The sequence below is a fragment of the Sphingobium sp. WCS2017Hpa-17 genome (genome assembly GCF_031843765.1).
Lineage (GTDB): Bacteria > Pseudomonadota > Alphaproteobacteria > Sphingomonadales > Sphingomonadaceae > Sphingobium.
The window spans coordinates 56279-112124 of record NZ_JAVTIV010000005.1; the positions used below are offsets into that span (position 1 = coordinate 56279).

Here is a 55846-nt window from a genome sequence, read left to right on the forward strand (position 1 = left end):
CAACGGACAGGTCGAGCATGTCCGCCATGTCCTGCGCGATCCAGTCATTGGCGCTCATGCCGCCGTCGATGCGCAGCACGTGCCAGGGTGCGCCGTCAGCGGCGAAGGCAGCAGCCAGATCATGCACCTGATGCGCCATCGATTCGAGCGCGGCTCGGATGATATGGGCGCGTCCCGTTCCATGGGTGAGGCCGCTGATGATCCCGGTCGCCTCGGGACGCCAATGGGGTGCGCCTAGGCCCGACAGAGCCGGCAGCAGAACCACGCCGCCATTGTCCGGCACGGACCGGGCGATCGCATCTGTATCCGCCGCAGCCGCGATCAGGCCCAGGCTGTCGCGCAACCACTGGATCAGGCTGCCGGCAACGAAGATGGAGCCTTCCAGCGCATAATGGCGACGGCCGCCAATCTGGCAAAGGACCGTGCCGAGAAGCCTATGGGCGGAAGTCGGTAGCCTCTCCCCCAGCGACGCCAGCACGAAGGCGCCTGTGCCCAGTGTCGCCTTCACCGACCCCGGCTTCAGGCAGCTTTGGCCGATGGTTGCGGCCTGCTGATCGCCGGCCAGGCCGCAGATTCGGATCGGCCCGCCCAGCAGGTCGGGCAGGGTCGCACCAAAGTCGCCAGCATTGTCGACGATGGTCGGCAGGGCGGCGCATGGTAAGCCGAACAGAGCGCATAATTCCTCGTCCCAGCCCGTCCCATCCAGCGCCATCAGCTGAGTGCGGCTGGCATTGCTGGCATCGCTGATGTGCAAACCGCCGGTCAGTTTCCAGACCAGCCAGCTTTCCACCGTACCAAAGACGAGCCGGTCCCCGCCCGCAGCCACCTCCGGCCAATGGTCGATCATCCAGCGCATCTTGGTCGCGGAAAAATAGGGATCGAGGATCAGGCCAGTGCGCTGCTGGACCAGCCCTTCATGCCCGCCCTCCCGCAGCGCCGCGCACTGGTCGGCGGTGCGCCGGTCCTGCCAGACGATCGCCCGACCCAGCGGATCGCCGCTTTGCCGGTCCCAGGCCACGACCGTCTCACGCTGGTTGGTGATGCCGATCGCGGCGATCGCGTCGGCGCCACCCGCTTGCGCCACCATCTGTCGCGCGCAATCCAGTGTGTGCGCCCAGATTTCCACCGCGTCATGTTCGACCCAGCCTGGCTGTGGATAAAATTGGGTAAGGTCCGCCTGCGCCGTAGCCACGCGGGTGCCATCAGGTGTGAACAGCATCGCGCGGGTCGACGTCGTTCCCGCATCCAGCACCAGCAGATGACGCTCGCTCATACCCTCTCCTCCAACCATTGCGTCAGCCGTTCCACCTGTGTCCGGTCCAGTCGCAGGCCAAGCTTGCTGCGCCGCCAGAGGATGTCCTCGCTGGTCTGCGCCCATTCGCGGGTGATCATGTGATGAACCTCCGCCTCGCTCAACCCATGGCCGAAATCCAGCCCGAGCTGCGATCGGTCCGCGGCATTGCCGAGCCAGACCCACGCGAGCGTGCCATAGGCCCGTGCGATTCGATCGACCGTGATTGGCGCGAGGAAAGGATAGTCGCGCGCCAGATCGGCGGTGAGCGCGGCCAGGCCGGTCATGGAAAAATCGCCACCCGGCAGAGGTGCATCTGCGGTCCACTCACCGCCCAGCAAGGCAGGCAGATAGGGCTTCAACCGCTCCACCGTCTCGGCCGCGAGGTGACGATAGGTGGTGATCTTGCCGCCGAAGACGCTGAGCAGCGGCGCCTCACCGGGAGCACCGTCAATGTCCAGCCGATAGCCCCGCGTCGCTGCCTCCGGCCGGCCCGAACCATCGTCGACCAGTGGCCGCACGCCAGCATAGGACCAGAGGACATCCGCCGACACGATCGGGCGCGCGAAGTAGCGATTGGCCGCCGCGCACAGATAGGCGATTTCCTCCTCACTCGGGACGACATGGTCCAGCCCGCCCTGATGATCTTGGTCGGTAGTTCCGATCAGAGTGAAGTCGCGTTCATAGGGAATGGCGAAGAAAATCCGGCCATCGAGCAGTTGGAAAAAATAGGCATGATCGTGATCGAACAGGCGAGCGACGACGATATGCGACCCGCGTACGAGGCGCATATGGCGATCGGTCGGCCGATGGGCGCGATCCAGCAGGTCAAGCACGGCGGGGCCGGTCGCGTTGACGATGGCACGGGCATGGAAGACCTGCGCCTCTCCCTGTGTGGTTTGCGTCTGGATGCGCCAGAGGCTCCCAGCCCGTTCCAGCCGGACGACGGCCGTGCGGGTACGGACATCCGCGCCCCGGTCAGCCGCATCTCGCGCATTGAGCAGGACCAGCCGGGCATCATCGACCCAGCCGTCCGAGTAGCAATAGGCCGGCCCGAAGCCGGCCTTCAACGCCTTGCCCGCAACATGGCGGCGCAGGTCGATCGCCTCGGTCGCGGGCAAGGCGCGACGACCGCCAATATGGTCGTAAAGAAACAGGCCCAGCCGCAACATCCAGCGCGGGCGCAGCCCTTTCGTCCAGGGCAGGACGAAGCGCATCGGATGGATGATGTGCGGGGCAATTCCCCAGAGCCGTTCTCGCTCGATCAGCGATTCGCGCACCAGAGCGAAGGCATGATGTTCCAGATAGCGCAGCCCACCATGGATCAGCTTGGTCGAGGCGGAGGAGGTGCCACTGGCCAGATCGCCCTGTTCCAACAGCAGCACGCGCGCACCGCGTCCGGCGGCGTCGCGCGCAATCCCGCAGCCGTTTATCCCGCCGCCGATGACGGCCAGGTCGTAGATATCGGCTGCTGGCATATCGCTCACATCTCATGATGTAGGCGGCGGCGGCGGATGAGGGAACCGGCAAATCCAAAACCCGGCGGCGCATGCCATCGCATGCGCCGCCGGGCCTTCGTCAGTCCCCGGACGAAGAGGGTCAGGCCAGGCTGTCGATCACCAGCCCGCTATTGCTGCTGTCGGTGCTGCTCGCCGCGCTGCCGTACAACGACTGAGACAGGCTACTGCGCAGATTTTCGAGGAAGGCGATGATGGAATCCAGCTGATCCGTTGCGCTGGTCGCGTCGGTGCTGCTGGTCGTGCTGCTGTCATCGCTATCCTCGTTCGATGCCGATGGCGGCGGACCGGGCGGCGGACCGCGCATGGCGCCGGGGCCACCGACCCCACCCATGCCGTCGATGCTGAAGCCCTGCTCCTCACCGCTGGCGTCTGTCGAGGCGGCCGAGCCGCCCGGCCCCTGTGCAAAGAAGCTTTGCAACGCGGCGGCCTGATCCTCGGTCAACGTCCCCGCCGAAACCTGATCGTCGATCAGCGAATCAATCCGATCCTTCATCGCGGACGGGTCGAGCCGCGACGTACTGTCACTGGCTGACGAAGAAAGAGCGCTGCCGATCGAATCCAGCGCGGTTTCCAGCGCATCGCCATCGACTTCCGACAGCGATCCCGCTTCCACGGCGGCGCCGATCTTGCGGTCCATCATCGCGCGGGGCGATGGTGGCATGTTCATGCTATAATTATTGATACTGGTCATGATTGAAGTCCCCACTTCGTTTCAGCAGGGACCATCATGCCGGAAAGGTCTAAAAAAACCTTGTATTTCAACGATGTAATTTATTGAAATATAAGCGCTACAGTCGTCAAGCGCTGGTGAAAGCGCGGTTGCCGTCAGGCTTTCTCCAGCGTGCATTGCAGCGGATGCTGGTTCTGCCGGGCAAAATCCATCACCTGATTGACCTTCGTCTCGGCCACTTCATAGCTGAATATGCCGCACACGCCGACACCGCGCTGGTGGACGTGCAACATCACCCGCGTCGCTTCCTCCATATCCATGCGGAAGAAGCTTTGCAGCACATGGACGACGAACTCCATCGGGGTGTAGTCGTCATTGAGCATCAGCACCTTGTAGAGCGAGGGCTTCTTGGTGCGGGTACGGGTGCGGGTGGCGATACCGACATTGGGGCCGCCGGGGCCTTCGCCCTGATCGTCCGGATCCTGGCCGGCCATGGTGACGGGGCCTGCATGGGATGGGGTAAAGCTGTTCATGATGATCGAGGATATGGCGATTTCCCGCTCCATGGCAAGGGGTGGGGCGGCCGATCCAACCGCTGGCGCCAATAATTCAACGTTAACGCGAAAGGGGCGCCGCCTTCCATCCGGAAAGCGACGCCCCTTTCAGGCTATGACTGGAAAAGCGCGGCCGATCAGGCGGCCAGCGACTTCACCTTGTCCGTCACCAGCGTCACGCGGGCGGTCAGCGGCTGGGCAACGTCGCCGGCCAGCTTGATGAAGGCTTCGCTGTTCTTGGCGGCTTCCTTCGTGAACTCGTCAAAGCTGCTCGACAGGAGCTGGCTCTGGAGCTGGAAGAATTCGGTCGGCGTCTTGACGGTCGAGAAGCTCTTGAACGAGGCGGTCGCCTTTTCGAAATTCTTCTTGCTGTAGTCGACAGCTTCCTGGCCGAGCGTTTCGATGCCCTTGGCAGCGATCTTGCCCGATTCGACCAGAGCTTCGACATTGCCCTTGGCGATGTCGCTCAGCTCTTCGATCGCCTTAGTCGACTTTTCGACATGGCCCTTCGCCTTTTCGTTGAAGTCGGCATAGGCGGTTTCGAACTTAGCCTTGGTATCTTCGGCGAACTTCTTTCCGGTTTCAATGACGTCGGTCATGCTCTTGGTTCCTTCTGCGGGCAGCGGCTGGGTCGCGATGGGCTCGGCCTTTTCGGTCAGGCTCTCTGTGGTTTCGAATATCGACGAAGGGGTCGGCGTCGGCGTGGGGGCCGGCGTAGGGGTCGGAGTCGGCGTCGGCACGGGGGTCGGCGTCGGTTCCTTCTGCGGATTGGTATCGATCGGCTTCACCGCCGCCGAAACAGCCGCCGGCTTTTTGGGCGCGGGCTTTGCCGGCACAGTTCCGATCGCCGATTCAGCCGCCTTAAGCGCTTCGGTCGCCGACAGCGTCGTCGCACCGGTCTTGCCACGCGGGCTGACCTTCGAGGTCTTTGGTGAAACAGCCATGACCATCCTCCGTTTGTTGCACTGCACAATAAGCCTTTTGCACTGCATCCGCAATAGTTATTGTGCAGTGCAACAAAATTGACATGGGCGGATCGCCCGCTTTTCCGCACAGTCGGTCGAAAAGCCCGCAATTAGGAGCTTCAGACGCCCTCTATCGCACCTTTACGTAGCGCCCCGGCGCATCTTCGATCGCCTTGAGCCGACCCTCGCCGGGCTGTCGCGCTCCCTTGGCCGGCACCTCCTGCGAATCACGCTGGCCGATCCAGCTGCGCCAGTCTGGCCACCAGCTGCCTTTGGTTTCGCTTGCCGTAGCCAGGAAATCATCCAGCGTTGCCTGCGATGCTTCTGCTGTCCAATATTGATATTTGTTCGCCGCCGGCGGATTGACCACCCCGGCAATATGACCCGATCCGGCCAGCAGGAATCGGATCGGTCCGGACAGATTTTCCGTCAGCTTCCACACGCTTTCCAGCGGCGCGATATGATCCTCCCGCCCGGCCTGCACATAAGCCGGCGTCATCACCTTGGTCAGGTCGATCGGCGTTCCATCCACGGTGATCGCACCGGGCACGACCAGCAGATTGTCGCGATAAAGCTGCGTCAGATACCCCTTGTGCCAGCGCGCCGGCAGGTTGGTCGTGTCGCCATTCCAGTAAAGCAGGTCGAAGGGTGGATAATCCATGCCGAGCAGATAATTATTGACGACATAGTTCCAGATCAGGTCGCGACCACGCAGCAGGTTGAAGGTCGCGGCCATGTAGCGCCCGTCCAGAAAGCCTTTGGAGGACAACTGGTCGACCATCTTCATCTGCTCGTCATCGACGAACAGGGTCAGGTCGCCGGCCTGGCTGAAATCGACCTGCGCGGTGAAGAAGGTGGCGCTGGCGACCTTGTCCCCCTGCTCGCGCGCCGCCAGCAGCGCCAAAGTCGCCGCCAGCGTGGTGCCCGCCACGCAATAGCCGATGGTGTGGACGCTCGGAACCTTCAGCAGGTCGCGCACCGTGTCGATCGCATCAATCTGGCCACGCAGGATATAATCATCCCAGGTCAGATCCTTCATTGAGGCGTCAGCCGACTTCCACGACACAAGAAAAACGCTGATCCCCTGATCCACCGCCCATTTGACGAAGCTTTTTTCCGGCGACAGGTCGAGAATGTAGAAGCGGTTGATCCACGGCGGGAAGATGATCAGCGGCGTTTCCAGCACCGTCTCCGTCGAGGGCGCATAATGGATCAGTTGATAGAGCGGGGTTTCGTGGATGACCTTGCCCGGCGTCGCGGCGATGTTGCGGCCCAGCTCGAACTGGGTGCCGTCGGTATGGGTCAGTTGCCCCTTTTCCAGATCGGCCAGCATATGCTTCAGGCCCTTGACCAGATTCTCGCCACCGCTTTCGATCGTCTTTTGCACCACGATCGGGTTGGTCAGCGGGAAGTTGGACGGGGACAGCGCATCCAGCATGCCGGTGGTGGCAAAGCGCAGCTTGGCCTTCGCCTTTGGATCGACTCCGTCGACCGCATCGGTCAGGCGCGTCAGATAGTCCGATACCAGCAGATAGCTTTGCCGGATGAGATCGTAGAAGGGGTGCTCGGTCCAGGCCGGGTCGGAGAAGCGGCGGTCGCGCACTGCCGCCGGGCTGCCGGCCGGCGCGGGATCGGGCTGGTCGCGCAGCAAGCCGCCCGAATCCAGAAAGCGCTGCCACAGGGCCAGTCCTTCGTCGGCAAAGCTGGTCTGGATACGCGACACGGTTTCCGGATCGAAGGGCAGTACACGGCCCGTCGCGCCCGCCGCCTGCTCCAGCATCAGTTGCTGGGCGCGGCCGATCACCTGAGTCCATTGCTGCATCTGTTCCAGGGTCGGCAGGTGGGGTTCCATGACATCGCTTCTCTCCATGGCCACCTTGCTCCTCCTGGCATCGTCTTCGCGCGCCGCTTTCACTGGCGTGTCGCTATCGGCCGGGTTATAGCCAGATTGTGACACGTCAACGGCGTGCCGCGCACTATTCCCTACAGAGAGCTTTCAGGAAAGCCCCTATAATGTCCGAAGAATTTTACCGCATGAAGCGTCTGCCGCCCTATGTCATCGCCGAAGTGAACGGCATGCGGGCCGCCGCGCGGGCCGCGGGCGAGGACATTATCGACCTTGGCATGGGCAATCCCGACCTGCCGCCGCCTGACCATGTCATCGCGAAACTGATCGAAGTGGCGCAGAAACCGAGCGCGCACGGCTATAGCCAGTCGCGCGGCATCCCCGGTTTGCGCAAGGCGCAGGCGAACTATTATGCGCGTCGTTTCGGCGTGGAGGTCGATCCCGACACGGAAGTCGTCGTCACCATGGGATCGAAGGAGGGGCTTGCCAGCCTCGCCACCGCGATCACCGAGCCGGGCGACGTCGTGCTGGCGCCCAATCCCAGCTATCCGATCCACACCTTCGGCTTCATCATTGCCGGGGCGACCATCCGCTCCGTGCCGACGACGCCGGACGAGAATTATTTCCGCTCGCTCGACCGCGCCATGGCCTTCACCGTGCCGCGCCCGTCGATTCTGGTGGTGAACTATCCGTCCAACCCGACCGCCGAGACGGTGGACGTCGCCTTCTATGAGCGCCTCGTCGCCTGGGCGAAGGAGAACAAGGTCTGGATCTTGTCCGACCTTGCCTATTCCGAACTTTATTATGACGGCAATCCGACGCCCTCCATCCTTCAGGTGCCGGGCGCCAAGGATGTGGCGATCGAGTTTACGTCGCTGTCCAAGACCTACTCCATGGCCGGCTGGCGCATGGGCTTTGCCGTGGGCAACCAGAAGCTGATCGCGGCAATGACGCGGGTGAAGTCCTATCTCGACTATGGCGCCTTCACCCCGATTCAGGCGGCGGCCTGTGCGGCGCTCAACGGGCCGCAGGATATCGTCGAGAAGAACCGTGAATTGTATCACAAGCGCCGCGACGTGCTGGTGGAGAGCTTCGGCCGTGCCGGATGGGACATTCCGCCCGCCCGCGCCTCCATGTTCTGCTGGGCGCCGCTGCCGCCTGCGCTCAAGGATATGGGCAGCCTTGAGTTTTCCAAGCAGTTGCTGACCCATGCCAAGGTCGCGGTCGCACCGGGCGTGGGCTATGGCGAGGATGGCGAAGGCTTTGTCCGCATCGCCATGGTCGAAAATGAGCAGCGGCTGCGGCAGGCGGCGCGCAACATCAAACAATATCTCAAGTCCATGGGCGTCAACACGCCGTCCAACAAGGGCGCAGCCTGACAAGCGCGTGGCGCTCCGGTTGGTGCCGGAGCGCTCGCACCCCAGAAAAGTGGCGTTTTGCGACGCATTTATACCGGGCACCGCCCCTTGCTCCTTGCCCCGCGATGAAGGATAGATTCGCGGGATGAGAGGTGCCGTTTGATGATCCCCCTGCCCCAGGTCAGCCAGGTCGCGCAGACCATTCAGCTGGCACTGGCCCCGGTCTTCCTGCTGGCGGGCATCGGCGCGTTCCTGAATGTCTGTGTCAGCCGTCTGTCACGGATCATCGACCGGGCACGTGATGTGGAAAAGATGGTGCTGTCCACGCGCGGCAAGGAACATGACCGGATGGTCGGAGAAATCCGCGTCCTAGATCGGCGGATGAGCGTGGTGAACAGCGCGATCTTCTTTTCGGTCGCGTCCGCTTGTGCCGTCTGTCTGGTCGTGATCCTGCTGTTCGCCGGTAATTTGTTCAACGCCCATCTGGGCACGCCGGTCGCCATCCTCTTCAGCCTGGCGATGATATTGCAGGCCGCCGCCTTCGCTACCTTCATTCAGGAAATCCGGCTGGCGTCGCGGATCATCCATATCCGTAACGAAGTGCTGTTCCACAAGGCCGAGGAAGACGAATCGGCATGACCCGCTTCACCGTCAACGACCGGCCGATCCAGTATCGCATGGACCCGCAGACGCCCTTGCTATGGGCCTTGCGCGATGCCTCCAACCTGACCGGGACCAAATATGGATGCGGCACCGGCGATTGCGGCGCCTGCACGGTGGATATCGATGGGGAGGCGGTACGGTCCTGTCAGGTGACGATCGGCAATACCGAAGGACGTTTCGTCACTACGATCGAGGCGCTGTCGCCCGATCGCGGCCATCCGCTGCAACAGGCCTTCGCCGCCGACAATGTCTCCCAATGCGGCTATTGCATTCCCGGCGTCATCATGGCGGCGTCCGCGCTGCTGCGTCGGACCAATGATCCGAGCGACGAAGAGATTGACGGGGCGATCACCAATATCTGCCGCTGCGGCATCTATCCCCGGCTGCGCGGGGCGATCAAACGAGCCGGGCGGATCATGCGCGGCGAGGAGCAGGGTGGCAGCGCCGCACCGCCGCCGGGGATTACGCCGGAGGATGCAGCGCGCACGGTGCCGGCACTGGGACGTCCGGCCAAAGCACCAGCCCCGAAATAAACGCCGTTCGCCCTGAGTGTGTCGAAGGGCATATCCCAGAAGTGCAAGGCATCGACAGGCTCAGCCCGAACGGTCTAAAGGCAAGGGCGCATCACCCGAAGCGATAGCCCGACACGGCCCAGCCGATGACCGTGCTGTGATGGGTGCAGGTCGCAACGTCATCACCCCCGGCCCCCAACGCGACCATCAGCGGCAACAGATGCTCCTCGCGCGGATGCGCGAAGCGGGCTTGCGGCAATTGATCCCAGGCGGCGACGCGGCTGGCGCGGGCCTGCGGATCGGGATCGGTGACGGCGGCGGTCAGCGCATCGTCCCAGACGGTCGAGGGTGCGGTTGCCTGCGGCCCGCGAACCCGCAAATTGTGGAAGCTCATGCCGGAGCCGATGATCAGCACGCCTTCATCGCGCAGCGGCGCCAGCGCCCGGCCTGCGGCGATATGGGCGGCAGGATCGAGATCATGACGCAGCGACAATTGCGCGAGCGGGATATCGGCATCGGGCAGCGCGACCTTCATGGGGATGAAGACGCCATGGTCCCAGCCGCGCGCCGCTTCCTCACCCGTGGCGAAGCCGGCATCGCGCAGCAAGCCGGCCGCACGGCGGGCGAGGTCAGGCGCGCCCGGCGCATCCCAGCGCAGTTGGTAGGTATGGGGCGGAAAGTTATAATAGTCGAACAACAGCGAAGGGCGTTCGCCGGTGTGGACGGTGAAGGCCGCCTCCTCCCAATGGCCCGACACCAGCAATATGGCGCGGGGCCGCTGCGGCAAGTCGGCGATCAGGCCCGCCAGATAATCCTGCATCGGATGCCACATCGGGTCGCTGTGCGGACGGTCGGGATCGGTCGGGTCCATGAAGAAGCAGGGGCCGCCGCCATGGGGAATGAAGAAAGTGGGCTGGGTCATCTGGGGGTCCGGCTGTAGGATTTCACGGGCTTAACTTCGCACATTTCCCCCACGTTTCGACATTTTGTTGCGTGACGGCGATCCTATCGGAAAGCCGCCTGCCGGCTGGTCCTCCTGTCGTCATCATAGCGATACGGCGCCATGTAGGACAGGAAAGCCGGCATGATGGAAGATCGGCGCAAGGCGGCCGTTCCGCAATCGGCGGGGTGGAAACTGTCCGTTTCGCTGTCCATTGAGGATAGTTCGAGAATGTCGGGCGGGCAGCCAACATAGAGCGCCGCTTTGCAGCGCCCCGCCCCCCAGCCCCTCCCTAGGAGGGAGGGGAGAAACAGCTTATCAGTTGCCCACCCCGATCACCGGGGCCAGCGCCTGTGCCAGGGTGGCGCCGCTATAGGGTTTCTTCACCAGCGTGATCGCCTCGAACCGGCTCGGCAGTTCCAGCCCGTCGCCATAGCCGGTGGCGAAGAGGAAGGGGATGCCGCGTTCGGCGAGCAGATCCGCGATCGGCAGGCTGGTTTCGGGACCAAGGTTGAAATCCAGCACAGCCAGATCGACCGGCTGGATCGCGATCGCCTCATGCGCGCGGCCGACGCTGGCGGCGGTGACGACCTCTGCGCCCAGATCGCGCAGCGCATCCTCGCCATCCATGGCGATGATCATATTATCCTCGACCAACAGGACGTTGCGTCCCTTGAGCAGGCCGGGCACGACCGGCGCGGCCGGCTTGGTGCGATCGGTGGCGGTCACGTCGGGCAGGACCGACACGACATGGACGGCCGGGATGCAGAAATGCGCCTCTATCCCCGCCAGCCGATAGTTGATTTCCGCATGGCCGCCCAGATCATAGGGGATGGAGCGTTCGATGACGGTGGAGCCGAAGCCCCGCCGGGTCGGCGCGACCACCGGCGGACCGCCGCTTTCGGTCCAGTCGATCAGCAGGCTGCCATCCTCATCCACGCGCCAGTCGATCGTCACCGTGCCACTGTCCGACAGCGCGCCATATTTGGCGGCGTTGGTCAGCATTTCATGGATCACCAGCGCCAGCACAGTGAAGCAGCCGGGCGTCAGCAGCACATTGGGACCGGACAATTGCACCCGATCGCTGCGTTCGCCCAGATAAGCGCCCGATTCGACCTCGATCAGGTCGTAGAGGCGCGCGGGGCTCCAGCGGTCGGCGGTAATCTGGTCATGGGCGCGGGCCAGCGCGTGGACGCGGCTTTCCAGCGTGCCGATAAATTCGTCCACCGAACGCGCGCTGTCGCGCGTCTGCGACAACAGGCCACGGATCAGCGAGAGGATGTTGCGGACGCGGTGGTTGAGTTCCGCGATCAGCAATTCCTGCTTCTCATGCGCGCGCTGCCGCTCCGCATCGGCGGAATCGGACATGCGCAATATGACTTCGAGCAGGGCGGTGCGCAGCGCTTCGGCCACGCGCAGTTCGGCGGGCAGGAAGGGCAAGGCCACACCCTTCACCAGTTCCGACCAGGATTCGAAGCTTTTGCGCGGAGTCAGGCGCGGGCCGTTTGGCCCATATTCGATTTCCTTTTCCGGATTGCCCGCCCAGCGCACCGACCGAAGCTGTTCGGCGCGGAACAGCACGACATAGTCGCGCGGCCGCCGCGACAGGGGGATCGCCAACACGCCCGACACGCGATCGGCATAGGCGGCCGCTTCGGGCAGGACCGACGACAGACTGTCGGTGGTATAGACCTGACTCGCCGCGACCCGGTTCAGCATCGACACGATCGCGACGAAGGCCGGGGCATCGGGGGCCAGACCGGAAAAGGTCATCTGCCCGTCAATATAGACGCCGACGCCATCAGCGGGGATGGTGTCGAAAATGATGTCGCCCAGCCAGCGGGCATTGGTCAGCAGGTCATGGTCCTGCGCCACCGCCGACAGCAGCCGGTCGGCCACCTGCCGAGCCTTGCCTTCATATTCGGCGGTTTGTGCGCGCTCGCGGCTTTCGAGCATCATCGAGAAAATCTGGCCGAACAGTTCGGCCGCACTGCGCTGTGCGAAGGTCGGCAGGCGCGGAGCATAATGGTGGCAGGCGAACAGACCCCATAATTTCCCCTCGACGATGATCGAGATGGAGAGGGAGGCGCCCACGCCCATATTGCCGAGATATTCGATATGGATCGGCGACACCGCACGGGTGAGGCAGAGCGACATGTCGAGCGCCGCCCCGGTGGGGTCGAGCGCCGGCACGACCGGTACCGGCACCGACTTCACATCGGCGATCACCCGGAAGATGTTGCGCAGATAGAGGGCACGGGCCTGGACCGGAATGTCGGATGCGGGATAATGGAGGCCGAAGAAACTGTCGATGCCGGGCTTCAGCGCCTCGGCGACCACTTCGCCATCGCCGCCCTCGGCAAAGCGATAGACCATGACGCGATCGAAACCGGTGAGCGCCCGCACCTGCCGTGCGCCGTCACGCAGGAAGGCAGCCATGCCGTCGGCCTGCGCCAGACGTGCGACCATGGAACGGACGGTGCTGCTCGCCTCCATCTCGTCATGGCTGGCGGGTTCCGCCTCGATCACCACCAGTGAGCCGGAAAAATGAACCGCCACGTCAAAGGACGGGCCACCGGCGATCAGCGGAATGGAAAAGAGCCGTTCGACCGAATCGGGACCACGCAGCAGGGTGATGCGGTTGCGCAGGGCGTGGATCGCTTCGCCATCCAGCAGGTCGGCGATCGGTTTGCCCAGCATGTCTTGCGGCGACAGGCCGATGAACTGCGCGCTGTTGGTCGATACGCGCGACACCAGCCAGTCGGCGGTCAACGCGATCAGGAAACCGAACGGCTGGACTATGCCCAGCACATGAATGGGTTCGCGATCGCAATTGCTGAGATCGACCGCAAAATCGGGCTGGCCAGCGTCGCGATCAGCCATGGGCTGGCACCTTGCCCGCCTGCTGCCCCGCCTGCGCAAACAGGGCGAAGGCGGCCTGCGCGCCCTGCACGGCGTCGTCCAGCCAGCCTTCGCCGCCTTCCGCCGCTGCGCTGTCGAGCGCGCGCTGGAAGGCTATCCATTCACCCTTGCCATGGGCGGCCGAGAGATAGGCTTTGGGCAGGTCAGGGGCGACCTGTCGCGAGAGCATCGCCCCGCCCAGCCGCGATCCTTCCAGCGTGTAGCGCAGACCCCAGTGGAAACCATCGGCCATATTGGCCTCCAGCGGCAGCGGATCGGGCATAGGCTGGTCGAGCGCGGCAAGATCCTGCGCCAGCAACGGCAAACGCGGTACATCCGGCTGCGCAACCGCTTCCAGACCAGCGAGTGCGCGGGCATGGGCCGTCAGAAAGGCGCGATAGTCACCGGGCGAATCGAGCGCAAAATCGGCATAGATGGCATCGACCCGGCGATGGCTATCCATCGTCGCTTCGCGCAGGGCCTGGCGGACGGTGGGCATGTCATTGCCAGCATCGGAAGATTTCGTCACTCGTCAGTCCTATAGTCAGTTTCACGGTGACGCACTGATCTGGATCAGCTTTTCGACCGATATCGGGGGTTTGTCGCAGATGCGAACCGCACCAACGGACAGTGGCCAGTATGAAGGCACCTGTCTATCGTCGTGCGCCGATTCTTTCAAATGGCTGCATGACAAGTTCAGCATCACGACATCGCACCTGTCCTAGAGAGCGATCATGAGGGGGCGTAGTGCCCTCGATCCAGGAAAGTCACGACGATGTTGAGGAAGATGATGCTGGCGGGGCTGATGGGTGCGACGCTGCTCAGCGGTATCGCCCCGGCCTATGCCCAGAGCAACCCGGAGCAACGTGGCCAGCGCGGCGGCGAGCGTGCCGCCCGCGCCGAAGCCGGTGTGGCGGTGTCGCGCGGCAATCGCATGAACCAGCCGCGCGGCGACGCTCCAGCCCAGAACTGGTCAACCCAGAACCGGCCGACCCAGCGCTGGCAGCAGCGCCCGGCCGAGCGCCCCGCTTCGCCGATGGCGCCGCCGCGCCCGGAGGTCCGGCCAGACAATCGACCGGACAATCGACCGCAGCAGCGCCCCGAACAATGGCGCGGCGATCGCAATCAGCCCAATGGCGGGCTGGAGAATGCGGCCCGCGATCAGCAGCAGCGGGCGCAGAACTGGCGCGATCAGCAGCAGCGGCAGGAAAACCGGCCCGATTGGCGCAACAACCGGCCTGACGACCGGCGCGATGGCCGCAATGATCGGCGGGATGATCGGCAGGATTGGCGAAACGATCGCCACGACAATCGCAACTGGACCGGGAATGACCGGAACAATTGGAACAATGGCAGCTGGAACAACGGCCGCCGGTTCGACGATCGCACCCGCTGGGCCAATCAGCGGCGCTGGGACAATGGCTGGCGCAACGACCGGCGCTATGACTGGAACAGCTATCGCAACCGTTATGGCGACCGCTATCGCATGGGCCGCTATTATGCGCCGCGCGGCTGGAACTATGGCTATCGCAGTTTCTCGGTCGGGATTTTCCTGAATAGCCTGCTCTATTCCAACAGCTACTGGCTGGACGATCCCTATAGCTACCGCCTGCCACCGGCCTACGGCTCGCTGCGCTGGATTCGCTATTATGACGACGCGCTGCTGGTCGACGTCCGCGACGGCTATGTGGTCGATGTGATCAATAATTTCTTCTGGTAACGCTCTTCCTGGACTGGCCTTCAGGAAACACTGGCCCCGGCATGGAAACATGCCGGGGTCTTTTCATGCCGGGCGTCCTTGTGGCAGGACGGCCGCATGAGCGAAGGACAAGATGATGGCGGCACGGCGTCGCCGCTGCGCGCCGGGATCGGCGATGATGTGCGCAAGCGGCTGGACCGCAATCCGATGGTGCATCGGATCGAGGCGCCCGATCTGGAGATTTACGGCCGCCAGCATTTTCTGAGCGCGGAGGAATGTGCCGGGCTGCGCGCGGCGATCGACGCCGATGCCAAGCCATCGACCCTGTTTTCCGGCAGCGCCAATGCCGATTATCGCACCAGTCATAGCTGCAATCTCAATCCCTGGGAGGAGCTGGTGATGACGGTCAGTGACCGCATCTGCGCGATGACCGGCCTGCCCGCCCGCCATGGCGAAACGTTGCAGGGACAGCGCTATGCGCCGGGGCAGGAATATAAGGTCCATTGCGACTATTTCCCCGTCACCGCCAGCTACTGGCCGCAGATGCGCACCAGCGGCGGGCAGCGGACCTGGACGGCGATGATATACCTGTCGCCGGTCGAGGCCGGGGGCGAGACGCATTTCCCGCAATGCGAATTCATGGTGCCGCCGGTCGAGGGCATGATCCTGATCTGGAACAATATGGATCGCGACGGATCGCCCAATCGCAAGAGCCTGCACGCCGCCCGGCCGGTGGAGCAGGGCACCAAATATGTCGTCACCAAATGGTTTCGCGAACGGCCATGGGGCTGAGCGCGCGCGGTTACACTTTGCGACATTAATGACTGGAATCTGACTGATCCATTCCCCGGCCGTTCAGTCGGCGGGGACCATATCTCCTCTTACAGGCGACGGAGCCAAGAGCTTGGTCGCCCCGGAATATGGGAGATAGAGACATGCGTAAGTTCATCATATTGGGCCTGCTGGCCGCTACCGTCGTCCCCAGCGTCGCATCAGCCCAATCCTATGGCGAAGTGCGTCGCAGCGAGCGCAATCTACGCGAGGAACAGCGCGACCTGCGTCAGGCGCAGCGCCATGGCGACCGCCGCGATGTCCGCGAGGCGCGCCGCGACGTTCGGGACGCTCGTCAGGAAGTGCGTGAGGATTGGCGCGACTATCGCCGCAGCCACCGGGACGTCTATCGTGGCGGCAACTGGCGCGCGCCCTTCCGTTACAGCCAGTGGAATGCCGGTGCGCAGCTTCGCCCGGCTTATTACAACTCGCGCTATTACATCAACGATGTGAACCGTTATCGCCTGCCCCGTCCGGGCGTGAACCAGCGCTGGGTCCGCCATTATAATGATGTGTTGCTGGTCAATGTGCGTACCGGCCGCGTCATCACCGCACACCGCGCCTTCTTCTGGTAAGAGGCCGGAAACGCAAAAACCGCCCCGATCGCAAGACCGGGGCGGTTTCCTTTACCCCCACTTGGCCGCGCCGCTCGTTTCCGGGCGCACGCGGCCGATGACGCGCGCGAGGCGCATCACCAGTCCGAAAGGGGGGTGGACCGAAGCGCAAACGCCCGGCCCGGCATTATGTTCCGGGCCGAGATTAATCCAGATCAGGAAGCGAGCGATTCCGCGATCAGCTTACGGCTGTTGCCGATGCCGTAGAGCGCGATGAAACTGCCCATGCGCGGCCCCTGATCAGCACCCAGCAGGGTCTGGTACAGCGCCCTGAACCAGTCGCGCAGTTCGGCAAAGCCAAACGCCTCATCCTTGCCAATGGCATAAACGATATTCTGGATATCTTCCGCCGTCGCGCCTTGCGGCAGGGCGGCCAGTTCATCGTCCAGCTTGCGCAGCGCAGCGGCCTCGTTCGCCTCCGGCGCGCGGCGCTTGAGCGTCGGCGCGACGAAATCGCGATGATAGGCCAGCGCATGGCCAATCAGCGCGTCCAGTTCGGGATAGGTTTCCGCGCTCGCGCCGGGCACATAATTTTGGAGATAACCCCACACCTGCTCGCGGCTGGCATCGCCCATCACGCCGACGAGGTTGAGCAGCAGGCCGAACGTCACCGGCAATTCGCCGTCTGGCAGCTTGCCATCATGGATATGATGGACCGGGTTGCCGAGCTGCTGCTCGACCGCCTGCTTGGGGTAGTTGGTGCGGAACTGCCAATATTCGTCCACCGCGCGCGGGATGACGCCCATGTGCAGCTGCTTGGCCTTCTTCGGTTCGCGATAGGCGTAGAAAGCGAGCGATTCCTGCGGACCATAGGTCAGCCATTGTTCGAGGCTGAGGCCATTGCCCTTGGACTTGGAGATTTTCTCGCCTTTTTCGTCGAGGAACATCTCGTAATTGAAACCCTCGGGCGGGCGGCCGCCCAGCGCACGGCAAATCTTGGACGATTGCGTGACCGAATCGATCAGATCCTTGCCCGCCATTTCATAATCGACGCCCAGCGCATACCAGCGCATCGCCCAGTCGACCTTCCATTGCAGCTTGGCCGCGCCGCCCAGGATCGACTGTTCGATCGTCTCGCCCTCGTCGACGAAGCGCACAATGCCGGCTTCTGCGTCGACCACTTCGATCGGCACCTGCAACACGATGCCGCTCTTGGGCGAAATCGGCAGGACGGGCGAATAGGTCGCCGCCCGTTCCTTGCGCAGGGTCGGCAGCATGATGTCCATGATCGCCTGATAACGGCGCAGCACCTGGCGCAGCGCTTCGTCGAACGCGCCGGCCTGATAGCGTTCGGTCGCGGAAACGAATTCATAGTCGAAGCCGAAGCTGTCGAGGAAATCGCGCAGCATCGCATTGTTATGATGGGCGAAGCTCTCGAACTTTTCGAACGGATCGGGCACCTGCGTCAGCGGCTTGCCCAGATACTCGCTAAGCATCGCCTGATTGGGGACATTGTCGGGCACCTTGCGGAAGCCGTCCAGATCGTCGCTGAACGCCACCAGCCGGGTCGGAATATCCGACAGCGCGTGGAAGGCATTGCGGACCATGGTGGTGCGCAGCACTTCGTTGAACGTGCCGATATGCGGCAGGCCCGATGGGCCATAGCCGGTTTCGAACAGGATATGGCCTTTATCCGGCGCACCATTGGCATAACGTTTCAGAAGCTTGCGGGCTTCTTCATAGGGCCAGGCCTTGGATGCGGTCGCGGCGGTGCGCAGGATATCGGAGATTGTCATGATTCACGCCCCCTAAACCCTGCTAAAGCGAAAGAAAATGCTATTCGGCGGCATAAAGCGTTTTGACAATCGTTCGCAGCTTTAGTTTTCATTAACCCTGCGTACCGATAATAGGCCGACAGGAGGCGATATGCAGATACAGCGCAGCCGCGAGCGCATTGCCGTGGACATCCCGATCGTCGTGACGACGGTCCTGGACAGCCTGGAAGGCGTGATCGTGGATCTGAGCGAGGGCGGCGCGCAGGTCGTGGGTTGCACCCTGCCAGCCCGATCGCAATGCCAGATCGATCTGGACGGCTTCATCGTGTTCGGCACCGTCCGCTGGTCCGAAGAGGATCGCATGGGCATTCGCTTCCCCTATGAATTGAACGAAGGCCCGCTGTACGAAAAGCTGGAGATGGCCCGTGCCGCCAAGCGCGCGCCGGTCGCGTTCCAGCCGCGTATCCAGCAACAGACCGGCTTTGGCAGTGCCTATGTCGGTGGCGGCGGCTTTGGCCGGCGCACCGGCTGACGCCCTTCCCGACATAGAGTCCATATTTCAGGTTTTCCTTTTGTTCCTGCTCGCCTAGACACCGGCGAGTGATCGATCCCGCCACCCTGCCCGCGCTCCACGCCAGCCATGGCGGCATCTGGCTGCGCGAGGGCGACCATACCCAGGCACTGGCCAAGGGACAGGCGATCGCGCGAAGCGCCGAAACCCCGGTACTGCTGCTCAATGCGCCGCTGACCGGGCAGCGGCTGGGCTATCCTGAACTGAACGGCCTCGACCTGCTCGAACTCTGGGCCTTTCTGCATCCCGCCCGCTTCCTTGTGCCCACGCCCAAGGGGCTGGCGGAGGCGCTGGGCCTACCCGCGCCGGCGAGCGAGGGCGACATCCCCGCGCTGCTGCAACAGGGTGCAGCGATGCTGCTCGCCCGGATGGACGCACCCGACTGGAAAGAGCGGGAGGGCGGATGGACCGCCGCTCAATCGCTGCACCGGCTGCGCTGGCCCTGGTCGCCGCTGGTCGCGCCACGCATCGCCCGCCCACGTGAGGCGGAACGCTGGCTGTTCACCAAATTGCCTGAGTGGGAAGAGGCACAGCCGCGCCCTGCCCCGCGCACGATCAGCCTGAAGGAGGATCAGGTGCTGGCCCGGCTCGATGCGCTGACCGGCAAGGGCGCCGAACCACGCCCCGGCCAGCGCGCCTATGCCGCCGCCGCCAGCATCGCCTTCACCCCGCGCAAGCATCGCGACCAGCCCAATATGCTGCTGGCCGAAGCCGGCACCGGTATCGGCAAGACATTGGGCTATCTGGCGCCGGCTTCGCTATGGGCCGGAGAAGCGCAGGGCACGGTTTGGGTTTCGACCTATACTAAGGCGCTGCAACGCCAACTGGACCGGGAATCGCTGCGCCTGTTCCCCGATGCGGCAGTCGCAGCGAAGCGCGTGGTGGTGCGCAAGGGGCGGGAAAATTACCTGTGCCTGCTCAATCTGGAAGATGCGTTGCAGGGCGGCTTTACCGGCCGCGCGGCGATATTGGCGCAACTGGTCGCCCGCTGGGCCGCGTTCAGCAAGGATGGCGACATGGTGGGCGGCGACCTGCCCGGATGGTTGCCGACGCTGTTTCGCCGCAACGGTTCTACTGCCCTGACCGACCGGCGCGGCGAGTGCATCTATGCCGGCTGCCCCCACTATCGCAAATGCTTCATCGAGCGGTCGGCGCGCGCGTCGGCCGATGCCGATATCGTGATCGCCAATCATGCGCTGGTCATGATCAACGCGGCGCGCGGGCGCGAGACAGGGCAGCGACCGCAGCGGATCGTCTTCGACGAAGGCCATCATCTGTTCGATGCGGCGGATTCGACCTTCTCCGTCGCCCTGTCCGGGCAGGAAGCGATCGAACTGCGGCGCTGGATCATGGGGCCGGAGGGCGGATCGCGCGGGCGGCGCCGGGGTCTGGCAGCGCGCCTGTCCGACCTTGCCAGCTATGATGAGGAAGGTGGTCAGGCGATCCGCGCGGCGATCGACGCGGCGCAGGCGTTGCCCGCCGACGAGTGGCTGAAGCGCATCGTCGCAGGCGAGCCGTTCGGGCCGTTGGAGGCGCTGCTCGCCGCCGTGCGCGGGACCGTTTACACCCGCGCGGAGGCGGCGGGCGAAGCGGATGCCGGCTATGGGCTGGAAACCGAACTGGCCGAACCGGACGGCGCGCTGGTCGAAGCCGCACAGGAAGCGGCGCTGGCGCTGGATGCGCTGATCAAGCCGCTGGTGCGACTGGCGCGCAGGCTGGAAGCGGTGATCGAGGATGCGCCCGACTGGCTGGACGGTGCGGCGCGGGCGCGGGTCGAGGGGGCGATCGCCTCGCTCGGCTGGCGGCGCGACCTGATCGCGGCCTGGCTGGCGCTGCTGGCGCGGATCGGCGGGCCGGCGGACCCAGACTATGTCGACTGGATGACCGTCGACCGGATCGAAGGGCGCGAGTTCGATATCGGCATCCATCGCCACTGGCTGGACCCGACCCGGCCGCTGGCAGAAACGGTGCTGAAGCCGGCGCAGGGCGTGTTGCTGACGTCTGCGACGCTGAAGGGCGGTGGCGACTGGAGCAATGCGGAGGCGCGCAGCGGCGCAGTCCACCTGCCCCATGGCGCGGAGCGGTTCGAGGCAAGCAGCCCGTTCGATTATCCGGGCCGGGCCGAAGTGCTGATCGTCACCGATATCAAGCGCGGCGATATTGCGGCCTTGTCGGGCGCCTATGGCCGGTTGATCGAGGCAGCGGGCGGCGGCACGCTGGGGCTGTTCACCGCGATCCGGCGGCTGCGGGCGGTGCATGCACGCATCGCCGACCGGCTGGCGCGGGCGGGGCTGCCGCTTTACGCCCAGCATGTCGATCCGATGGATACCGGCACATTGGTGGATATCTTCCGCGACGATCCGCGCGCGTCGCTGCTGGGCACAGATGCCTTGCGCGACGGGGTGGACGTGCCGGGCCATTCGCTGCGGCTGGTGGTGATGGAGGGCGTGCCTTGGTCCAAGCCGACCGTATTGCATGCTGCGCGCAGACTGGCCGGGGGCGGCAGCGCCTATGACGACCGGCTGATCCGGGCGCGGCTGGCGCAGGCGTTCGGGCGCCTGATCCGCCGGGCCGAGGATAAGGGCAGTTTCGTCATCCTGTCCGCCGCCATGCCCAGCCGATTGCTCAGCGCCTTTCCACCCGGCACGCCGATCCGCCGGCTGACGCTGGACGAGGCGATCATCGCCGTCAGCGTGCAGGCGCGCGAACAGGCCCTTGGCGCAGCGCCCGCTTTGGGGCATCAGGGGCGCGAATCCGGCCTTCCCCAACAGGAGAGACAATGAAGCAGCTGACCCTGTTGCGCCACGCCAAGTCGGATTGGGACGATCCGGTCGCGCGCGATTTCGATCGGCCCCTCAACCGCCGGGGCGAAAAGGCCGCCCTGCTGATGGGCCAGTTCGCCGCACAGCGCGCCATGCGCTTCGACATGCTGGTCGCGTCGCCTGCGGTGCGGGTGGTGCAGACGCTGGAAACCTTCTTCGCCGGCTATGGGGAGACGCTGGAAGCGCGCTGGGACCGGCGCATCTATCTCGCCTCCGCACCCACCTTGTTCGATGTCATCCGCGACTTGCCCGACAGCGCTGACAGCGCATTGATGGCAGGGCACAATCCGGGGCTGGAGGAACTGATCCTCGACCTCGTCCCCAATGATGGCGCCAGTCCGCTGCGTGAGGATGTGGAGGTCAAATTTCCGACCGCGAGCATCGCCGTGCTGGACCTGGCCATCGACCGGTGGGACGACGCGCGGGAGAATAGCGCAACCCTCGCCAGCTTCACCCGCCCGCGCGACCTGGACCCGGCACTGGGGCCGGGCAGCCGCTAACCCGCAAACCCGTCCGTCGCGCGGATCAGGGCATCCATGATGCCCGGTTCATTATAAGCGTGGCCGGCCCCTTCGATCATTTCGAAGCGCGCCTGCGGCCAGGCGCGGTGCAGCGCCCAGGCGGTTTCCGCCGGGCAGGCCATGTCGTAGCGGCCCTGTACGATGACGCCGGGAATGGCCGCCAGCTTGCCAGCATCGCGGATCAGTTGGCCGTCCTCCAGCCAGCCGCCATGGACGAAATAATGATTTTCGATCCGCGCGAAGGCCAGCGCGAAATCATCCGCATCGTGGGTCGCCGATAGCGCGGGATCGGGCAGCAGGCGGATCGTCTCCCCTTCCCACACGCTCCAGGCGCGGGCGGCGGCGATCTGCGCGGCGCGATCGTTACCGGTCAGGCGGCGGCGATAGGCGTTGACCAGATCGCCCCGTTCGCTTTCCGGGATCGGGGCGACGAACCGCTCCCATTTGTCGGGATAGATGCGGCTGGCGCCTTCCTGATAATACCAGTCGATCTCGCTTTTACGGATGGTGAAGATTCCGCGCAGCACCAGTTCCGTCACGCGATCCACATGCGCCTGCGCATAGGCGAGCGCCAGCGTCGAACCCCAGCTGCCGCCGAAGACCAGCCATTGCTCTACCCCCGTCATCACCCGCAATCGTTCGATATCGGCGACCAGATCCCAGGTCGTGTTGGCATCCAGATGGGCGTGCGGCGTCGACTGGCCGCAGCCGCGCTGGTCGAACAGCAGCACATCGTAGCGGGCGGGATCGAACAGCCGGCGATGGTCGGGCGAAATGCCGCCGCCCGGCCCGCCATGCAGGAAGACGGCGGGCTTGGCACCGGGCGTGCCGGCCCGTTCCCAATAGATATGATGGCCGTCGCCGACATCGAGGTGGCCGGAGGCATAGGGAGCGATCGGGGGATAGAGCGTGCGCATAGCGCTACCCTATAAAGCGGCGGCGGCGAAGGGAAGTGTTTGAGCGCAAGGCGCGGGATGCCCCGGACGCGCGTTGCCGCGATGCTGGCCCGATGGACCTGACCGATCTCGACCGCCATGGCGCCGTGCGCCTGCCCGCTCTGCTGTCGCCCGAGCAATGTGCCGCCATCGTCGCGCTGTGGGACGACCCCGGCGCCTTCCGCAAGGAGGTGGTGATGGCGCGCCACGGCTTTGGCAGCGGGCGCTATCGCTATTTCGCCTATCCCCTGCCTGATCCGGTCGCGATGCTGCGGAAGCGTCTCTATCCCGCACTGGCACGCCATGCCAATGGCTGGGCGGAGGCATTGGGGACGAGCGACATCTATCCGGCGCGCCATGCCGATTATCTGGCGCGCTGCGCGCTGGCGGGACAGGACAGGGCGACGCCGCTGCTGTTGCGCTATGAGGCGGGCGACTGGAATGCGCTGCATCAGGACGTCTACGGCCCGCATATCTTTCCGCTACAGGTCGCGATCCTGCTGTCCCGGCCAGAGCAGGATTTTACCGGCGGCGCCTTCGTCCTGACCGAGCAGCGGCCGCGCATGCAGTCGCGCGCCGAGGTGGTGCCGCTGATGCAGGGCGACGCCGTGATCTTTCCCGTGCGCGACCGGCCGGTCATGGGCGCACGCGGCGTCTATCGCGTGCAGATGCGGCACGGTGTCAGCCGCATCCTGTCGGGCGTGCGCCACACATTGGGCATTATTTTCCACGACGCCCCCTGACCCCCGGCCAGCCCCCGTTCAGCCGGCACAGTTACATCTTGCGACAAATATCGCTGGTTGTTGCCAGAATTTTGCGACAAGCGCCTGCTAGTCCAGCGGTCAGATCAAAGAATGTTGTGGGGGTTTTCGTGCGTCTTTCCGCGTCCATCATCGGTGTTGCGCTCCTGTCCGGGGTCGCACCCTCTGCGCTGATGGCGCAGGAGGAAACGAAGGCCGCGCAGGCCGCGCCGGTCGATGATGGCGAGGAAATCATCGTCACCGGCCAGCCGCAGCGCGGATCGGTAATCGGCAATGTCCAGCCCGAACAGCAATTGTCCGGCGCGGACGTGCGGGCGCTGGGCGTCACCTCCATTTCCGAACTCATCACCGAATTGGCACCGCAGACCAATGGCACGCCGGTCATCCTGCTGAACGGCAAGCGCATTTCCAGCTTTTCCGAAATTCAGGATATCCCATCGGAGGCCGTGGCGCGGGTCGACATATTGCCTGAACAGGTCGCGCTCTCTTATGGTTATGCGCCGACGCAGAAGGTAGTGAACATCGTCCTGCGCCAGCGTTTCCGGGCGGAGACGGCCGAGGGACGCGTCGGCACGACGACGCAGGGCGGACGCGAAAACGGCAAGGTGGAAGCGGGCCTGCTGCGCATCCAGGGGGACAATCGCTTCACGCTGAACCTGCAATATAGCCGCGCCGCCGCCCTGCTGGAAAGCGAACGCGGCATCACCGCCACCGCGCCGGGCCGCCCCTATGCGCTGAATGGCAATATCGTGGGCACCGGCACCAATGGCGAGATCGATCCGGCGCTTTCGGCGCTGGCCGGCCAGAGCGTAACGATCGCCAGCGTGCCGGTCAGCGCCGCATCCAGCCCGCCGACCCTCAATGATTTCGTCGCGGGTGCCAATGTCACCAGCGTCAGCGACCTGACCCGATACCGCACGCTCAGCCCGGAAACGGAGAGCTTCTCGGCCAATGCCACGCTTGCCCGCGCGCTGGGCGGCATATCGGCGACGCTGAACGGGCGGCTGGAACTGTCGGACAATGACAGTTTTCAGGGCCTGTCCTCCGCCGCGTTCGACCTGCCGGCAGGCAGTGCCTTTTCGCCCTTCGCCAACGACGTCACCCTCTATCGCTATCTGGCGCAGGGCGGCGCCTTGCAACAGCAGATCAGGGGCACGACCGGCCATATCGGCCTGACCCTGAACGGGCAGTTGGGCCGCGGCTGGCAATGGTCCTTCACCGGCAATGGCGACCTGTCGATCACGCGGACGCGCACCGATCGCGGCATATCCACCGGCGCGATTCAGGCAGCGCTGGATGCCGGCGACGCCAGCGTCAATCCCTATGGCAGCTTCGCGCCGGACCTGGTCGCCACCCGCCTGACCGACCGCGCCCGCGCCAGGAGTCAGGCGGTGCAGGGCGACCTGCTGGTCAGCGGCACGCTGTTCGAACTGCCGGCCGGCGGCGTGACCACCTCGATCAGCATCGGTGCGTCGGCCAATGGCTTTGAAAGCCGATCCATCCGATCCGGCGTGGAAAGCGGCAGCGATTATAGCCGGGAAATCGGCAGCGGGCAGATCAGCCTCGACCTGCCGATCACCAGCCGCTCGCGCGGCGTGCTGGGCGCGGTGGGCGATGTCGCAGTCAACCTCAATGCCGCCGCGCAGCATTATTCGGACTTCGGCACGCTGTCGACGCTGGGCTACGGCCTGCGCTGGAAGCCGGTGGATGCGGTGCAGATCCTTGCCTCCGCCAATCAGGATCGCGCCGCGCCGACGGGCGCGAACATCACCGACCCGCTGATTTCCACGCCCAATGTGTCGGTGTTCGACTATGCGACCGGGCAGACGGTGTTCGTCACCCAATTGTCGGGCGGCAACGCGGCGCTCCGCGAAAGCGTGCGCGACCAGTTCCGCGTGAGTGCGCGGATCAAGCCGTTCGAAAAGCCGAACCTGACGATGACGGCGACCTACCTCAACAGCCGCACCCGCAACCCGATCGCCGCCTTCCCGACGCCGACACCAGCGCTGGAGGCGGCCTATCCGCAACGCTTCCTGCGCGATGCCGACGGCAATTTGTTGCAGGTCGATGCGCGGCCGATCAATTTCCTGTCGTCGCAGAGCGAGCAACTGCGCTGGGGCGTAGACCTGTCGGTCCCGATCAAGTCGCATATCCAGAAGCTGATGGAAGCCTGGCGCGCGTCCGGCGGCAAGCCGGAGGATCGGCCGCCCGAATTGCAGGCGCTGTTCGGCAATCGCCAGCCCCGTGGCGAAGGTGGCCCACCACCGGGCGAAGGGGGTGGCGATCGGCCGCGTGGCGAGGGCGGCAATGCAGGTGCCGGTGGCGGGAACGGCCCGCGTCAGGGCGGCTTTGGCGGCCCCGGCGGCTTCCGTGGTCCCGGCGGCAATGGTCAGGGCGGCGGACGGATGACCTTCAGCCTCTATCATACCTGGCATCTGACCGAGAGCATCCAGATCGCGCCGGGCGTGCCGCAGTTGAACCTGCTGGACGGCGACGCCACCGGTTCATCAGGCGGCCAGCCCCGGCATGAGATCGAGGCGCGGATCGGTTACATGAACAACGGCATCGGCGCGCGGCTGGGCATCGACTGGGAAAGCGGCACCCATGTGGACGGCGCGTTGACCGGCACGGCGGGCGGATCGTCGCGGCTGAACTTCGGCAGCCTCGCCACCGCGAACCTGCGCATCTTTGCCAATCTGGGGCAGGTACAGGGGCTGGAGCGCAAGATCCCCTTCATGCGGGGCGCGCGCATATCCTTCAACATCGATAATATCTTCAACCAGCGCCGCGAAGTCACCGACGCGACCGGGGCGACGCCGCTGCGCTATCAGCCGGGCTATCTCGACCCGCTGGGCCGCACGGTGTCGATCAGTTTCCGCAAACTCTTCTTCCCGAATTTCGCGGCCAATCGCCCCCGTAGTTAAATTCCCATTAGGCACGGCTAAAGCTGCTCGTTCCCCGGCCGTTATGATGCTCATAATGGTTGGGGAACCGAGATGATGAAGCCTGTCAGAATAGTCGTGGTCGATGATTCGCTGACCATCCGTGCGATGATCGAGACGTTGCTGGAACGCGACCGCCGCATCGAAGTGGTCGGCATCGCCCGCAATGGTGAGGAGGCGATCGACATGATCCGGCTGGAAAAGCCCGATGTCGTGACGCTGGACATCGCCATGCCGGGCAAGGATGGCCTCGCGATATTGGACGAGATCATGGACATGGAGCCGTGCCCGGTGATCATGCTGTCCAGCCTGATGCGCGACGGTGCACCGATCGTCGCCGAGGCGATGGACCGGGGCGCGGCGGCCTGTTTCAACAAGGCTATGATCGTGCGGGAAGCGACCCGCTTCATCGGGTTGATCCGTGATCTGGGTCGCGGTCTGGTCGTGGCCGAACCGGAACCGGTGGCGATCGCCGCCTGATTCAGGGATCGTGGAGCAGTAAGAAGGGGAGAGGCAGGATGCTGCCTCTCCCCTTTCTGCTTGTTTAGGAGGCTGGCGACCAGAAATGGACATCCGGCGGTCATTTTGGCCTGCCCCCATAGCCGTCACCCAGCGAAGGCTGGGGTCTCAGGCGGTAGTGGAATGAGGCCGGCCGCCTAGCGCTATCCGCTTACCCAGCGTGCGCCGTCCTGAGATCCCAGCCTTCGCTGGGATGACGTTTTTTTTTGTGACGTTCGACTTCAAAATGGCAAGTCCCCTTCCCCACCCTTTCATGCCAATCATCCAGCGGCTGCCCCCCTTCCCCAACGCAACTCTTCCCTCCCCCGCCCCGCCCCGCTACAGCCGCGCGATGATCGGCCGCCTGACCTTGAGCGATTTCCGCAATCATGCGGATGCGCTGATCCTGCCCGATCATGCCTTCATCCTGCTGACCGGCGATAATGGCGCGGGGAAGACCAACATATTGGAAGCCGTATCGATGCTGGCGCCAGGGCGCGGGCTGCGTGGTGCGGCGCTGTCCGCCATGGCGCGGCAGGACGGCGCGGGCGGTTTCGGCATCGCGGCGGAAGTCGATGGGGCGATGCTGGGCACCGGTGTCACCGCCGCCAGCCCCGACCGGCGGCAAGTGCGGATCGGGGGCGTGGCGTCGTCTGCCAATGCGCTGGCCGATCATCTGTCGATCGTCTGGCTCACGCCGGCGATGGACCGGCTGTTTCTGGACAGTCCGGGCGGGCGGCGGCGGTTCCTCGATCGGCTGACGCTGGCGCTGCACCCCGGCCATGCCGCGCATAGCGCCCGCTATGACGCGGCGATGCGCGCGCGCAACCGGCTGCTGGCGGATATGCGCCGCGCCGATCCGGCCTGGCTCAGCGCGCTGGAGGCGCAGATGGGCGAGCATGGCACGGCGCTGGCGGAGGCGCGGGCGGATCTCGTGGCACGATTGAACGATGCGCTGGCCGACCAGCCCGACGAACCCTTCGCCCGGCCGCTGATCGCGATTCTGGGGGAGGAGGCGAGCGACGAACCACTGGCAGGGCGGCTGGCGCGCGAACGGCGGCGCGATGCGGCGGCGGGGCGGACGCTCTCCGGCCCACATCGCCACGATCTGTCCGTCACCCATATCGCCAAGGGACAGGCCGCCGCGCTCTGTTCCACCGGCGAGCAGAAGGCGTTGCTGCTGTCGATCCTGCTGGCCCATGCCGCGCTGGTGGCCGCCGACCGGGGCCAGCCGCCCGTGCTGCTGCTCGACGAAGTGGCGGCGCATCTCGACCCGCTGCGCCGCGCCGCACTCTTCCAACGTTTGCAGGAAAGCGGCGGTCAGGTGTGGTTGACGGGCACCGAATCCAGCCTTTTCAGCGAATTACCTGATGCAACCCGGCTGACTGTAACGGCCGGGCATGTTTTTCGTTCCGCAGCATAACGCATCGACGAAACGACTCGTCGCCCGGCGCTTGTCGGTTCGTCGGGCGTCTGGCCTAAGACCGGCATCGGGGTTCAAGCCTAAAAACAAGTCGGGGTCGCAATCGCATGTTCGCTGGTTTTCGCGCGGTTTTCGCGGCATCTGTTCTTGCGCTTTCGACTCTCTTCGCTGTTCCCGCCACCGCCGGCACGCTGCAATGCGCACCCTTTGCCCGGCAGGTTTCCGGTATCGACATCCATGGCAATGCCAACACCTGGTGGGGTCAGGCCGAAGGTCGTTATGACCGTGGCCATGAACCTCGCGTCGGCGCCGTCCTGGCTTTCTCGGCCAGCCGTTCCATGCCGGTCGGCCATGTCGCCATGGTCAGCAAGGTGGTCAACGACCGCGAAGTGCTGCTGACCCACGCCAACTGGTCCTATCGTGGTGGCATCGAGCGCAATGTCCGCGCCATCGACGTATCGGCCAATAATGACTGGTCCGACGTGCGCGTATGGTACGGCCCGATCGGCGACCTGGGCCTGCGCTCCAATGCCGCCAAGGGCTTCATCTACGCCAGCGCGCCCAAGGGCATCGACCAGCCGGTGCAGATTGCTTCGGCCGACACCACCGGCGGCGCGGCCGTTCGCTCGGCTTTCTGAGCCGACTTTTCTCTACAATATCGCTATCCCTGATACTGGCTTAACCCTTTCCAAAGGAAGGCGGTTCTAGGGTCGATCCCGGTGGGGCGATTCTAAAAGTTTCGGGATCGCATATGTTTCGAGCGATGCGCTGGACCGCAGCCCTGCTGCTGTCCGGACTGGCAACTGCGCCCTCATGGGGGTCGGCGGTGCTGCAATGTGTGCCTTATGCCCGGATCGTATCGGGCGTGGCGATCAGGGGCGATGCGCTGACCTGGTGGGATCAGGCGGACGGACAATATAAGCGCGGCGACAAGCCGAAAAAGGGCGCGGTGCTGGCGTTCCGGCCCAATGGGCCGATGACGCTGGGCCATGTCGCGGTGGTCAGCAGGATATTGGATGATCGCCGCGTGCTGATCCGCCATGCCAACTGGTCGGTGCCCGGCGCCATCGAGGAAGATGTGCTGGCGATCGATGTGTCGCCGACAGGCGACTGGAGCCAGGTGCGCGTGTGGCACAGCCCGACGGGCCAGATGGGCGCGCGAACCAACCCGACCTACGGCTTCATCTATCCGGCCAAGGCGAAGCTGCATGATTTTACGCCTGACGCGACGCTGGGAACCAGCGTGCGGTTCGCCAGGGTCGATTCGGACATGTGGGATGAGCGCGCGCTGCCGGCCGTAATGCGCCAGCCGCGCGGGACGCCGGTGCCGACCAAGACGGTGATGACTAGCCCGACGCGGATGGCGGCGGCCACGCCCGTCAAGGCGCTGAAGACGACCAAGCCCGCAAAACAGTCGCGCGAGCCGCATCTGGAGGCCGACCCCTTCATCGTCGAATATGCCGATGCCGCGCCGTCGCAGCGGACGCTGAGCGCCATCATCGCCGATGTGCGGCGCGAAACGGCGATGAACTGACAAACAAAAAGGGCGCCATCGCCGGCGCCCTTTTCCTTGTCACTCCGCGTCGGCGGGCTTGTCTTCGCTACCCTCGGCCGGGTTCTCGAACCAGGCTTCGACTTCCCCGGTCAGCTTGATCGTCAGCGGATTGCCGTGGCGGTCGCGGGTCTTGCCGGCGGCAACGCGAATCCAGCCCTCCGAAATATTATATTCCTCCACATCCTTGCGCTCACGGCCCTTGAAACGGATGCCGATGCCGCGCTGGAGCACCTCCATGTCGAAATGAAGGCTTTTAGGATTGGTGGACAGATGGTTGGGAGGCGTGTCGCTCATGATGAGATTCCTTGAAAAGCTGTGCTGCGCCTAGCGTCTGAGCCACTATTGCGTCAACCGCCGCGCTTTTCATCTACGTCGCAATAGATGCGGCGGATTACCCCTTCGTCCAGCCATGCGGCGAAGCGGCTTTCGGCATCGGCAATGCCGGCGAAGGGATAGGCGACCGGCCGATCGTCCACCACGCCGCTCGCCCGCGTCAGTCGCGCCACGGCATCGGGCGCGGTGGTCAGAATGCGGCCGCGCCGGTCGGTGGACGCGCTGTTAACGCCGACGACACGGCCGTCTTCGGCAAAGACCGGGCCGCCGCTGATGCCGGACAGGGTGCCGTCGCCGGTGGGGATGCGTCCCTTTTCGGCCCAGGCCAGCACCGGTTGGGTGAGGTCGGTGCGGCCGCGCCGGGCGCTGGCCTCACCAATCAGTTCGGACAGGACCAGCGTCGGTTTTCCGGCGGGAAAACCCATATGATAACCCGGCGTACCCGGCTGCGGCACATGGGAAGACAAGGGCAGCGCTGCATCACTGGGCAGACCGTCGCGCACCAGCGCCGCGTCCGCTTCCTTGCTTTCGAGCACGCGCGACACGGGACGGGCGAAGCGGCCATCCTCCAGCCCGACGCGCGTACAGCCATGGGTGACATGCTGCGCCGTCAGCCAGGCGCCATCGCGATCGACAGCGAAGGCGGTGCCCATCGAATCGGCCGGGCCATCGGGGCTATCCTCGATCACGAACTGCTCGTCGCCCCATCCGGGCAGGGGCCGACGCGGAGAGCGGGGATCATATTGCTCCACCTTCAGCGGGGGGACGCGGACGTCCTGCCCGAACCAGGCGACCAGCAGCAACGCGCCCAGCGCGAAGGGCAGGCAGCCGCAACCCTTGCCACCCGCCATCGGCCTCAGCCCGCCACCGCCGCGGCGGTGAGACAGGCGATCGCCGCCTTCATCATGGCCAGGAAGATCGCGGCCGACCGCTCATTCGCCTCGATCCGCGCGGACAATGTGCCGAGCAGGAAATCGACCAGGCGGAAAGCGACCAGTTGCAGCACCAAAGTGACGCTGCCCCAGATGACGATATCCCAGACATTGACCGATCCGGCGAGGCAGAAGCCCAAGGGCACGGCAAGGCCGATCGCCGCGCCGCCGAGCGAGATGGCGGCGGCTTCGTTGCCGCCACGGATCAGCGCAAATTCGTCATGCGGGGTGATCCACAGATAGAGGGCCAGCGCGGCCAACCAGACCAAAGTGGCGCTGCCCAGATGCAGCAGGAGGATGGGAAGGCCCGATAGCAGGCTTTGGATAACGGGCATGGGATCGGTCATGCCGTCAGAAATGCCGCAACCCGCCCCAAGGTTCAATCGGGGCGGGCTGTGGTCGAAATATAGATATCAGCGACAGATGCGCACGCGTACCCTGCGGTCGCGATAGCGGTCGTAGCGCCATTCGTTCCAGCAGCGGGTGCGGTAGCCGCGATGGCCTCTCCAGTCGCCGCGATGCCCGCGCCAGTCGCGCCGGTCGCCGCGCCAGTGGCGGCGGTCGTCCCAGCGGCGTCCATTATCCCAACGCCGGCGGTCGCCACGGTCCCAATGGCGGTCGCGGTCGCCGCGCCAGCCATTCCCGCCATAATATTGCGCCTGTGCCGGCACGGCAGTGGCGCCTACCCCGGCGATGGCAAGGCCCAGCACCGCCACGCCCTTCCAGAAAATGTTCATCTCTTTCTCTCCTCATAGATCCCGCCCATGAGGGGGTGGGAGCATGAAGAAGAGAATGAACCCGACCGACTGAACGGTCCGGGAATGGCGCTGTAATCGACCGTTCAGCCTGGAACGACGGAAGGATATTGTGTCGCGCCCAACTGTTTTCAGCGGCCGCGCAGGGCGGCTTCCGTCTCCTGCATATAGTCGCGGGTGATCGGCAGGGCGCGACGGTCGCGGGCGTACTGGACCTGGAAATTGACCATGCCGCCATGTTCGAACACGGTCGCCGCACCCGCCAGATAGAAGGTCCAGAGGCGGAAGAAGCGTTCGTCATAGAGGGCGACGATATCCGCCTTGTGCGCCATCGTCCGCTTGTACCATTCGCGCAGGGTGAGGCCGTAATGGACGCGGAGCACCTCCACATCGGTGACCATCAGCCGCGTGCCCTCACTGCCCGCCACCATTTCCGACAGGGCCGGGATATAGCCGCCGGGGAAGATATATTTGGTGGTGAAGGCGTCGGTGGTGCCCGGCCCGCCCATGCGGCCGATCGTATGAACCAGCATGACGCCATCGGGCGTCAGCAACTGGCGGCACTTGTCGAAGAAGGTGCGATAATCGGGTGTGCCGACATGTTCGAACATGCCGACCGACACGATCCTGTCGAACGGCCCGGTCATGTCGCGATAGTCAATCAGTTCGAAGCGGACATGGTCGGCGACCCCGGCGTCGATCGCCCGCTGCCGCGCGACCTTCAACTGCTCCTCCGACAGAGTGATGCCGGTCACGTCCATGCCACAGGTGCGGTGCAGGTACAGCGCCATGCCACCCCAGCCACAGCCGATGTCCAGCACCTTCATGCCCGGCTTCAGGTGCAGCTTGGCGGCGATATGCGCCTTCTTGTCCTCCTGCGCCTGTTCCAGGCTGATCCCGGCCTCATTATTCACATCGGGATAATAAGCGCAGCTATATTGGCGGTCGCGGTCGAGGAAGAGCGCGTAGAGCGCGCCCGACAGGTCATAATGATGGGCGACATTGGCCTTCGACCGGGCGCGATGGTTTGCGCGCCACAATTTCTGGCGCGCCACGCCGATGCCGCGCTTGAGCAGGCTCTTCGATTCGATCGACTTGCCCTGCTCCCACGGATTGTTGGCGCGAATCATGGAGATGAATTCCATGATGCCGCCGCCTTCTATGCCGACGCGGCCGTCGATCCAGGCTTCGGCCATGCCGAGGCGCGGGTCTTTCACGATGTCGAAAGGCACCCGGCCATCCTTGAACCGCAGCGCCAGATCGGGAAATTCGGGATCGGCCTGACCGACCGTGATCGTCTTGCCATTGGCATAATGGACGGTCACGCGGCCGCGCGTGACCAGCCGCTTGAGAACCAGTTCAAACAGTTTCATTAAGCCACCTTGTCATGTCGTTACGCCAGCGTCAAATACCGGCATACCAGTCATAATCGGCATGGTCTTCCCAAAAGCCGCCCTTACCCTTGCCGATTGTAGCCAGACTGTCCACTGCCTCTATCCCCATGAGATATTTGGCTTGTTTGTAACCCAATTGTCTTTCGACGCGGAGCCGCAACGGCGCGCCATTGGCCACGGAGAGCGGCCGGTCGTTGAGCGCGAAGGCCAATATGGTCTGGGGGTGAAAGGCATCGGCGAGGTCGATGCTTTCATAGTAGGGCCGCCCGCCGCCCATATCGTCGGCACAGCGGAAGACGATGTAGCGCGCCCGGCTTTTCAGCCCGGCGCCGTCGAGAATTGTTTTCAGAGGCACGCCGCGCCACTTGCCAATCGCGCTCCAACCTTCGACGCAATCATGGCGGGTGATCTGCTCGCGATGGGGCAGGCTGCGCAACTGCGCCAGCGAGAGCGACAGGTCGCGCGCGACAAGGCCCGTGACCTGTAGCCGCCAGTCGGCAAAGCCGCCGCGCCACAGCGCCTTATAGGCCGGCGTATCGGGATTGGCAGTGCCGTTGGCGCGGAAGATCGGAGAAATCTGATCCGGCCGGAACTCCCGCGCCAGCGCATCGGGCGCCATCAACCCGCGCTGCGCCCATTTGTGGAAATTCTCGGCGGAAAAAAGCGCCTCGCGAAAGCGCTCGTCGCGCGCCAGCCGATCGCAGCCCGCCAGCGTCGCGGTGGCGCCCAGCAGCAAGGTGCGGCGAGTGAGGATCATGGCCGGTCCTGCGACAGGCGATAGCGGCCGGTGATGATCGCCCGTATCTGATTCACCGGCCCGCTGAGCAGCACCATCAGGATATGGACGAGAAAGAAGGCGGCGAGCGCAAAGGCCGTGATGAAATGGATCGACCGGGCCGATTGCCGCCCGCCGAACAGGTCGACCAGCCATGGCCAGGCCGCATTCATGCCGGGCGACATGGTGAGGCCGGTCAGGATGATGAGCGGCAGTGCCACGAAGATCACGCCGACATAGCTCGCCTTTTGCAGCAGGCCATAGCGCAAGACGGCCTCCCCCGTCGGAAAGCGCAACCGGGCATGATCGCTTATGTCCTGCCACAGGTGCCGCAGCGTCAACTCCTCGCAGCGGAAGGCAAGGTCGCGGACGATGTGGCGGTTGGCAAGGCTCCAGATCATATAGGCGAGCAAGGTGAAGGCGAAGAGCGGCGCGGCGGCGAGGTGCCAGTGGCGCGACAGGGCCAGACTGTAATGGCCCGGCAGGGTGATCCAGCCGGGGAAGCGATCCAGTTCCAGCCAGCCATGATCGAAATTGGCGCCATATTGGCCCCAATAGAGCCGGGGATGCGCGTTGAAGATGCCAAGGCCACTGGTGAAGAGGATGTAGAGCAGCAGCGCGTTCAGCCCATGCCACAGGCGGGTGGAGAGGCGATGGCGCCGGACCATCCTGTCTGCGCTGTCGGCCGTGCTGCCCATGATGCGATCCTATCCGATTTTGCGCCGGGGTCCATCGGCGATGATGCCTATGGCGCGTCCATGGGCCAGATTGTCCGATGTAACCGTTTTGCAACACAAGTCCTGAAATTGATTGAAATAAAGGTCGAACCCCTTTGCAACTCAAACTTGCGATCCTAGATGGCAGTTGCGCGGTCGAGATGCGGACCGCGCTCTTGATCTCCCGATAATGGAGAGAAGAGTCGCAGGAGTTATTATGAGAATAAGTTCGTAATATCTTTGCATCGAACCTGAACGCCGGATGAATGTCTAAGTCTCGGCGACAAGATAAATATCGAGGACTTTATGAAGACTGTGATTTTCGCAGCCATTGCTGCTGCCACCGTTGTTTCGGCCCCTGCCTTCGCTCAGGACGCTGCGCCCTTCACCGGGCCGCGCGCGGGCATCACCGCGGGCTATGACAAGTTCGATGGCCGTGACGGCTTCACCTACGGCGTGACCGCCGGTTACGACCTGGCCGTCACCCCCGGTGTCACCTTCGGTCCTGAAGTGTCGTTCAGCGACACCACCACCAGCGCCGGCGCCGGTGCGGAAGTCAGCCGCGATCTGGCCGCTTCGGTCCGCCTCGGCTACACCCTGACCCCGCAGGTTCTTGCGTTCGGCAAGGTCGGCTATGCCAACACCCGCATCGACCTGGGCAACGGCGGCGCGTCGTTCGAAGGCGTGCGCTACGGCGGCGGTCTGGAATATTCGGTGACCCCGACCACCTACATCTCGGCTGAATATCAGCGCAGCGAATATGAAGCCAATATCGGCGGTCGCGACGTTGGCCTGGTCGGCGTCGGCTTCCGTTTCTGATCCCTCTCAAAACGATCAGATCTTAAGGAAGGGCGGTCCTGCAAAGGGCCGCCCTTTTCTTATGCTGGCAGCGGTTGCAGATCCGGTTCCACCCAACCGAGCCGAGCCGGCACGGCCATTAGCCGGTCGCGCGTCCAGTAGGTGAAGGGCCAGTCCTTGTTACCCAATGGCGAGGCCATCAACGCAACCAGCGCGTCGGCCGGGGCGATATCCGCCGACAAGCCAGCGAGAAGGTGGCGCGCCATATGCAGCGACGCCTGCGTGATCGTCTCATGATAGCCGCTGCTGTCGCTGTTCACGCCGCCCACGCTTTCATTATAGCGACGGATGAGGTCCGGCATGTCGCGTTCGGGCTGGATGTCCGGCCGCCGCAGGATTAGCCACAGCGCGGTGGCGAAATGCGCCTGATGCGTCCAGCGCTCCTTGGGCAGGGTGCAGGCGCAGAAACCCTCCGCCAGCACCTTCATCTCGTCATCGGTCATTCCCGTTCCCCCAAAAGAAAAGCCCCGCCGTTGCGGGCGGGGCTTATCGTGATGCGCATAAGGCGCACTTTATCGTCCCCGGATTATCCGAGTGCGGCTTGCTTCTCTTCGGCCAGACGCTTGATTTCCGCCTTGCTCTTCTTCTCGCTCGCGGATTTCAACTGACCGCAGGCGGCCATGATGTCGCGGCCACGCGGGGTGCGCACCGGCGCGCTGATGCCGCCTTCGAACACGATGCTGCTGAAAGCCCGGACGCGTTCGGGCGTCGAACATTCATAGTCGGTGCCGGGCCAGGGGTTGAACGGGATCAGGTTGACCTTGGCCGGCAGCTTATACTTGCGGATCAGGCGAACCAGTTCGCGCGCATCCTCATCGCTGTCATTCTTGTCACGGATCATCACATATTCGAAGGTGATGCGGCGTGCATTGCTGGCCTTGGGATAGTCGGCGCAGGCCTGAAGCAATTCCTCGATGCCATATTTGCGGTTGAGCGGGACCAGTTCGTCCCGCACTTCCTTGGTCACGGCATGGAGCGACACGGCCAGGTTGACGCCGATTTCCTCGCTCGCGCGGGCCATCATCGGGATGACGCCGGACGTGGACAGGGTGATGCGACGGCGCGAGAGGGCGAGGCCATCGCCATCCATCACGACCTTCAACGCATCGCGCACATGCTCGAAATTATAGAGCGGCTCGCCCATACCCATCATAACGATGTTGGTCAGCATCCGTCCGTCGGGCGAATATTGCGAGGCGTCCTCATCCTCGTCCGCATCATTGGCCGCACCCATATTGCCCTTGGGCCATTCGCCCAGCGCATCACGCGCCAGCATGACCTGACCCACGATTTCCCCCGGCGTCAGGTTGCGCACCAGCCGCATGGTGCCGGTGTGGCAGAAACTGCAATTCAAGGTGCAGCCGACCTGGCTGGACACGCAAAGCGTGCCGCGATCCGCATCGGGGATGAAGACCATTTCATAATCCTGCCCGTCGTCGGAGCGGAGCAGCCATTTGCGGGTGCCGTCCGACGACACCTGCGCCTCCACCACCTGCGGGCGGCCGACCACGAAGCGTTCGGCCAGCCAGCCGCGCATTGGCTTGGCCAGGTCGGTCATCGCCTCGAAATCCGTCTCGCCGCGATGATAGAGCCAGTGGAACAGCTGCTTGGAACGCAGCTTAGCGGCCTTCAGGTCGAGACCGGATTCCTCCAGCGCGCCCTTGATCTGCGGGCGCGACAGACCCATCAGGTCGATACGACCATCCTCCCGCGGCGTCACCGCGCGCGGCACGGGCACAGGATCAAGGGGGCCGGGAATCGGCATGAGCGGGCTGGCGGCTGATTGCATGGCCGCGCACATAGTCGATTTCCGCGGAATTTTAAAGGACTGTTACATCACCGCAGTCGGGCGCAACCCAGCGCCGCAGCGTCGATCGCCGTGGCGGCGCCGCGCAGCGCATAGCTGTCGGCAAAGCCGCGCCCGTCCGCGCCGACGGACGCCACACTCATGCTGCTGGCGGACCGCATCGCGGCGATGATCTGGGCGTCGCCGCGCGCGTCGGCGGCCCATGCGTCCATCTGCCCGGCGACCAGCGGGAAGCGCCGCTCGCCCACGGTCAGGATCACCGGGGACTTTTCCGCCAACGCCCGGCTCATGCGTACATGCAACTGTCCGCGCACCTTCTGCCGTGGCCAGGTGCCGACCGAGGCAAAGCCCTTCGAGAGCTGTCCACGGCGTGCGACCGGCTGGGCGATAGCGTAGCAGCGCGGTGTCGCGGGATCGCGAAAGGCGCCCCAGCTTTCGAAAATGCCCAATGAATCGCGGGCCATGGCCGGCGTTGCCACAAGCAGCAGGAGGGGCAGTAACGCCAGGGCGCTAGGGGTTGTGGGGCGCATGGTTGAGGCAAAGCCCAAGCCGTCCCCTTTTGCAACCCCGGCGGACGAACAACAGGCTAAAAGCGTGCATGCGACGCTTGCAGGAGGCGTTCGAGCGGCTATGAAGGAGCATCCATCATTGTCGCCGGGATTCGACCGAACCCCCGGCTATCGGCTTAAAAGAACGGACAGAACAGGGACATGAAGGCCACCATCGAACGCGCAACGCTCCTCAAGAGCCTGAGCCACGTCCAGTCGGTGGTCGAGCGCAGAAATACCATTCCCATCCTGTCCAACGTGCTGATCGAAGCGTCGGCCGATGGTGCGATCAAACTGATGGCGACCGACCTCGACCTTCAGATCGTCGAAAGCGTGTCGGCGCAGGTGGAACAGGCCGGCGCGACTACCATTTCCGCCCACACATTGTTCGACATCGCCCGCAAGCTGCCCGAAGGCAGCCAGGTGTCGCTGCACGCGGCCGAGGGCAAGATGCTGATTCAGGCCGGCCGTGCCCGGTTCAACCTGTCGACCCTGCCGCGCGACGATTTCCCGGTGATCGCCGAGGGCGACCTGCCGACGACGTTCGAACTGCCGGCCGAGACGCTGAAGCAGATCATCGACAAGACCCGCTTTGCGATCTCGACCGAAGAGACGCGCTATTATCTGAACGGCATCTATTTCCACGTCACCGACGACGACCAGCCGGTGCTGAAAGCCGCCGCGACCGACGGCCACCGCCTCGCCCGCGTTACCGTGACCCGTCCCGACGGCGCGGAAGGGATGCCGGGCATCATCATCCCGCGCAAATGCATCGGCGAACTGCGCAAGCTGCTGGACGAAGTCGACGGCTCGGTCGGCATCGCCCTGTCGGCCAGCAAGATCCGCTTTGGCCTCGGCAGCGCCATCCTGACCAGCAAGCTGATCGACGGCACCTTCCCCGATTATAGCCGCGTCATCCCGACCGCGAACGACAAGCTGCTCAAGATCGATCCGCGCAGCTTCGAGGATGGCGTCGACCGCGTCGCCACCATCGCCACGGAAAAGACCCGTGCCGTCAAGATGAGCCTGGACAAGGACAAGATCACCCTGTCCGTCACCAGCCCCGAAAATGGCACGGCGGCCGAAGAAGTGCCCGGCGCTTTTCAGGGCGAAGGCTTCGATATCGGCTTCAACGCGCGCTATCTGCTCGACATTCTTGGGCAGATAGACAGCGACCTGGTCGAACTGCATCTGGCCGACGCGGCGGCGCCGACGCTGATCCGCGAAAGCGATGCCAGCCCCGCGCTTTACGTCCTGATGCCGATGCGCGTGTGACCTGACCTTTGGTGCAGGTTACAGCCTGCACCAAAGCGGACCGGAGGTAATCCTCTGGCAAGGAGTTTGCGTTACGGGTGACACATGTCCCTGTTGCGCGCATCCCTCGACGATAATCCATCCCGTTCGATGACCTTGATGGTCGCGCTCGGCCTGTCCGAGAGCGGGACGGAGGTGTCGGCGTCCTGGATATCGGGCACATTCTTCCACATTGCGCGGCTGTGGCCGCTGATCCTGCTGACCAAGTTCAGCGTCGTCGCGCTGCTCAACCTCCCCTTCTATTCCGGCGAACCGCTCCAGATCGCGCTGATGGTCGCGATGCTGATGATTGACGGCACGTTGATGCTGTTGCCGCGTCGCAGCTGGTTCCGCCGTCTCATGCCGCATATCCAGAACTGGATGATGCTGCCGATGGTGTTCCTGTCGGGCCTGACCTTCAGCCTGTGGCTGGGCTATGAGGCCAAGGCGGCGACCGATGCGCTGTTTTTGGCGGCGGTGCCCGAACTGGCGGTCGCGCTGCTCGCTGTCTGCATCTTCGGCGACCGGCGGCTGCTCGGCATCAGCTATTTCCTCGGCGCGCTACTCGTGTCGGTGGTGGAAAAGGCCGGCATGGCGCAGGTCGGGCTGTTGTTCAGTTGCGTCATCGTCATGCTGGTGGCGACCCTGCGGCAGGCGACGGCCGACCGCGACCAGGCGATCGCCCGGCACCAGCAGGATCTGCGCGCGCAGCGCTCCGACCGCCTGTTGCAGGAGCATGAGCGGACCGGACGCGGCTGGTTCTGGGAAACAGACCGTCAGGGTTGCCTGACCTATATCAGCGACACGCTGGCCCAGTCCCTGTCCGTTTCAGCCGATACGCTGATCGGCAAGGCGATCACCGAGATCGTCCGGCCGGGCGACAAGAAACAGGGCGATGGCGAGCGCACGCTGGGCTTTCACCTGTCCGCGCGCACCGGCTTTGCCGACATTCCGGTCTGCGCCGCCATGGCGAAGGAGGAAGAGCGCTGGTGGTCTATTTCCGGCCAGCCGGTGTTCAACGAATATGGCCAGTTCCATGGTTTCCGTGGATCGGGCACCGACCTGACCGAAACCCGCCGCAATCAGGCGGAGGTGACGCGCCTTGCCCAGTTTGATTCGCTCACGGGCCTTGCCAACCGCATCCAGATGCTGCGGTCGCTGGAACAGGCCGTGGCCGATCGCCATGGCAAGCCGGGTGAATGCACGCTGATGATGCTGGACCTCGACCGGTTCAAGATCGTCAACGATACGCTGGGCCACCCCGCCGGCGACGCGCTGCTGCGGCAGGTCAGCCAGCGCCTCCAGCGCGTGGTCGGCGAAAAGGGGCTGGTCGGCCGTCAGGGCGGCGACGAGTTCAAGATCCTGCTCCCCGGCCGCCACGACCAGACCGTGCTCGCCCATCTGGCGCAGGCGATCATCAGCGCCGTATCGCAACCCTATACGGTCGAAGGCAATGCCGTGGTCATCGGCGTGTCGATCGGCCTGTCCGCCTGCCCGCAGGATGGCGTCACCGCAGACGCGCTGATCCGCAATGCCGACCTGGCGCTTTATGCCGCCAAGGGCGACGGGCGCGGCGTCCACCGCTTCTATTCGTCGGACATGCACGCCGACGCGGAAAATCGCCGGCAGCTGGAGGAGGATCTGCGCCGCGCACTCACCGACGACGGCCTGCACCTCGTCTACCAGCCTGTCGTGTCGTCCAAGACCGAGCAGATTACCGGCTATGAGGCACTGCTGCGCTGGAACCATCCGGTGCGCGGGCCGATCTCTCCTGCGCTGTTCATCCCGATCGCGGAGGATAGCGGCCTGATCGCCCAGATCGGCGAATGGGTGATGCGCACCGCCTGCCGCGATGCCGCGCAATGGCAGGACGGCATCCGCGTCGCCGTCAACGTGTCGCCGACGCAGTTCGCCAATCCCGGCTTCCCCTCGACGGTGATGAGCGCGCTCGCCGCGTCGCAGCTGGCCCCTGAGCGGCTGGAGCTGGAAATTACCGAAAGCGTCTTCCTGAACGACGATGATGGTACGGACGCGATGTTCAATCGCCTGAAGGCGATCGGCGTCCGGCTGGCGCTGGACGATTTCGGTACCGGCTATTCCTCGCTCGGCTATCTGAAGAAGGCGCCGTTCGACAAGATCAAGATCGACCAGAGCTTCGTGCGCGGCGCCGCGATCAAGGGCAATCGCAACAGCGCGATCATCAAGGCGATCGTCAGCCTGGCCGAGGCGCTGGGCATGGACACCACCGCCGAAGGAGCCGAGACGCAGGACGAACTGGCGCTGATCCGGCAGCTGGGGTGCAGCCATATTCAGGGCTATATCTATGGCCGGCCGATGCCTATGGCCGATGTGATGGCCACGCAGCAGCGCGTGGGTACGGCGGCCAGCGCCAATGGCTTCCAGTCCAGCCGCCCCGAACGCAAGACGATGCTGCGCACCATCGCGGTCCATCATGACGGCCATGTCTATACCGGCCGCGTCCGTAACATCTCCGCCACCGGCGCGCTGATCGAGGGGCTGTGGAACGTGCCGGTGGGCACCCTGTTCGCGATCGAGCTGGCCGAGAACCAGTTCGTCAACGCCACCAGCCGCTGGTCTAAAGACGACCGGATGGGCGTGGAATTCGCCGGCTCCATCGACATCAGTACGCTGCGCAACCCGCCACGCACCATGGTAGGGTAGAACACCGAGCGGGATCTGGTTTGGGTGGTTTCCTGCCATTCCCCTCCCGCTGGCAGGAGGGGCAGCGAGGCTTGGCGTTAGTTGGCGCTCGCGACGTCCAGCCCACTCCCGGGCCCCCTCCCGTAAATGGGAAGGGGAACAGGTCCACTCCTGGCCAATAGCGGTTCTGCCACAGCTTCGCTTTGCAGACGGTCTGATAGCCCGTAAAGGCAGGTCGTCAGGATTTTGAATCGCAATGAATTATCGCCACTCCTTCCATGCCGGCAATAGCGCCGATGTTGTGAAGCACAGCCTTTTGATCGCCTTGGTGCAGGCCCTGCAGCAGAAACCGGGCCCGCTGACTTTGATCGACACCCATGCAGGCTGCGGCCTGTACGATCTTGGCGGCGACGAAGCCCAACGCACCGGCGAAGCCATGCAGGGCGTGCTGCGGGCCTTTGCCGACCCGGCCCCCTTGCTGGACGACTATCGCGCCGCCGTGCAGGCGGTGAATGGGGGGAGCGAGCCGCGCCTTTACCCCGGCTCGCCGCGGTTTCTGGCCCAGCTTTTGCGCCCGCAGGATGTCCTGATTCTCAACGAAAAGCACCCACAAGACGCCTACACCCTGCGCGGCGTAATGCGGGACACTAACGCGGCCGTGCATGAACGCGATGCCTACGAACTGTGGCTGGCGATGGTGCCGCCTCGCACCGCGCGCGGCGTGGTGGTGGTCGACCCGCCCTATGAGCAGACGGACGAACGCGCGCGCATCACCGCTACCCTCGCCGCCGCGCATCGGAAATGGGCGCATGGCGTGACGGTGATCTGGTTTCCGCTGAAAGACCGCGCCACGCATTGGCAGTGGACGCAGCGGTTACGCAAGCTCGGCATCCCGAAATTCCTCCGGGTCGAGCATTGGCTCTATGATAGCGAGCAACCCGGCATATATAATGGCGCGGGCCTCTTCATCATCAATCCGCCCTATGCTTTCACGCAGGCACTGCCGCCGATGCTGGAATCTTTGCGCGCTGCGTTGGCACCCGAAGGCCATAGGGGCGAGATCATATGCGACTGGTTGGGCGGTTGAGATAAACCCTCATGAAGGCAGCGGGAAAAGCCTGCGATAGCGGGGATGAAGTCAAGCCGCCGACATGCTAAGGGCATGCCATGTTTCAAGCACCTGGCCGCAGCGGCACTGTCGAGATCGACGGTTTCAAATATGATTGGGAACTCCTGAGCGAGCCTCAACTATCCTCTTCCGATGGCTGGAAGGGCATGACTGTCTCCCTGCGTCAGCGAGATATGCCGCGCCAGGCCGTGCTGGAATTTCCGGCCCCCAAGCGCCTGATGAAAGGATTGCCGAAAGGGCGTTTGCATATCAACGATGCAATCGCTTCGCGCGGGGTGCGGGCAGCATTGGCGGCAGGATGGGAGCCGACGTCGCGAGGCAAACCCACGGTTTTCATGGTTGATGCCAACGGCGACTGACCAAGGGGGCGTATATCGCGCGCCCCCCCTACCGCCATCGCAGGGGTAAATTGAGCCGTCGGCATCGTGCCATTCGCCCCTCATGCCATCGGGAAGCGGTCGGTCCGTATCTGAGAGACGGAATTTCGGCGCCGACCGTCTGCAAAGGCCCGAAACCCCCCCGACTGCAAGCCATTCAACCCACTTCCAATGTAGGATAATGTCTGATCTATCCTTCGGGATGCAGCCATCGCTCCTCCACCACGCGATCGACTTTCTGCCCATCACGCGCCGGTGTCGCGTCCATGTGACCCTGCCGAAGGGCGGGCATGTAGGAAGGGAGGCGTCGGGAACGCGTTACGAGCGCCTTGCGCCAGCGTCGCGGACGCTTCCGGCGCAAAAACCGAGCGACACTGTGAACTTTGCCCTGTCGCGTCGTCATGACCCGCAACGGCCGTTACCGGTCCTCGCTCCAACAGCGCCTCAACAGCGTTTGCGTGTGACCGCCGTGCCGTCATTCACCACTGTCAATGCCTTGCCATCCTTCGACAGGCTGAGTGCCAGGGTGCGGGTCCAGCTCTGGCCCTCGCCGGTGAAGGCGGCCTCCACTGCCGCGCGACCATCCTTGTCCTGGGTCACGCTTTTGACCGTGCCGACGCTTTCGTGGAACAGCAACTGGTCGGGCATGACCGTCAGTTCCAGCGCTGCCGCTTTGTCACCGCAGCGCTCGGCCGCGCCCGCCCAGCGGCCCTGCATTGCGGCCGGGACCAGCCCGTCCGGCGCCGCAGCGGGTGTCGGCGCCGGACGGGCTGGTCCCGTTTCGACCGGTGTGATGCCGTTGGCGGGCGGCTCGGCCATGTTGGGCAGCGTCTGGTCCAATATATTGGTGACGACGCCCGGCTGGTCGTCCTGCTTCTCCGGCGTACGGTTGCAGGCGGTGACGATCAGCAGCAACGGCAGCATCAGCAGGGCAGAGGATGAGGTTCGCATGGGAGACAAACCGGCCAATCCCCCACCAGTTCCCGCCAGCGATTCCTCTCGCCCTTCCCTTGGCCCGCCACCATGCTAGGTTCTCCCGGTCCAAGAGAGGAGTCGATGCCATGCCGGTGCTGGGAATGGGGGGCCTGTTCTTCCGTGCGCGCGATCCCGATGCGCTGGCTGCCTGGTATCGCACGCATCTCAATGTCGGCGGCGGCTGCGTGGTTGATCCCGCCGACCAGCCCAATGAATGGATCTGGCAACCACGGGGCGGACCGATGGTCTTCGCCCCGTTCAAGGCGGACAGCGACTATTTCGCCGCTGACAAGGCCTTCATGCTGAATTTCCGCGTGTCCGATCTCGATTCGCTGCTGGCCCACTTGCGCGGCGCCGGCGTTGATATCATCACCAAGCCAGAATGGGACGATCCCGTCCTTGGCCGTTTTGCCCGCATTCACGATCCGGAGGGTAATGCGATCGAATTATGGGAACAGCCCGACCATCGCCCCGAAACGCCGCAAGGAACCCCGTCATGAAGCGCCTCTCCCTTCTCCTCGCCGCCACTGCCACGCTGATGTCCAGCAATGCCATGGCCGCACTCGCCATCGGCACCAAGGCGCCCGATTTCACCACGCGCGGCGCCCAGGCGGGCAAGACCTTCACGCTCACCTTGTCGCACCAGTTGAAGCGCGGCCCCGTGGTCCTCTATTTCTTCCCCAAGGCGTTCACGCCCGGCTGTTCGGCCGAAGCGCGTGAATTTGCGGAGAATATCGACAAGTTCAAGGCGGCCGGCGCCACCGTCATCGGCATGTCGGCCGATCCGGTCGACGATCTCGTCGCCTTCTCGACCAAGGAATGCGCGGGCAAGTTCGCCGTCGCCTCGGCCGGCCCGGCGATCGTGACGGGCTATGACGTTGCCTTGAAGATGCGGCCGGGCATGACCGATCGCACCTCCTATGTCATCGCCCCCTCGGGCCGCGTCGCCTTCGTCCATAGCGAAATGAACTATGCCGAGCATGTGAAGAGCACGCTGGCAGCCGTTCAGGCGATGAAGGGGAAATAAGAAGCGGGAAATAGCACAATCTCCGTTCGTCCTGAGCCTGTCGAAGGGCCTGTGGCCGTCCTTCGACAGGCTCAGGACGAACGGATGGTTTTCACTTTTTCACATAGGTGCCGAACCAGCCAAGCGTCGCATCCCACGCGGCCTTGGCGGCGGCCTCATTATAGCTGGGGCGATAATCGGCCATGAAGCCATGCTCTGCCCCGGCATGGACGGTGATGGCATCGGGTGGCGACTTGCCTGCCTTGGTCAGGGCCGCCCGCATCGCTTCCACGTCCGTCACCGGAATACCCTTGTCCAATGCGCCATATTGCCCCAGCACCGGCGCCTTGAGTTTCGTCACTTCCTCTATCGCGCTCAGTGGCTGCAATGCGGTCTTGTCGCTCACCAGCCGGCCATAATAAGCCACCCCGGCATCCAGTTGCGCACTGTGCGCGGCATAGAGCCAGACAATCCGCCCGCCCCAGCAAAAGCCGGTAATGCCCCGCTTCCTGCCATCGCCGCCATGGCTGCTGGCCCAGTCATAGACGGTGTCGATATCGGCCAGCACCTGTGCATCTGGTGCCTTCGACACGATGGTGCCGACGAGTTGCTTGAAGTCCGCAATCTTGGTCGCATCGCCATGGCGGGCGAACAGGTCCGGGGCGATGGCATAATAGCCCGCTCTGGCGAACCGGCGGCAGATATCGCGAATCCATTCATGCACGCCGAAAATCTCATGCACGACAACGATCACCGGCGCCGCCTTCCCACCTGCCGGCCGCGCCACGAATCCGGGCAAGGCAAAGCCATCATTGGCCGGGATGGTGACGCTCTCTTCGGTCAGCCCCTCCCCCGACGTCTGGACCGCACTGCTGACGACCGGACGGCAGGCAGCGGCAAAGCCCGCCGCGAAAGCGCCGCCCGCCAAGACATGACGGCGCTGGAGGCCAGTGCTGCGCACCCAGTTACGGTCCTCGGGCAGGCGCTGGGCATCATCGCTACGGTCGGTCGTCATCGGCGCATTTCCTTCTGCCATCCCCGGTGCCGCAGACTAGCCGTCCGCCGGCCGTGCGCAAGCAAGGAAGTCCCCGCCGACGATTGGTTCTAGCCCCTTCGCATCATGGGCATAGGCATAGATCCAGGCCGTGACTGGTCCATCCGTCGTCTGCACCACCGACAGGTCGCGGCGATATTCATGCGGAAGCGGATGATGGGCGGCTATTTCCTCATATTCGTCCAGCCGCGCCAGAATGGCGGTCACATCGGTCAACGCATACAGGTCGCCCTGCACCAACCCGACCGGCCCCGGCACCAGTCCGGGATAATCGGCGACACGATACAGGCGCCCGCCGATCGTGGCAGGCCCCAGCAGACGCGCCGCAGATCGCAACCAGCGCGCCATTGGCCCGTCAAAGCCTGCCCGCAAAGTACCGTAGACGAAGAGATAGGCGGGGCCGGTGACTGGGTCAGGCATATTTCACCAACATACGGCAGATTTTGCCAATGACAGGACTATTTACCAACCACCCATAGGCTGCAATCGCGCAAAACACACGCATTTCTGCCGAATGATAAAGTTGGCACGGCATCTGCAATCCCTGTGGACATCAAGGCCGGATGACCGGCCACACACAGCAGGGAGTATCCACCATGTCCATCGCCAAGATCCAGAACGCGGCTTTCGCCCTCGCCAGCGCGGTCATCGTTGCCAGCCTGTTCGTCAGCGCCGCCGTGCCCGTCGCGCCGATCGCCTGATCGTCGCCCCTACAGCCCCCATTATCGAAAGGCCCAAGTCATGAACAACAGTTTCACCCTCGACCGTCGCAATGGCAAGATCATGGGTGTATGCGCCGGGATCGCCAACCGCACCGGGCTGGACGTCACGCTGCTCCGCGTCGCGCTGGTACTGCTGACGCTCTGCGCGCTGGGCCCGATCGGCGTCGTGGCCTATCTGCTCGCCGGCTGGCTGGCGGAAGGATGAGGCGATCGCCATTGCCTATCGCAACAACAGCAAGTCGATATAAAGTAAAAGGCCGCCCTGGATTATCCCAGGAGCGGCCTTTTGGCACCCCGACCTGTCGGGATGAAGATCACGGGCGAACCGCGATCAGGCATAAAGCACCGAATAGAAGGTCAGCATCTGAACGCCGACCGCAACGGCCAGCACAGTGCCCTGAAACATCTGACGCATATTTTGCTCCATATTGACAAGACTCGATCCCCGATCTTCGGGGATGCGGGCCACTACGCCCGTCATATTCTTGTAACAATCGCAAAGCACGGCATGCCGATTGCATCAAACGCAACAGAGCAACAGGACTGTTACCCCAAAGCCACGATCATGGCGCGGGCGGCGGCGGGGTTGCGTTCCTTGGCTCCGCTGATGAAGAAACTGAACACATCACCCCGCGTCGCCTGCTCCCGCGCATGATCGGTCCAGCGGGCGATGTCGGCGATAGCGTAGCCGGCAGACTCTTCAGCCTGAGTCCGCATCAACCGATTATAGGCAAAGCCGACATCATAGCCGATGATGGCAGGATATTCTTCATGATCGGCAAACACCACCGCGGCTCCGGCATCCCGCGCCATGTCGAGAAAGGCAGGGCTGTCGAAGCTCTCATGTCGCACCTCCAACGCATGGCGGAGCGGCACACCATCGACGCTGACGGGTAACAGCTTCAGGAAAGCGCCGAAATCTTCGGCATCGAACTTTTTGGTGGCCATGAACTGCCACAGGATCGGCCCCAGCCGATCGCCCAGTTCGGCAATGCCCTGCTGCGTGAACTTTGCGATCGAATCGCCCGCCTCCGCCAACACCTTGCGATTCGTGGCATAGCGGGACGCCTTGACTGCGAACTGGAAACCGTCCGGCACTGCCTTCGCCCAGCCGGCGAAGGTAGCGGGCTTCTGGCTGCTATAATAGGTCGCATTGATCTCGGTCGCGGTCAGATGCTCGCCGACATAGGCCAGTTCGTCCTTCTGCCGCAGCCCTTGTGGATAGAAGCTGCCCCGCCACGGCTCATAGACCCAGCCGCCAATGCCCACCCTGATCCGTCCCGCCATGGTCGCTCTCCTTAGCCGGCGCTAACCTGATCGCTCCCACCGATCAGAGCCAGTGGAAAAAGCCGTTGGCAGTTATTGCGAACGATTCTTAGATAGATCGCAACAAGGAGACGCCCCATGTCGCTCGACCTGATCAAGACCGGCACCTATCTGTCCATTCACCTGACCGTCGGCTTCACCGTCGCTTACCTGATGACCGGATCGATCGCGCTGGCCGGTGGCATTGCCCTGATCGAGCCGGTCATCAATGCCGTCGCTTTCTTCTTCCACGAACAGGCGTGGAAGAAGATCCAGGCCCGCCCACCGCGCGAAGGCGCGCGGCAATGGGTGCGGGAGCGGGCGGTGTTCGCTTAAAGCTGTCCAACTCGCTGTCGCAATTGGCGGACCAGTTCACTTCGCCGGTTTGCGATTGAGGCCGATCAGCCAGGGCTTGACCCCGCGCGAGGGCTTGGGCGTACCGTCCAGACGCTTTGCGTGCAGGATGGTGATGGGCTTGACGATCATCTGCCCGCGCATCGGCCCGGAGCCGCAGCAGGTCGGCACGGCCAGTATCTTGCGCACCACATCCATGCCGCCCACGACATGGCCGAAGGCCGCATAGCCGATATAATCACCCCGCGCGTCCATGTTGGGCGTGGCGCCGATGGTGATGAAGAAATTGCCCATCGCGGAATTGGGGCGATTGGGCCGCGCCATCGACAGGGTAGCGTCAAGATGGAGGATGCCGGTCTGCGTCGTCGGCTCGTGCGGGATGGGCGGCAGCGATCGGCGGGCATCGGTGTCGATGCCGCCCTGAATCAGGCCATATTTGGGATCGCTCTTGCGCCGCGCCGCGCGGTAGAAGGTCACGCCATCGAACCGGCCATCATCGACATAGGTGAGGTAATTGGCCGAGGTGCGCGGCGCCCGCTTCTGGTCTACCGCGACGATGATCGTACCGACCGATGTTTCGATCGCCACGCGGGTGAAACCGGGCGTCGGCCGATTGGCGGGAAGGGCGAAGGCCGCGACCGGGGCAAGGCCGATCAGCAGGCAGAGCAGACGAAACAAGATGACCATTGGAGGCAGCCCTAGAGAGGGCGTCATCACCATGCAACCGGCTCTAGTGCCGGTCGCCATCTTCCTGACAATTAAAGGAAGTGGTGACCCCTACGGGAATCGAACCCGTGTTTCAGCCGTGAAAGGGCCGCGTCCTAACCGCTAGACGAAGGGGCCGTTCGTTGCTGCTGCCGTGGCAGCGCTGCGAAGCGAGGGCGCAATTAGGCGGGGACGGCGAAACGGTCAACCCCTTTTGCGCAAGAAAAATGCAATCTTTCTCAATCGGCCCAGGCGGCGTCCTCCAGATGCAGTTCGGCGGCGGGGCGGCTGCCCCAGTCGTCGATCTTCGCCTTGCCCGCGACCCATAATTTCCGGTCATAGGGCGCGGCCAGGATCGCCTGCCCCATGTCGCTTTCCGCTTTGCGGAAGGCGATGGTCTTGATCGAGCGACCATCCAGCCCTGCCATCACGGCACGCAAATGGCCATTGCCGACCACATCGGCCTTCACCACTCGCATCGGGCCAGCAGCGATCAGCGGCGCGGGCCAGCCGGCGCCATAGGGGCCGCCCTGCTCGATCGCGGCGACGAAGTCCGGGTTCACGCCGGCGGGCGCCAGCACCGCGTCGATCAGCAAGGCGCGATCGTCGCGCGCCTTGCTGACGGCGGCGGACAGGCGGTCGTCCAGATAGTCGGCGAGCGCGTCGATGCGGTCGGCCATGACTGTCAGGCCCGCCGCCATGGCATGGCCGCCGCCCGCGACCAGCAGGCCGCTATCCTTGGCCGCCATCACCGCCGCGCCAAGGTCCACGCCGGATATGGATCGGCCGGAGCCCTTGCCCACGCCGTCGTCGTCCACAGCGATGACGATGGCAGGCCGCCCGGCCTTTTCCTTGATGCGCCCCGCAACGATGCCGATGACGCCAGGATGCCAGCCCTGCCCCGATATGACGGCGACGGCACGATTGCCCTGCGCGGCGAGCAGTTCCTCCGCCTGTTCCTGCACCGTCGATTCGATGGCACGGCGTTCTTCATTATAGTGATCGAGCTGGGCGGCGATGCGCGCGGCCTCGTCCGGATCTTGTGTCGTCAGCAGGCGCACGCCCAGATCCGCCTGACCAACGCGGCCACCGGCGTTGATGCGCGGGCCAAGCGCGAAGCCGAGGTCGTGGCAGAGCGGTGCGCGGGTCAGGCGGCTGGCGTCGATCAGCGCGGCCAGGCCGACATTGTGCCGCTTCGCCATGACCTTCAGCCCCTGCGCCACGAAGGCGCGGTTGAGGCCGCGCAGCTGCGCCACGTCCGCCACGGTGCCGAGCGCCACGATGTCGAGCAGGTCGAGGATATTGGGCTTGGCCCGGCTGGCGAACCAGCCGCGCGCGTCGAGCGCTTTCAGGAGCCGCGCGCCCAGCAGGAAGGCTACGCCGACCGCCGCCAGATGGCCATGGACAGCGGCATCGGGATGTTCGTCCAGCCGGTTGGGGTTCACCAGCGCGAAGGCTTCGGGCAACTGGGTCGCGCATTTATGATGATCGACTACAACGACATCGACGCCGGTGGCCTTGGCCATCGACAGCGCCTCGAACGCCTGTGCGCCACAATCGACGGTGACGATCAGGGTCGCGCCCTCCCCCGCCAGCCGCACCAGCGCCTCGCCCGAGGGGCCATAGCCCTCCATCAGTCGATCGGGGATATAGGGTTTGGCATGCAAGCCAAGGTCGCGCAGCAGGCGGATGAGCAGCGCGGCGCTGGTCGCGCCATCGACGTCATAATCGCCGAAGATGCGCACATCCTCCTGCGCCTGGACCGCGTCGGCGATCCGTTCAGCCGCCGCATCCATGTCGCGAAACAGGCTGGGGTCGGGCATGAAGGCGCGGATGGTGGGGTTGCGGTGCGCGTCCAGCGCGTCGCGCGGGCAACCGCGCGCCAGCAGCAATTGCGTCACCAGATCGTCGGGCAGGTAGGACGGGTCGCGGGCATCCGCATTGCCGCCCCGCCAGCGCCAGGGCTGGCCGGAGAGGGAACGTGAAATATTGAGGGCAAATGTCATGCATCGGCTCTAGACTCCGCAACGTCATGAGGGAAGCACGGCAAATCATGTCGCGAACGGAACCGTCGCAACCCTTTGGGCGTATTGCCTCTTTGCGGGGCATGTGGAATGTCCGGCGCGAAAGGGGCATCGCGATTTCATGAACAGACGGCAGGCCTATCATGTCCGGCGCATATTGGCCGTGGCGCTGATGACGGCATCGCCGCTGCCGTTGATGGCGCAGAGCGCGACGCCCACCGTTCCGGCCGAGGCCGTGCAGAGCGAGGCCGAAGAGCCGATTCTGCCCGACGATCAATTCGAGGCGCGGCTGCCGAAAGTGCCCGGTGACGCGACGGCGACCGATCCCAACGCGCCCCTGCCCTCGATCGACAGCTGGATCGACCAGCAGATGCCGCAAGAGGCGGGCACGCCCACGGAATTGCCGCCGGCGATCGATCCGGCCGAGGAGCAGGAACTGGCCCAACCGCTGCCGCCGCTCGACAGCGTGACCGTGCCGGCCAATGTGGCGGCAAACCAGGACCCCAATGCCAAGCTGCCCGACGTGCGCTATGCCACCAGCATCGAAGGGTTCGGCAAGACGGGGCTGGAAGACGAGTTCCGCGGCGCCTCCGCACTGATCGACGGCAAGGGCAAGGCGGAAACCGCCGCCATGGTGCAGGCGCGGGCGCAGGAAGACGAGAAGTTGGCGACGCGCCTGCTCTATTCCGAAGGCTATTATGATGCGACGGCGCTCGCCAGCCTGGATCAGGCGGGTGACGGGACGCTGAAGGCCGTGATCTCCGTGACGCCGGGCAAGCGCTACAAGATCGGCAACATCGTCATCACCGCAGACCAGACCGTGCCGCCGAATCTGGTCCGCGACAGCCTGCCGTTGAAGAGCGGCGATTTCATCGTCGCGACTCTGGTGGAGAGCGCGGAAGCCAATGTGGCGCTGAAGCTGCCCGAAAATGGCTATCCCTTCGCCAAGGTCGGCGAACGCGACATATTGCTCGATCCTGCGACTGTGACGGGCGATTATACGCTGCCCGTTACGGTCGGCCCGCGCGGCACGTTCCGCAAGATCGTGACCTCCGGCGAGAAGCAGGCGTTTGGTGCCGATCATATGGAGGTCATCAAGCGCTACAAGCCCGGCCAGATCTATGACAGCCGCAAGGTCGATGACCTGCGCAAGGCGCTGGTGGCGACCGCGCTCTTCTCCAGCGTGTCGGTGGAGCCGGTGCAGACCGGGGAAGCCGGGCCGGACGGGACCGAATATGTCGACCTGATGGTCGAGCAGGAGGCCGGGCCGCCGCGCACTTTGGCAGGCGAAGCAGGCTATGGCACCGGACAGGGCTTCCGCGCGGAGGGGACATGGACCCACCGCAACATGTTCCGTCCCGAAGGTGCGCTGATCCTGGGCGCGATCGCTGGGACGCAGGAACAGGGCGCGTCGGCGACCTTCCGCCGGTCCAATGCCGGCAAGCGGGACAAGACATTCCAGACCGGGATCACGCTCAACCACCAGAATTACGATGCCTATGAGGCCTTTACCGCCGGCCTGAATGTCGGCTGGTCGCGGCAATCGACGCCGATCTTCCAGAAGCGCTGGACCTACAGCTATGGTGCGGAAGTCCTGCTGACCAACGAACAGGTGGTGACCAACCTGCTGACGGCGGACAAGACGCGGCGCACCTATTTCATCGGCGGCCTGCCGGTGCAGATCGGCTATGACCGGTCGAACGATCTGCTCAACCCGACCAAGGGATTCCGCGCCAATGTGCGCGCCGAACCGGAAGGGTCGTTGCAGGGCAATTTCTCCCCCTATCTGCGCGCCAGTTTCGACCTGACCGGCTATTATCCTGTGTCGGACAGCCTGGTCATCGCCGGCCGGGCGAAGGTCGGCACGATCAGCGGTGTCAGCCGCGACGATGTCGCGCCATCGCGGCGCATCTATGCCGGTGGCGGCGGATCGGTGCGTGGTTTTGGCTATCAGGAACTGGGGCCGAAGGACGCGAACAACGATCCGGTCGGTGGCCGATCCGTCAATGAATTCGCGGTCGAGGGCCGCTATCGCTTCGGCAATTATGGCGTCGTCGCCTTTGTCGATGCGGGTCAGGTCTATGAAAGCTCCATGCCCAAATTCAAAGACATGCGCTATGGCGTCGGTATAGGCGGCCGCTTCTACACCAATTTCGGCCCGTTCCGCGCGGACATCGCCATGCCGATCAACCGGCAGCCCGGCGAATCCAAATTCGCTCTCTATATCGGCATCGGGCAGGCATTCTGATGGCGCAGGACGACACCCCCACCACGGCGCCCGAAGCGACCGAAACCCTGGTCATCCGCGAGAGGCGGCCCTTGTGGCAGAAGATCGCGATAGGCGCGGTCGGTCTGGTCGTGGCGCTGGTGGTTCTGGTCGCAGGCCTGCTGCTGGGCCTCAACACCCAGCCGGGCAAGAAATTCCTGATCCAGCAGATAGCCGCGCTCCAGATGGAATCGGGCATGAAGATCGAGGTCGGCCGGATCGACGGGTCGATCTATAGCGACATGACGATCCATGACCTGGTGCTGCGCGACCCCAAGGGCGTGTTCGCGGTCAGCCCCAAGGTGCATGTGATCTGGCGGCCGTTCCGCTACATCAACAACCATATCTCGGTCAGCCTGCTGGAAACGCCGCTGGTCGTGCTGGCGCGCAGCCCGCAGTTCAATGTCGTGGCAAGCGATCCCAACGCACCGATCCTGCCGGATCTGGATATCGACGTCGACCGGATGAAGATCGGCAAGTTCGTGCTGGCCAAGCCGGTCATCGGCCAGAAGCGCGAGATTGCGATCGACGGCGTCACCCACATTTCGGATGGCCGCGCCATCCTGTCGGCCGATGCGATCGTCGACAGCGGCGACCGGTTGCAGGCGAAGCTGGACGCGGTGCCGGAACAGAATCGCCTTTCCATGAGCGGCACGCTGACCGCGCCCAAGGGTGGCGTCATTGCCGCCATGTCCGGCCTGACCGACGGCATGACAGCGACGCTGGACGGCAAGGGCACATGGCAGGCGTGGGACGGCAGGATCGTCGCGACGTCGCCCAAGGGCGAGTTGGCCAACATCATGCTGGCGGCGCGTGATGGTAATTTCACCGCCAAGGGACCGGTGCGGCCTGGGTTGGTCTTTGCCGGCACGGTCGACCGGCTGACGGCGCCGCAACTGGACGTCGACCTGTTCGCCGGGCTGAACGAGCGGCGGGTGAACATTAAGGGGACGCTGCGGTCGCCGGCGATGAGCGCCGATGCGCAAGGCCTGATCGATCTGGGCAAAAGCCAGTTCAGTGCGCTCAAGATCAACGCCGCGCTGCTGACGCCCGGCGCGATCATGGACAAGGTCAAGGGGCGCGATGTCCGCGCTTCCATCATCCTCGACGGACCGATGGCGACGCCGTTCATCGACTATGACATCACGGCCAAGAGCATCGCTTTCGACGCGACCGGGATCGAGAATCTGAAGGCCAGCGGCCGGGCGGTGATCGACGCGGATCGTATTCGCATCCCGGTCAACGCCACCGCGACGCGGGTGACAGGCCTTAACGCGGCGGCAGGCGGCCTGCTCCAGAATCTACGCGTGAAGGGCGATTTCGCCTATGCAGCGGGCAAGCTGATCAGCGACAATCTGAAGATCGACAGCGACAAGGTGGATGCCACCGCGATCGTGCTGGCCGACCTGGACAACGCCATCTATCGCGGCGCGCTCAAAGGCCGGGTCAATGATTACAAGATCGACGGCGTCGGCATCGTCAACCTCAACACCGACGTCGAACTGATCCCCGGACCCAAGGGCGGCTTCGGACTGGGCGGGCGCTTCGGCGTGCGGACCGCACGCTGGGAGAACGCCTCCGTCCGCGATTTCCTGGGCGGCAATGCGGTCATGTCCGGCCGGATCGGCATGACGCCGGAGGGCAAGTTCACGCTCGCCGGCCTGAAGGGTGCGGCCCCCAATTTCACCATAAATTCGGGTTCCGGCAGTTATGACACGGACGGGCAGGTCGCGTTCGACGCCACCGCTTC

General features: G+C 64.2%; 54 protein-coding genes and 1 tRNA gene (2 of these 55 cut by a window edge). 26 read left to right on the plus strand and 29 right to left on the minus strand.

The genetic code is table 11. From position 1 onward, the window contains the following. The 6 genes from RQH62_RS10175 to RQH62_RS10200 form a co-directional block, all read right to left on the minus strand. Positions 1-1273, minus strand: partial view of a glycerol kinase gene (locus RQH62_RS10175; RefSeq protein ID WP_311268646.1) — the 5' portion only. 191 nt of this gene lie to the left of the window's left edge; 1273 of the gene's 1464 nt are visible here — the first part of the coding sequence; it begins with the start codon at positions 1271-1273; its stop codon lies beyond the left edge, outside the window. Further along, on the minus strand, positions 1270-2769 hold the full coding sequence (locus tag RQH62_RS10180; RefSeq protein ID WP_311268798.1) for a glycerol-3-phosphate dehydrogenase: 1500 nt from the start codon (positions 2767-2769) through the stop codon (positions 1270-1272). The genes RQH62_RS10175 and RQH62_RS10180 overlap by 4 nt, the downstream gene beginning before the upstream one ends. 121 nt (positions 2770-2890) lie before the next feature. Next, positions 2891-3502, minus strand: coding sequence for a hypothetical protein (locus RQH62_RS10185; protein ID WP_311268647.1), 612 nt, complete (start codon positions 3500-3502; stop codon positions 2891-2893). Positions 3503-3636: 134 nt separating this feature from the next. Continuing rightward, complete coding sequence (gene clpS / locus RQH62_RS10190; RefSeq protein ID WP_405053536.1) at positions 3637-4014, minus strand: ATP-dependent Clp protease adapter ClpS; 378 nt, start codon at positions 4012-4014, stop codon at positions 3637-3639. Positions 4015-4172: 158 nt separating this feature from the next. After that, positions 4173-4979 carry a phasin family protein gene (locus RQH62_RS10195; protein ID WP_311268649.1) on the minus strand — a complete coding sequence of 269 codons (807 nt, stop codon included), beginning with the start codon at positions 4977-4979 and terminating at the stop codon, positions 4173-4175. 151 nt (positions 4980-5130) lie between these two features. Next, positions 5131-6870: a class I poly(R)-hydroxyalkanoic acid synthase gene (locus RQH62_RS10200; RefSeq protein WP_311268650.1), complete on the minus strand. Its 1740-nt coding sequence runs from the start codon at positions 6868-6870 to the stop codon at positions 5131-5133. A gap of 143 nt (positions 6871-7013) precedes the next feature. Here RQH62_RS10200 and RQH62_RS10205 point away from each other — a divergent pair, with 143 nt between their 5' ends. The 3 genes from RQH62_RS10205 to RQH62_RS10215 all read left to right on the plus strand — a co-directional run bounded on the left by RQH62_RS10205 (position 7014) and on the right by RQH62_RS10215 (position 9400). Continuing rightward, positions 7014-8225, plus strand: a complete 1212-nt coding sequence (locus RQH62_RS10205) for an LL-diaminopimelate aminotransferase (protein ID WP_311268651.1) — start codon at positions 7014-7016, stop codon at positions 8223-8225. A gap of 141 nt (positions 8226-8366) precedes the next feature. Continuing rightward, on the plus strand, positions 8367-8843 hold the full coding sequence (locus tag RQH62_RS10210) for a DUF2721 domain-containing protein (protein WP_311268652.1): 477 nt from the start codon (positions 8367-8369) through the stop codon (positions 8841-8843). Next, positions 8840-9400 (plus strand): 2Fe-2S iron-sulfur cluster-binding protein, encoded by a 561-nt coding sequence (locus tag RQH62_RS10215; RefSeq protein ID WP_311268653.1) that lies wholly within the window; start codon positions 8840-8842, stop codon positions 9398-9400. Before RQH62_RS10210 ends, RQH62_RS10215 begins: the two co-directional genes overlap by 4 nt. Before the next feature lie 91 nt (positions 9401-9491). Here RQH62_RS10215 and RQH62_RS10220 read toward each other — a convergent pair whose 3' ends face one another. From RQH62_RS10220 to RQH62_RS10230, 3 genes are all read right to left on the minus strand, one after another. Further along, positions 9492-10301, minus strand: a complete 810-nt coding sequence (locus tag RQH62_RS10220) for a class III extradiol ring-cleavage dioxygenase (RefSeq protein WP_311268654.1) — start codon at positions 10299-10301, stop codon at positions 9492-9494. A 336-nt stretch (positions 10302-10637) separates the two neighbouring features. Further along, positions 10638-13202: an HWE histidine kinase domain-containing protein gene (locus RQH62_RS10225; protein ID WP_311268655.1), complete on the minus strand. Its 2565-nt coding sequence runs from the start codon at positions 13200-13202 to the stop codon at positions 10638-10640. Continuing rightward, positions 13195-13719, minus strand: coding sequence for a biliverdin-producing heme oxygenase (locus tag RQH62_RS10230; protein ID WP_311268799.1), 525 nt, complete (start codon positions 13717-13719; stop codon positions 13195-13197). The genes RQH62_RS10225 and RQH62_RS10230 overlap by 8 nt, the downstream gene beginning before the upstream one ends. 276 nt (positions 13720-13995) lie before the next feature. On the opposite strand from RQH62_RS10230, the gene RQH62_RS10235 reads away from it, so the two are divergent. The 3 genes from RQH62_RS10235 (at position 13996) to RQH62_RS10245 (ending at position 16325) form a co-directional block, all read left to right on the plus strand. Continuing rightward, entirely contained in the window at positions 13996-14940 is a 945-nt protein-coding gene (locus tag RQH62_RS10235; protein ID WP_311268656.1) for an RcnB family protein, read from the plus strand. Between the two features lie 96 nt (positions 14941-15036). Continuing rightward, complete coding sequence (locus tag RQH62_RS10240) at positions 15037-15711, plus strand: 2OG-Fe(II) oxygenase (protein ID WP_311268657.1); 675 nt, start codon at positions 15037-15039, stop codon at positions 15709-15711. A 143-nt stretch (positions 15712-15854) separates the two neighbouring features. Then, positions 15855-16325, plus strand: a complete 471-nt coding sequence (locus tag RQH62_RS10245; RefSeq protein ID WP_311268658.1) for an RcnB family protein — start codon at positions 15855-15857, stop codon at positions 16323-16325. 194 nt (positions 16326-16519) lie between these two features. Here the strand turns inward: RQH62_RS10245 and RQH62_RS10250 are convergent, their stop codons facing one another. After that, a complete protein-coding gene (locus RQH62_RS10250; RefSeq protein ID WP_311268659.1) occupies positions 16520-18100 on the minus strand; it encodes a lysine--tRNA ligase in 1581 nt (526 codons plus the stop codon). A gap of 130 nt (positions 18101-18230) precedes the next feature. Here RQH62_RS10250 and RQH62_RS10255 point away from each other — a divergent pair, with 130 nt between their 5' ends. The 3 genes from RQH62_RS10255 to RQH62_RS10265 all read left to right on the plus strand — a co-directional run bounded on the left by RQH62_RS10255 (position 18231) and on the right by RQH62_RS10265 (position 21972). Further along, a complete protein-coding gene (locus tag RQH62_RS10255; RefSeq protein ID WP_311268660.1) occupies positions 18231-18611 on the plus strand; it encodes a PilZ domain-containing protein in 381 nt (126 codons plus the stop codon). Between the two features lie 68 nt (positions 18612-18679). Then, on the plus strand, positions 18680-21433 hold the full coding sequence (locus RQH62_RS10260; RefSeq protein ID WP_311268661.1) for an ATP-dependent DNA helicase: 2754 nt from the start codon (positions 18680-18682) through the stop codon (positions 21431-21433). Further along, the gene (locus RQH62_RS10265; RefSeq protein ID WP_311268662.1) at positions 21430-21972 is read left to right on the plus strand and encodes a histidine phosphatase family protein; all 543 of its coding nucleotides are present in this window, start codon (positions 21430-21432) and stop codon (positions 21970-21972) included. Before RQH62_RS10260 ends, RQH62_RS10265 begins: the two co-directional genes overlap by 4 nt. Here the strand turns inward: RQH62_RS10265 and pip are convergent. Beyond that, positions 21969-22910 carry a prolyl aminopeptidase gene (gene pip, locus RQH62_RS10270; protein ID WP_311268663.1) on the minus strand — a complete coding sequence of 314 codons (942 nt, stop codon included), beginning with the start codon at positions 22908-22910 and terminating at the stop codon, positions 21969-21971. The genes RQH62_RS10265 and pip overlap by 4 nt on opposite strands. 92 nt (positions 22911-23002) lie before the next feature. On the opposite strand from pip, the gene RQH62_RS10275 reads away from it, so the two are divergent. The 6 genes from RQH62_RS10275 (at position 23003) to RQH62_RS10300 (ending at position 30086) form a co-directional block, all read left to right on the plus strand. Next, positions 23003-23671 carry a 2OG-Fe(II) oxygenase gene (locus RQH62_RS10275; protein ID WP_311268800.1) on the plus strand — a complete coding sequence of 223 codons (669 nt, stop codon included), beginning with the start codon at positions 23003-23005 and terminating at the stop codon, positions 23669-23671. Between the two features lie 191 nt (positions 23672-23862). Beyond that, the gene (locus RQH62_RS10280; protein ID WP_405053538.1) at positions 23863-26613 is read left to right on the plus strand and encodes a TonB-dependent receptor; all 2751 of its coding nucleotides are present in this window, start codon (positions 23863-23865) and stop codon (positions 26611-26613) included. A 72-nt stretch (positions 26614-26685) separates the two neighbouring features. Next, complete coding sequence (locus tag RQH62_RS10285; RefSeq protein WP_311268665.1) at positions 26686-27111, plus strand: response regulator; 426 nt, start codon at positions 26686-26688, stop codon at positions 27109-27111. A gap of 370 nt (positions 27112-27481) precedes the next feature. Next, positions 27482-28552: a DNA replication/repair protein RecF gene (gene recF, locus RQH62_RS10290; protein ID WP_311268801.1), complete on the plus strand. Its 1071-nt coding sequence runs from the start codon at positions 27482-27484 to the stop codon at positions 28550-28552. Between the two features lie 107 nt (positions 28553-28659). After that, positions 28660-29190 (plus strand): CHAP domain-containing protein, encoded by a 531-nt coding sequence (locus RQH62_RS10295; protein WP_311268666.1) that lies wholly within the window; start codon positions 28660-28662, stop codon positions 29188-29190. Between the two features lie 113 nt (positions 29191-29303). After that, positions 29304-30086, plus strand: coding sequence for a CHAP domain-containing protein (locus tag RQH62_RS10300; RefSeq protein WP_311268667.1), 783 nt, complete (start codon positions 29304-29306; stop codon positions 30084-30086). Between the two features lie 39 nt (positions 30087-30125). Here RQH62_RS10300 and RQH62_RS10305 read toward each other — a convergent pair whose 3' ends face one another. The 7 genes from RQH62_RS10305 to RQH62_RS10335 form a co-directional block, all read right to left on the minus strand. Continuing rightward, positions 30126-30401 (minus strand): DUF3297 family protein, encoded by a 276-nt coding sequence (locus RQH62_RS10305; protein ID WP_311268668.1) that lies wholly within the window; start codon positions 30399-30401, stop codon positions 30126-30128. Between the two features lie 53 nt (positions 30402-30454). Continuing rightward, positions 30455-31291 carry a serine protease gene (locus RQH62_RS10310; RefSeq protein WP_311268669.1) on the minus strand — a complete coding sequence of 279 codons (837 nt, stop codon included), beginning with the start codon at positions 31289-31291 and terminating at the stop codon, positions 30455-30457. 5 nt (positions 31292-31296) lie between these two features. Next, positions 31297-31719 (minus strand): DUF350 domain-containing protein, encoded by a 423-nt coding sequence (locus RQH62_RS10315; RefSeq protein ID WP_120251581.1) that lies wholly within the window; start codon positions 31717-31719, stop codon positions 31297-31299. A gap of 66 nt (positions 31720-31785) precedes the next feature. Next, positions 31786-32109, minus strand: coding sequence for a hypothetical protein (locus RQH62_RS10320; RefSeq protein ID WP_311268670.1), 324 nt, complete (start codon positions 32107-32109; stop codon positions 31786-31788). Between the two features lie 149 nt (positions 32110-32258). Beyond that, entirely contained in the window at positions 32259-33500 is a 1242-nt protein-coding gene (locus RQH62_RS10325) for a cyclopropane-fatty-acyl-phospholipid synthase family protein (protein ID WP_311268671.1), read from the minus strand. A gap of 31 nt (positions 33501-33531) precedes the next feature. Further along, positions 33532-34278 carry a molybdopterin-binding protein gene (locus RQH62_RS10330; RefSeq protein ID WP_311268672.1) on the minus strand — a complete coding sequence of 249 codons (747 nt, stop codon included), beginning with the start codon at positions 34276-34278 and terminating at the stop codon, positions 33532-33534. Then, positions 34275-34994 carry a cytochrome b/b6 domain-containing protein gene (locus tag RQH62_RS10335; RefSeq protein ID WP_311268673.1) on the minus strand — a complete coding sequence of 240 codons (720 nt, stop codon included), beginning with the start codon at positions 34992-34994 and terminating at the stop codon, positions 34275-34277. Before RQH62_RS10335 ends, RQH62_RS10330 begins: the two co-directional genes overlap by 4 nt. Before the next feature lie 324 nt (positions 34995-35318). On the opposite strand from RQH62_RS10335, the gene RQH62_RS10340 reads away from it, so the two are divergent. Next, a complete protein-coding gene (locus RQH62_RS10340) occupies positions 35319-35831 on the plus strand; it encodes a porin family protein (RefSeq protein WP_311268674.1) in 513 nt (170 codons plus the stop codon). 59 nt (positions 35832-35890) lie between these two features. On the opposite strand, the gene RQH62_RS10345 is transcribed toward RQH62_RS10340, so the two are convergent. The 3 genes from RQH62_RS10345 to RQH62_RS10355 all read right to left on the minus strand — a co-directional run bounded on the left by RQH62_RS10345 (position 35891) and on the right by RQH62_RS10355 (position 38207). After that, positions 35891-36313: a hypothetical protein gene (locus RQH62_RS10345; protein ID WP_311268675.1), complete on the minus strand. Its 423-nt coding sequence runs from the start codon at positions 36311-36313 to the stop codon at positions 35891-35893. Between the two features lie 83 nt (positions 36314-36396). Next, positions 36397-37659: a 23S rRNA (adenine(2503)-C(2))-methyltransferase RlmN gene (rlmN, locus tag RQH62_RS10350; RefSeq protein WP_311268676.1), complete on the minus strand. Its 1263-nt coding sequence runs from the start codon at positions 37657-37659 to the stop codon at positions 36397-36399. Between the two features lie 47 nt (positions 37660-37706). Next, positions 37707-38207, minus strand: a complete 501-nt coding sequence (locus RQH62_RS10355; protein WP_311268677.1) for a hypothetical protein — start codon at positions 38205-38207, stop codon at positions 37707-37709. A gap of 180 nt (positions 38208-38387) precedes the next feature. On the opposite strand from RQH62_RS10355, the gene dnaN reads away from it, so the two are divergent. From dnaN to RQH62_RS10375, 4 genes are all read left to right on the plus strand, one after another. Continuing rightward, positions 38388-39500, plus strand: coding sequence for a DNA polymerase III subunit beta (gene dnaN / locus RQH62_RS10360; RefSeq protein ID WP_311268678.1), 1113 nt, complete (start codon positions 38388-38390; stop codon positions 39498-39500). Positions 39501-39584: 84 nt separating this feature from the next. After that, positions 39585-42200 carry an EAL domain-containing protein gene (locus RQH62_RS10365; RefSeq protein WP_311268679.1) on the plus strand — a complete coding sequence of 872 codons (2616 nt, stop codon included), beginning with the start codon at positions 39585-39587 and terminating at the stop codon, positions 42198-42200. A gap of 235 nt (positions 42201-42435) precedes the next feature. Continuing rightward, positions 42436-43266, plus strand: coding sequence for a 23S rRNA (adenine(2030)-N(6))-methyltransferase RlmJ (locus RQH62_RS10370; protein WP_311268680.1), 831 nt, complete (start codon positions 42436-42438; stop codon positions 43264-43266). An 80-nt stretch (positions 43267-43346) separates the two neighbouring features. Further along, entirely contained in the window at positions 43347-43667 is a 321-nt protein-coding gene (locus RQH62_RS10375; protein ID WP_311268681.1) for a hypothetical protein, read from the plus strand. Between the two features lie 462 nt (positions 43668-44129). Here RQH62_RS10375 and RQH62_RS10380 read toward each other — a convergent pair whose 3' ends face one another. After that, a complete protein-coding gene (locus RQH62_RS10380; protein ID WP_311268682.1) occupies positions 44130-44636 on the minus strand; it encodes a hypothetical protein in 507 nt (168 codons plus the stop codon). A 110-nt stretch (positions 44637-44746) separates the two neighbouring features. Here RQH62_RS10380 and RQH62_RS10385 point away from each other — a divergent pair, with 110 nt between their 5' ends. Together RQH62_RS10385 and RQH62_RS10390 are read left to right on the plus strand one after the other, a co-directional pair. Beyond that, on the plus strand, positions 44747-45160 hold the full coding sequence (locus RQH62_RS10385; RefSeq protein ID WP_311268683.1) for a VOC family protein: 414 nt from the start codon (positions 44747-44749) through the stop codon (positions 45158-45160). Then, positions 45157-45687 carry a peroxiredoxin gene (locus RQH62_RS10390; protein ID WP_311268684.1) on the plus strand — a complete coding sequence of 177 codons (531 nt, stop codon included), beginning with the start codon at positions 45157-45159 and terminating at the stop codon, positions 45685-45687. The genes RQH62_RS10385 and RQH62_RS10390 overlap by 4 nt, the downstream gene beginning before the upstream one ends. Positions 45688-45778: 91 nt before the next feature. On the opposite strand, the gene RQH62_RS10395 is transcribed toward RQH62_RS10390, so the two are convergent. Together RQH62_RS10395 and RQH62_RS10400 are read right to left on the minus strand one after the other, a co-directional pair. Next, positions 45779-46681, minus strand: a complete 903-nt coding sequence (locus RQH62_RS10395) for a dienelactone hydrolase family protein (protein ID WP_311268685.1) — start codon at positions 46679-46681, stop codon at positions 45779-45781. 36 nt (positions 46682-46717) lie between these two features. After that, positions 46718-47140, minus strand: a complete 423-nt coding sequence (locus RQH62_RS10400; RefSeq protein WP_311268686.1) for a gamma-glutamylcyclotransferase family protein — start codon at positions 47138-47140, stop codon at positions 46718-46720. 321 nt (positions 47141-47461) lie between these two features. On the opposite strand from RQH62_RS10400, the gene RQH62_RS10405 reads away from it, so the two are divergent. Continuing rightward, on the plus strand, positions 47462-47647 hold the full coding sequence (locus RQH62_RS10405; RefSeq protein WP_311268687.1) for a PspC domain-containing protein: 186 nt from the start codon (positions 47462-47464) through the stop codon (positions 47645-47647). Between the two features lie 126 nt (positions 47648-47773). Here RQH62_RS10405 and RQH62_RS10410 read toward each other — a convergent pair whose 3' ends face one another. Together RQH62_RS10410 and RQH62_RS10415 are read right to left on the minus strand one after the other, a co-directional pair. Beyond that, positions 47774-47923 carry a hypothetical protein gene (locus RQH62_RS10410; RefSeq protein ID WP_311268688.1) on the minus strand — a complete coding sequence of 50 codons (150 nt, stop codon included), beginning with the start codon at positions 47921-47923 and terminating at the stop codon, positions 47774-47776. 65 nt (positions 47924-47988) lie between these two features. Beyond that, positions 47989-48729, minus strand: coding sequence for a DUF72 domain-containing protein (locus tag RQH62_RS10415; RefSeq protein ID WP_311268689.1), 741 nt, complete (start codon positions 48727-48729; stop codon positions 47989-47991). Between the two features lie 117 nt (positions 48730-48846). On the opposite strand from RQH62_RS10415, the gene RQH62_RS10420 reads away from it, so the two are divergent. Next, positions 48847-49083 (plus strand): DUF2061 domain-containing protein, encoded by a 237-nt coding sequence (locus RQH62_RS10420; protein WP_311268690.1) that lies wholly within the window; start codon positions 48847-48849, stop codon positions 49081-49083. 36 nt (positions 49084-49119) lie between these two features. Here the strand turns inward: RQH62_RS10420 and RQH62_RS10425 are convergent, their stop codons facing one another. The 3 genes from RQH62_RS10425 to recJ form a co-directional block, all read right to left on the minus strand. Next, positions 49120-49788 carry a peptidylprolyl isomerase gene (locus tag RQH62_RS10425; RefSeq protein WP_311268691.1) on the minus strand — a complete coding sequence of 223 codons (669 nt, stop codon included), beginning with the start codon at positions 49786-49788 and terminating at the stop codon, positions 49120-49122. Between the two features lie 81 nt (positions 49789-49869). Continuing rightward, positions 49870-49944 (minus strand) — tRNA-Glu (locus RQH62_RS10430). A gap of 101 nt (positions 49945-50045) precedes the next feature. Beyond that, positions 50046-51812, minus strand: a complete 1767-nt coding sequence (recJ, locus tag RQH62_RS10435; RefSeq protein ID WP_311268692.1) for a single-stranded-DNA-specific exonuclease RecJ — start codon at positions 51810-51812, stop codon at positions 50046-50048. A gap of 139 nt (positions 51813-51951) precedes the next feature. On the opposite strand from recJ, the gene RQH62_RS10440 reads away from it, so the two are divergent. Then, positions 51952-54078 carry a BamA/TamA family outer membrane protein gene (locus RQH62_RS10440; protein WP_311268693.1) on the plus strand — a complete coding sequence of 709 codons (2127 nt, stop codon included), beginning with the start codon at positions 51952-51954 and terminating at the stop codon, positions 54076-54078. Next, positions 54078-55846, plus strand: partial view of a translocation/assembly module TamB domain-containing protein gene (locus RQH62_RS10445; RefSeq protein WP_311268694.1) — the start only. The gene runs 2452 nt beyond the window's last position; 1769 of the gene's 4221 nt are visible here — the first part of the coding sequence; the start codon lies at positions 54078-54080; its stop codon lies off the right edge, out of view. The genes RQH62_RS10440 and RQH62_RS10445 overlap by 1 nt, the downstream gene beginning before the upstream one ends.

Bases quoted from the DNA above. Each gene is read 5' to 3' on its own strand.
- RQH62_RS10275 (WP_311268800.1), top strand. From the start codon at position 23,003: ATGGACCTGACCGATCTCGACCGCCATGGCGCCGTGCGCCTGCCCGCT.
- dnaN (WP_311268678.1), top strand. From the start codon at position 38,388: ATGAAGGCCACCATCGAACGCGCAACGCTCCTCAAGAGCCTGAGCCAC.
- RQH62_RS10205 (WP_311268651.1), top strand. From the start codon at position 7,014: ATGTCCGAAGAATTTTACCGCATGAAGCGTCTGCCGCCCTATGTCATC.
- RQH62_RS10355 (WP_311268677.1), bottom strand. From the start codon at position 38,207: ATGCGCCCCACAACCCCTAGCGCCCTGGCGTTACTGCCCCTCCTGCTG.
- RQH62_RS10320 (WP_311268670.1), bottom strand. From the start codon at position 32,109: ATGAACATTTTCTGGAAGGGCGTGGCGGTGCTGGGCCTTGCCATCGCC.
- RQH62_RS10235 (WP_311268656.1), top strand. From the start codon at position 13,996: ATGTTGAGGAAGATGATGCTGGCGGGGCTGATGGGTGCGACGCTGCTC.
- RQH62_RS10405 (WP_311268687.1), top strand. From the start codon at position 47,462: ATGAACAACAGTTTCACCCTCGACCGTCGCAATGGCAAGATCATGGGT.
- RQH62_RS10185 (WP_311268647.1), bottom strand. From the start codon at position 3,502: ATGACCAGTATCAATAATTATAGCATGAACATGCCACCATCGCCCCGC.
- RQH62_RS10310 (WP_311268669.1), bottom strand. From the start codon at position 31,291: ATGGCGGGTGGCAAGGGTTGCGGCTGCCTGCCCTTCGCGCTGGGCGCG.
- RQH62_RS10395 (WP_311268685.1), bottom strand. From the start codon at position 46,681: ATGACGACCGACCGTAGCGATGATGCCCAGCGCCTGCCCGAGGACCGT.
- RQH62_RS10245 (WP_311268658.1), top strand. From the start codon at position 15,855: ATGCGTAAGTTCATCATATTGGGCCTGCTGGCCGCTACCGTCGTCCCC.
- RQH62_RS10255 (WP_311268660.1), top strand. From the start codon at position 18,231: ATGCAGATACAGCGCAGCCGCGAGCGCATTGCCGTGGACATCCCGATC.
- RQH62_RS10390 (WP_311268684.1), top strand. From the start codon at position 45,157: ATGAAGCGCCTCTCCCTTCTCCTCGCCGCCACTGCCACGCTGATGTCC.
- RQH62_RS10295 (WP_311268666.1), top strand. From the start codon at position 28,660: ATGTTCGCTGGTTTTCGCGCGGTTTTCGCGGCATCTGTTCTTGCGCTT.
- recF (WP_311268801.1), top strand. From the start codon at position 27,482: ATGATCGGCCGCCTGACCTTGAGCGATTTCCGCAATCATGCGGATGCG.
- RQH62_RS10240 (WP_311268657.1), top strand. From the start codon at position 15,037: ATGAGCGAAGGACAAGATGATGGCGGCACGGCGTCGCCGCTGCGCGCC.
- RQH62_RS10200 (WP_311268650.1), bottom strand. From the start codon at position 6,870: ATGGAGAGAAGCGATGTCATGGAACCCCACCTGCCGACCCTGGAACAG.
- RQH62_RS10215 (WP_311268653.1), top strand. From the start codon at position 8,840: ATGACCCGCTTCACCGTCAACGACCGGCCGATCCAGTATCGCATGGAC.
- RQH62_RS10425 (WP_311268691.1), bottom strand. From the start codon at position 49,788: ATGGTCATCTTGTTTCGTCTGCTCTGCCTGCTGATCGGCCTTGCCCCG.
- recJ (WP_311268692.1), bottom strand. From the start codon at position 51,812: ATGACATTTGCCCTCAATATTTCACGTTCCCTCTCCGGCCAGCCCTGG.
- RQH62_RS10420 (WP_311268690.1), top strand. From the start codon at position 48,847: ATGTCGCTCGACCTGATCAAGACCGGCACCTATCTGTCCATTCACCTG.
- RQH62_RS10305 (WP_311268668.1), bottom strand. From the start codon at position 30,401: ATGAGCGACACGCCTCCCAACCATCTGTCCACCAATCCTAAAAGCCTT.
- clpS (WP_405053536.1), bottom strand. From the start codon at position 4,014: ATGAACAGCTTTACCCCATCCCATGCAGGCCCCGTCACCATGGCCGGC.
- RQH62_RS10345 (WP_311268675.1), bottom strand. From the start codon at position 36,313: ATGACCGATGACGAGATGAAGGTGCTGGCGGAGGGTTTCTGCGCCTGC.
- RQH62_RS10440 (WP_311268693.1), top strand. From the start codon at position 51,952: ATGAACAGACGGCAGGCCTATCATGTCCGGCGCATATTGGCCGTGGCG.
- RQH62_RS10365 (WP_311268679.1), top strand. From the start codon at position 39,585: ATGTCCCTGTTGCGCGCATCCCTCGACGATAATCCATCCCGTTCGATG.
- RQH62_RS10315 (WP_120251581.1), bottom strand. From the start codon at position 31,719: ATGACCGATCCCATGCCCGTTATCCAAAGCCTGCTATCGGGCCTTCCC.
- RQH62_RS10410 (WP_311268688.1), bottom strand. From the start codon at position 47,923: ATGACGGGCGTAGTGGCCCGCATCCCCGAAGATCGGGGATCGAGTCTT.
- RQH62_RS10335 (WP_311268673.1), bottom strand. From the start codon at position 34,994: ATGGGCAGCACGGCCGACAGCGCAGACAGGATGGTCCGGCGCCATCGC.
- RQH62_RS10195 (WP_311268649.1), bottom strand. From the start codon at position 4,979: ATGGCTGTTTCACCAAAGACCTCGAAGGTCAGCCCGCGTGGCAAGACC.
- RQH62_RS10340 (WP_311268674.1), top strand. From the start codon at position 35,319: ATGAAGACTGTGATTTTCGCAGCCATTGCTGCTGCCACCGTTGTTTCG.
- RQH62_RS10180 (WP_311268798.1), bottom strand. From the start codon at position 2,769: ATGCCAGCAGCCGATATCTACGACCTGGCCGTCATCGGCGGCGGGATA.
- rlmN (WP_311268676.1), bottom strand. From the start codon at position 37,659: ATGCAATCAGCCGCCAGCCCGCTCATGCCGATTCCCGGCCCCCTTGAT.
- pip (WP_311268663.1), bottom strand. From the start codon at position 22,910: ATGCGCACGCTCTATCCCCCGATCGCTCCCTATGCCTCCGGCCACCTC.
- RQH62_RS10210 (WP_311268652.1), top strand. From the start codon at position 8,367: ATGATCCCCCTGCCCCAGGTCAGCCAGGTCGCGCAGACCATTCAGCTG.
- RQH62_RS10325 (WP_311268671.1), bottom strand. From the start codon at position 33,500: ATGAAACTGTTTGAACTGGTTCTCAAGCGGCTGGTCACGCGCGGCCGC.
- RQH62_RS10265 (WP_311268662.1), top strand. From the start codon at position 21,430: ATGAAGCAGCTGACCCTGTTGCGCCACGCCAAGTCGGATTGGGACGAT.
- RQH62_RS10230 (WP_311268799.1), bottom strand. From the start codon at position 13,719: ATGCCCACCGTCCGCCAGGCCCTGCGCGAAGCGACGATGGATAGCCAT.
- RQH62_RS10250 (WP_311268659.1), bottom strand. From the start codon at position 18,100: ATGACAATCTCCGATATCCTGCGCACCGCCGCGACCGCATCCAAGGCC.
- RQH62_RS10375 (WP_311268681.1), top strand. From the start codon at position 43,347: ATGTTTCAAGCACCTGGCCGCAGCGGCACTGTCGAGATCGACGGTTTC.
- RQH62_RS10220 (WP_311268654.1), bottom strand. From the start codon at position 10,301: ATGACCCAGCCCACTTTCTTCATTCCCCATGGCGGCGGCCCCTGCTTC.
- RQH62_RS10330 (WP_311268672.1), bottom strand. From the start codon at position 34,278: ATGATCCTCACTCGCCGCACCTTGCTGCTGGGCGCCACCGCGACGCTG.
- RQH62_RS10280 (WP_405053538.1), top strand. From the start codon at position 23,863: ATGGCGCAGGAGGAAACGAAGGCCGCGCAGGCCGCGCCGGTCGATGAT.
- RQH62_RS10370 (WP_311268680.1), top strand. From the start codon at position 42,436: ATGAATTATCGCCACTCCTTCCATGCCGGCAATAGCGCCGATGTTGTG.
- RQH62_RS10300 (WP_311268667.1), top strand. From the start codon at position 29,304: ATGTTTCGAGCGATGCGCTGGACCGCAGCCCTGCTGCTGTCCGGACTG.
- RQH62_RS10380 (WP_311268682.1), bottom strand. From the start codon at position 44,636: ATGCGAACCTCATCCTCTGCCCTGCTGATGCTGCCGTTGCTGCTGATC.
- RQH62_RS10415 (WP_311268689.1), bottom strand. From the start codon at position 48,729: ATGGCGGGACGGATCAGGGTGGGCATTGGCGGCTGGGTCTATGAGCCG.
- RQH62_RS10225 (WP_311268655.1), bottom strand. From the start codon at position 13,202: ATGGCTGATCGCGACGCTGGCCAGCCCGATTTTGCGGTCGATCTCAGC.
- RQH62_RS10385 (WP_311268683.1), top strand. From the start codon at position 44,747: ATGCCGGTGCTGGGAATGGGGGGCCTGTTCTTCCGTGCGCGCGATCCC.
- RQH62_RS10285 (WP_311268665.1), top strand. From the start codon at position 26,686: ATGATGAAGCCTGTCAGAATAGTCGTGGTCGATGATTCGCTGACCATC.
- RQH62_RS10400 (WP_311268686.1), bottom strand. From the start codon at position 47,140: ATGCCTGACCCAGTCACCGGCCCCGCCTATCTCTTCGTCTACGGTACT.